This window comes from Kitasatospora sp. NPDC001603 (genome assembly GCF_040298365.1).
Taxonomy (GTDB): Bacteria; Actinomycetota; Actinomycetes; order Streptomycetales; family Streptomycetaceae; genus Kitasatospora.
Genome location: NZ_JBEPAA010000023.1, coordinates 1 through 56269, shown reverse-complemented (window position 1 = coordinate 56269; position 56269 = coordinate 1). Strand labels below are relative to the sequence as shown.

Below are 56269 nucleotides of genomic sequence, written 5' to 3'. Positions count from 1 at the left end.
GGGGCCGCCCGGACGGCTACCGGAAGGCCTCCTCGAACGGCAGTGCCCGCGCCGCCCGGGAGAGCCGGTCCGCGGCCTCGGCCGGTGCCAGCACCCGCTCCAGCCGGAGGTCCCCCGGCACCTGCTGGATGTACCGGCCCGCCGACCAACTGCGCTCGTACGCCTGCGGCTCCAGCACCAGGGTGCGGAAGCCGTCCACCACCGGGATGTCGCTCGGCGTGCCCTCGTTCCAGATCCACGTCCCGTCGGGCGCGACCAGGTTGAACGAGCCGTACGCGGTGACCCGGCGGCGCCCGTCCAGCTCCTCGGTCCGGCTGAGCGCGACGGCCTCCGGGTCCGGCGGGGAGCCGGGCAGGTGTCCGCCGCCGATCAGCACGTCGGCGAGCAGCGTGTGCAACTGGAAGTTGTCGGTCAGACCGTCCATCCGCAGCAGGTAGCCGGTACCGCTCGGGCGGTCCAGCACCAGCAGCGGCTCGTCGTCGAGCGTCTTCGCCAGGTGGGTCAGGCCATTGAGGTCGTGCTGTCCCTCGCCGTAGCGGTCGATCAGTTCGAGCAGGACGTCCGTCACGCCGTCGGCCCGGGCCGCGGTGCGGACGGCCGCGTGGGTGCAGACCGCGAACGAGGCCATCTGCCACAGGTGGAGCGTCCACCAGCCGATCACCGCCCGGTGGGCGTGCCACTCGCCCGGCCGGTCCGGGTCCTCGATCCGGGCGTGCGCCAGGGCCGGGTCGTCCTCGTCCGGGTCGGGCAGGTCGCCGCCGCCGGTCTCGGCCCAGCGCTCGACCAGCAGCAGCGCGCCGCTCAGCGCTTCGCGCAGGCCCGCCAGCACCTGTCCGGCGCAGGCCACCGGGTCGGCGCCGCGCTCGACGCAGGCGCCCACCATCATCGCCAGCCGCGCCCGGGGGAACGGTGGCAGCTCCGGGAGCAGCGCCGCCAGCCGGGGGCCGACCGCCGCCGACTCGGCCTCGCCGGCCGGGCCCAGCAGCCCGCCGAGCCGTTGGAACGCGGCCGCCACCCGCTCGTCGTCGCCGGCCGCGACGGCCGCCTCCAGGTCGGCCGTCGCCCGGTCGAGGGCGGGTTGCTGACGGTCCGACGGATCCGGGGAGCCGTCGTGCGGGGGAATGCGGTCGGACACCATTCGCCGCAGCATAGGCGCCCGCCCGGTGGTGGCCCGCTACCGGGGGGCGACGAGCCGCCCACCGGCCCGGTCGGCCGTCGGGACTGCCCGGCCGAGCCGTCGGGCACGGGGGCGGCCGCCCCGGTGAGAGACTGCCGGCGTGACTGACCACGTGATCACGGACGGCCTCTACCGGGTGCGCAACGTCGGCAGCGGGCTGCTGCTGGAGGTCGCCGACGGGAGCCGCCGCAGCGGTGCCAAGGTCGTCCTCGGAGCGGAGAGCGGCTCCGAGGCCCAGCTCTGGCGGTTCGGCGCCGTCCACCCGGGTGGCGCCCTGTACCACGTCGAGAACGCCGCCAGCGGGAAGCGCCTGGACGTCACCGGTGCCTCCCCGGAGGACGGCGTCCTGATCCAGCAGTGGTCGCCCAACGCCTTCGGGGCGCAGGAATGGCTCCTCGAACACCACCTCGACGCTCCGGGCACCTACACCCTGACCAGCTTCATCAGCGGCAAGCCGCTCACCGCCACCGCCCCCGGCAGTCCGGTCGAACAGCGCGAGGACGACGACTCGCCCGCGCAGTGGTGGCGCCTGGAGCGCCAGGGGTAGGGGGTGCCCCGCGGGCCGCGGCGGGGCGGCCCGAGGGCCCGGTCAGGCCGAGAGGTTGGTCTGGAGGGCGGTCAGCTCCTCGTCGGTGGTGCCGTGAGCGCGCAGGTAGTCGGCGAGGGAGCCGTGCCGGGCCCGGATCCAGCTGAGGGACGAGGCCAGGAGCGGGGTGGAGATCGGGCGGGAGACGCGTTCGGTGCCGGTCTCGTCGAGGTAGGGGGTCGGGCCGTCGAGCAGGCCGAGGCCGGCGTTGGAGAGCAGGAAGTCGGCCATCAGCTCGGCGTCGGAGGCGCCCAGCAGGGACTGCACGACCGCGATGGTCAGACCGGTGCGGTCCTTGCCGACGGCGCAGTGCACGACGGCCGGTACGCCGCCGGGGGTGCCGAGCCGGCGGATCGCGGCGACCAGCGAGGGGCCGGCGGTCTCGGCCATGAAGGGGTAGAGCTCGGCCTGGTCCTCGGGCCACGGACGGTCGATGTCCTCGCGGTTGGCCGGGAGGGTGGGGAGGCTGAGCGCCTCGTGGTCGAGCCCGAACCGCAGGTCGGGCCAGGTCGCCAGCTCGAAGGGGCTGCGCAGGTCGATCACGGTGCGCAGGCCGAGGTCCTTGAGCCGCTGGGCGCCCTCCGGCGTGAGGTTGTGGAAGGAGCCGGAGCGGTAGAGCACGCCCGTGCGCAGGGCGCCGACGCCCCCGGCGTCGCGGAAGTTGCGCACGCCGGGGATGTCGAGGAACGCGGACGGCAGGTCGGGTTCACGGTCCGGCAGGTCGTCGGTCATGGCCTCCACCGTACGGGCGGGAGAGGCGGCCGGGGAAGGAAACGGACGGCGTCGTCTCAGCGGCCGCCGGAGACGTCCAGGAAGGTGCCCGTGCTGTACGAGGCGGCGGGGGAGAGCAGGTAGAGGATCGCCTCGGCGACCTCCTCCGGCCGTCCGCCCCGCCGCATCGGCAGCCCGGGCGCGACCCGGTCCACCCGGCCGGGCTCACCGCCCAGGGCGTGGATGTCGGTGTGGATCAGGCCGGGGCGCACGGCGTTGACCCGGATGCCCTCGGCGGCGACCTCCAGGGCGAGTCCGCGGGTCATCGAGTCGACGGCGCCCTTGGCGGCCGCGTAGTCCACGTACTCGTTCGGCGAGCCGAGCCGGGAGGCGGCGGAGGAGACGTTGACGATGGCGCCGCCGCGCCCGCCGTACCGGGTGGACATCCGGCGGACGGCCTGCTTCGCGCAGAGGAACGGGCCGGTGATGTTGGAGGCCCAGATCCGGTTCAGCCGGTCCTCGTCGATCTCCTCCAGCCGGCACTGCTTCTCCAGCGTGCCGGCGTTGTTCACCAGGGCGGTGAGCGGGCCCAGTTCGGCGTCCACGGTGGCGAACAGCCGCTCCACCTCGGCGGTCCGGGTGACGTCGGCCCGGACGGCGAGGGCGGTACCGCCCCCGGCCCGGACGGCGTCCACCACGGCGGTGGCGGCGGCCTCGTCGGCACGGTAGTTGACGCAGACCCGGTAGCCGCGCCGCCCGGCCAGCAGGGCGGTGGCCGCGCCGATGCCGCGTCCGGCACCGGTGACCAGGAGGACCTCGGGGCGGTCGGCGGCGGGAGGAAGGGAGGAGTCCATGGTCCGCACGCTACCCCGGTGGCCGGCGGGAGCGGCCGACACCGGTTCGGGGCACCGGAATTCGTTCGCCCCGAGCGGCCCGGGCGGGGCACACTCCTCGGACCGCCGCGACTCCCGAGGAGACCTCATGCCCCCCGCACCCGGCACCGTCCTGCTCGCGGGCGTGGTCGGCTCGACCGCGTACGGCTTCGCGCACGCCGGCTCGGACGTCGACCGGCTCGGCCTGTTCGCCGCGCCGACCGAGGACTTCCACGGCCTGCACCGCCCGGCGGAGTCCCAGGTCACCACCGAGCCCGACACCACCCTGCACGAGGCCGCCAAGTGGTGCCGCCTGGCGCTCACCTGCAACCCGACCGCCTCCGAACTGGTCTGGCTGCCGGCGGACCTGTACGAAGTGCGCAGCCCGCTGGGCGAGGAGCTGATCGCGATCCGCGGCTCCTTCCTGAGCGCCCCGGCCGTCCGGAACTCCTATCTCGGCTACGCCGACCAGCAGTTCCGCAAGCTGCTCGGCCGGGACACCGCGGACCCGGCCGGTCTCCGCCGGGCCGCCAAGCACGCCCGCCACCTGGTCCGGCTCACCGAGCAGGGCGTCCGGCTCCACGAGACGGGCGAGAACGTCGTCCGGCTGTCCGACCCGGAGCGGGTGCGCGCGCTCGGCGACCGCATCGCCGAACACCCCGCCGCCGCCGAGCCGCTGCTCGCCGCCGCCGCCGAACGCTTCGCCCGCCCCGGCGTCCTCCCCCCGGCGCCGGACCCGCGCCCCGCCGAGGCCTGGCTCCGCCGCGTCCGCGCCGTCCACTACACCCCGCCCGCCCAGGACACCCCGCTCGTCCGCACCCCACCCGTCCCGGCCGCCCGCTGAGCCCGGCGCGTCCGCACAATCCACTGGCGGAGGCGTGGGCGCCAACGGGTAGGATCGCCCTGGCCCGCCCCGCACGGGGCGGCCGACGGGCCGCTAGCTCAATTGGCAGAGCTGCGGACTTTTAATCCGTAGGTTCAGGGTTCGAGCCCCTGGCGGCCCACCCGTGAAGGCCCCGGTCAGACACCGTCTGACCGGGGCCTTTCGGGTTTCCGGCAGCGGGCCGCCGGGCGGGCGGGGCGACTCGCCGCCCGGTGCGCGGGTGAGTGTGCGTCAGGGGTTCGCGGTCCAGCCCGGACGGGTGGTGGGGGTCGGGCGTTCGGCCGAAGTGCCGTGGGGGCCGGGGGAGATGGGGGTGGGGTCCTGGTCGGGGGGCGGGGGTGGGCGAGGCGGCTGGAATAATACGACCGGCTTGTATGCTCCGACAGGGGCTTGTGGTGCCTGCGGGGGCTCCGGGGGACGGGGTGGGAAGGGTCGCGGGGGCGTTCGTCGGTCATTACGACCTTCGTATGTGCAACCTGGGGGCGGCCCGGACCGTCCTTCTTGTATGCGGAGTGCCCGGTCGTGGGGCGTCGCGTCGGCCGGTGAAAGGTACACGGATGTCAGGTCAGTGGGGCGAGGGCCCGGCTCGTGGTGACGACGCGCCCGGCGCGCTCACGGCCGAGGGCGGCGACGGCGGGGTGCCGCAGCCGCGGGCCGGGGGCCGGGCGCAGGCGCGGCGCGCGGCGCAGGGCAAGGGCGGCCGGGCGGCCGGCGCGGCCGGTGCCGGCGGGGCCGCGGCCGGCGGCGGCCGGGCGGCGGCCCGCAACAGCCGCAAGCCGAAGAAGAACGTGAAGAAGATCGTCGCCTGGTCGGCGGCCGGTGTGCTGGTGCTGATGGCCGGCGCGGGCGGTGCGATCTACCTCAAGCTCAACGCCAACATCAAGACCTTCGACGCGGACGCGATAGCCGGCGACCGGCCGCCGGAGGCGCAGGCCGACGCGGACGGCAACAAGCCGGTCAACGTCCTGCTGATCGGCTCGGACAGCCGCGGCAAGAACAACGCCGACCTGGGCGGCGGCGAGGACGGCGGCGCCCGCTCGGACACCACGATCCTGCTGCACGTCTACGCGGACCACAAGCACGCCGTCGGGATCTCCATCCCCCGCAACGCCATGGTGGCGATCCCGTCCTGCAAGCTGCCGGACGGCAAGTGGACCAAGGCCGCCACCAGCGACCTGTTCAACGCGGCGTTCTCGAAGGGCGAGAGCGACGACGGCAACCCCGCCTGCACCCAGAACACGGTGGAGAAGCTCACCGGCATCCGGGTGGACCACACCATCGTGGTGGACTTCCAGGGCTTCTCCGCGATGACGAAGGCCGTCAACGGGGTCGACGTCTGCCTGCCGAAGCCGATCTACGAGAACGACATCAACCCCAAGCTCCCCAAGAAGGGCGCCGTCGTCCTGCCGCAGGGCAAGCAGAAGGTCGAGGGCCAGCAGGCGCTGAACTTCGTCCGGCTGCGCTACGGCATCGGGGACGGCTCCGACATCGGCCGGATGAAGCGGCAGCAGGCCTTCCTCGGCTCGCTCGCCTCCAGCATCAAGAGCCAGGGCCTCAACCCCACCACGCTGCTCCCGCTCGCGGACGCCGCCACCAAGTCGATGACCGTGGACCCGGGCCTCGGCTCCGCCGACAAGCTGCTCTCCTTCGGCCTCTCGCTGAAGAACATCGACATGCACGAGCTCAAGTTCGTGACGCTGCCCTGGCGCTACCGCACCCAGGACAAGAACATCGACATCATCCAGCCGGACGCCAACAAGCTCTGGGACGCCCTCAAGGCCGACCGGACCATCGACGGTCAGAACGCCACCGGCCAGCAGACCGACGCGCCGGCCGCACCGACCGACGCCGGCTCGCCGAGCGCTCCGGCGGCGCCGACCACGCCGCCCGCCGCGGCCTCCGACGCGGGCAACGCCGCGGTCAAGGTGTCCGTCTACAACGGCACCACCACCACCGGGCTGGACGGCAAGGCGAGCGAGGCGCTCAAGGCGGCCAAGTTCACCGCCACCAAGGCCGGCCCGGCGGCCAGCACCAAGTACGCGACCACGATGATCGAGTACGGCTCCGGGCAGAAGGCCAACGCCGAGAAGGTCGCCGAGCTGTTCCCGGGGGCCACCGTCGAGGCGGCCAAGTCGGCCGGCATCACCGTGATCGTCGGCAAGGACTTCGCGGCGGCGAACGGCGGTGGCGCGGCCGCCCCCGGTGCCGCCGCGGCCGCTCCCTCGGTGCCGGCCCCGCTGCCCACCAGCGTGACCAACGACGCCCGCTCGGCGGACGAGGACATCTGCGCCGACGTCTCCTACGGCTGACCCGACCGGCGGTCGGTGCGCGTGGCGGCCCCCTTCCGCCGCCCGCGTCCGGGTGGCCCGCCGGGTCGCCGTCCGGTGGCGGGATCGCGGTGGCCCGGTGAAGGTGGGCGGTGTACCGCCCGCCGGTCGCGCCGCCGCCCGGGCCCCCGCCCGCGTCGCGGCCCGGGCCCGGGCCACTGGGCACCCCGGCCGGTCGTGGCGGAGGACGAGGAACCCGTACTCCCGGAGGCCCAGCAATGCCCGAAGTGACCGCTCCGTACGCGCCCGGCACCCCGTGCTGGATCGACCTGATGGCGAGCGACCAGCAGGCCGCCCTCGACTTCTACCGCGACCTGTTCGGCTGGCAGGGGGAGGTCGGCCCGCCCGAGTTCGGCGGCTACGCCGTGTGCGCGCTGAACGGGAAGCCGGTGGCCGGGATCATGGCGCAGACGGCGCCCGAGGGCCAGCCCCTCCCGCCCGTCGGCTGGACCACCTACCTGGCCTCGGACGACGCCGACGCCACCGCCCGGTCCGTCGCCGAGAGCGGCGGCACGATCCTGTACCCGGTGATGGACGTCGGCACCGTCGGCCGGATGCTGGTCGCGGCGGACCCGACCGGCGGGGTGTTCGGCGTCTGGCAGAAGGTCGACTTCATCGGCGCGGGCGTCGTGAACGAGCCCGGCGCGCTGGTCTGGAACGAGCTCAACACCACCGACACCGACGCGGCCGGGGCGTTCTACCAGCGGGCGCTGGGCCTGAGCCCGGCCGCCCTGGAGAGCGTGGAGGGGTACTACTCGCTGAGTGTCGGCGACCGCTCGGTGGGCGGCATGCAGCGGCTCCCGGACTACCTGCCGCCCGGCACGCCCCCGCACTGGCTGACCTACTTCTCGGTGGACGACACCGACTCCACCGTGGACGCCCTGGTCAGGGGCGGCGGTTCGGTGCTCCAGCCGCCGTTCGACATGGCGGCCGGGCGGATGGCGGTCGTCCAGGACCCGCAGGGCGCCGTCTTCGCGGTGATCGCCTCGCCCACCGCGCCGTAGCCCACCGCGCCATAGCCAGTCACGACGTAGCCAGTCACGGCGTAGCTCACCGCGCCGTAACCAAGCTGTAGCGCCCCGTATCCGCGGCGCCCCCGGAAGCCTCCCGTTCCCGCGACGCGCCGCCGGGAATGGGAGGCTTCCCCGCGTTCGCGGGTAAGACTGCACCCATGCTGGGGCTTCCGGACGACATCCGCGCTTTCCTCTTCGACCTCGACGGGGTGCTCACTCAGACCGCCAAGGTGCACGCGGCGGCCTGGAAGGACACCTTCGACGCCTTCCTGCGCGCCGAAGCGGCCCGCACCGGTGGGCAGTTCGTCCCCTTCGACGCCGTGACCGACTACGACACCCACGTCGACGGCCGCCCGAGACTCGACGGCACTCGGGCCTTCCTGCACAGCCGGGGCATCGACCTCCCCGAGGGCACCGACGCCGACCCGCCCGGTGCCCGCACCGTGCACGGCGTCAGCCTGGCCAAGAACGAGACCGTGCTGCGGATGATCCGCGAGCAGGGCGTCCAGCCGTACGACGGTTCGGTCGCCTACGTGCGGCGGCTGCGCGGGCTCGGGCTGCCCGCCGCGGTGGTCTCCTCCAGCGCCAACTGCCGGGACGTGCTGCGCGCCGCCGGCATCGAGGAGCTGTTCGAGGTGGTCGTGGACGGCGTGGTGGCCAAGCGGGACGGCCTGCCGGGCAAGCCCGCGCCGGACACCTACCTGGCCGCCGCCCGGGCCCTGGGCGTCGAGCCCGCGCACGCCGCGGTCTTCGAGGACGCGCTCGCCGGGGTCGCCTCCGGCCGGGCCGGCGGCTTCGGCACGGTGGTGGGCGTGGACCGCACCGGCCAGGCCGACGAACTGCGCCGCCACGGCGCCACCGTGGTCGTCGCCGACCTCGCCGAGCTGCTCGAAGGAGGTGCGGCATGACCGGGCTGGACAACTTCGCCGTCGACCCCTGGCAGATCACCGAACAGGGCCTCGACCTGGGTGCGATGGCCCGCGCCGAGTCCGTCTTCGCGCTCTCCAACGGCCACATCGGCCTGCGCGCCAACCTGGACGAGGGCGAGCCGCACGGCCTGCCCGGCACCTATCTGAACGGCGTCTTCGAGCTGCGGCCGCTGCCGTACGGCGAGGGCGGCTACGGCTACCCGGAGTCCAGCCAGAGCGTCATCAACGTGACCAACGGCAAGATCATCCGGCTGCTGGTGGACGACGAGCCCTTCGACCTGCGCTACGGCGAACTGCTCAGCCACCGGCGCTGGTTGGACTTCCGGACCGGGCTGCTTCGGCGCGAGGCGGAGTGGACCTCCCCGGCCGGTCGGACCATCAAGGTGCACTCGACCCGGCTGGTCTCCCTCACCCAGCGGGCGATCGCCGCCGTGGAGTACACCGTGGAGGCGGTGGACGGTCCGGTCCGGATCGTCCTGCAGTCGGAGCTGGTCGCCAACGAGCAGCTGCCCGGCGGCGCCGAGAGCGACCCGCGGGCCTCCGCCGTGCTGGAGGCGCCGCTGCTCGCCGAGGCGCACCACGCGGGCGGCACCAAGGCCGTCCTGGTGCACCGGACCCGCTACAGCGGCATCCGGGTCGCGGCCGGGATGGACCACGTCATCGACGGCCCGGACCGGCTGGACACCGTCGCCGAGGCCGAGGCGGACAACTGCCGGATCAGCGTCACCACCCTGCTCGAACCGGGCGAGAAGCTGCGGCTGGTGAAGTTCATGTCCTACGGCTGGTCCGCGACCCGCTCGCTGCCCGCCGTGCGGGACCAGGTGGAGGCCGCGCTGACCGCCGCCCGGTACACCGGCTGGGACGGCCTGGTGACCGAACAGGCCGGGTTCCTGGAGGAGTTCTGGGAGACCAGCGACATCGAGGTCGAGGGCGACGTCGAGCTCCAGCAGGCCGTCCGGTTCGCCGTCTTCCACGTCCTCCAGGCCGGTGCCCGCAGCGAGGAACGGGCCATCCCCGCCAAGGGGCTGACCGGCCCGGGCTACGACGGGCACAGCTTCTGGGACACCGAGACCTTCGTCCTGCCGGTGCTCACCTACTGCCTGCCGAGCGCCGTCAACCAGGCGCTGCGCTGGCGGCACACCACGCTGCCGCTGGCCCGCGAGCGCGCGGTCCAACTCGGCCTCGCCGGAGCGGTGTTCCCCTGGCGGACGATCCGCGGCGAGGAGTGCTCCGGCTACTGGCCGGCCGGCACGGCGGCGTTCCACATCGGCGCGGACATCGCGGCCGCCGTCGCCCGCTACGTCCGGGCCACCGGGGACGTCGAGTTCGAGCGCGAGTACGGGCTGGAGCTGCTGGTCGAGACGGCCCGGATGTGGCGCTCGCTCGGCCACCACGACGCGGCCGGCAACTTCCGCATCGAGGGCGTCACCGGGCCGGACGAGTACAGCGCCGTCGCCGACAACAACGTGTTCACCAACCTGATGGCGCAGAGCAACCTGCGCGCCGCCGCCGAGGCCGCCGCCCGGCACCCGCACGAGGCGGCCGCGCTCGGGGTGGACACCGAGGAGACCGCCGCCTGGCGGGACGCCGCCGCCGCGATGTTCGTCCCCTACGACGAGAACCTCGGCGTCCACCCGCAGGCCGACGGCTTCACCGACCACCAGGTCTGGGACTTCGAGCACACCCCGGCGCAGAACTACCCGCTGCTGCTGCACTATCCGTACTTCGACCTGTACCGCAAGCAGGTGGTGAAGCAGGCCGACCTGGTGCTCGCCATGCAGGTGCGCGGGGACGCGTTCACCGACGAGCAGAAGGCCCGCAACTTCGCCTACTACGAGCGGCTGACCGTCCGCGACTCCTCGCTGTCCGCCTGCACCCAGGCGGTGATCGCGGCCGAGGTCGGACAGCTGGATCTCGCGTTCGACTACACCGCCGAAGCCGCCCTGATGGACCTGCACGACCTCGGCGGCAACACCGGCGACGGTCTGCACATGGCCTCGCTGGCCGGGGCCTGCATCGCCCTGGTGGCCGGGTTCGGCGGCTTGCGGGACCACGGCGAGGCACTCTCCTTCCGGCCCCGGCTGCCACCCGGGCTGATGCGGCTGAGCTTCTCGCTGATGGTGCGCGGCCAGCTGCTCGGGGTGCGGATCACCCACGCGGGCACGACGTACACGCTGCGCCGCGGCGAGGTGATCCACCTGCGCCACGACGGCGAGGGGGTGCAGGTGAAGGTCGGGTCGCCGGTCACCCTGCCGACCACCGTGCCGCCCGCCCAGGAGCGGTGCAGCCAGCCGCCGGGCCGCGAGCCGGCCCGGCGCCAGCCGCAGGCCGGGGTGATCGGCGGCACCCTGGGCCCCGGGCCGGAGCACCTCGCGGCCGAGTGACGCCCGGCCCCGCCCGTCACCCCTTCGGCCCCGGCCGGGGTGCGGCGCGGGGCGCTCCGCCGGAGGGTGCAGGTGTCCCGTGGCAACCGGCGGCCGGTGAAGGAGCGCCCCGTGGTGAGTGTGGCCGAGCAGATGGTCGAGGTGCTCCGGCAGGCCGGGGTGGAGCGGGTCTACGGCGTGGTGGGGGACAGCCTCAACCCGGTGGTGGACGCCATCCGCCGGGCCGAGGGGATCAGCTGGGTGCACGTCCGCAACGAGGAGGCCGGCGCCTTCGCGGCGGCCGCCGAGGCCGAGCTGAGCGGGCGGCTGGCCGTCTGCGCGGGCTCCTGCGGGCCCGGCAACACCCATCTGATCCAGGGCCTGTACGACGCCCAGCGCAGCGGCCTGCCGGTGCTGGCGCTGGCCTCGCACATCCCGTCCGGGCAGATCGGCACCGGCTTCTTCCAGGAGACCCACCCCGAGCGGGTGTTCACCGACTGCAGCAGCTGGTGCGAGACGGTGTCCACGCCCGCGCAGCTGCCCCGGCTGCTGCGGATCGCGATCCAGCACGCGCTGGGCGCGCACGGCGTCTCCGTCCTGGCCTTCCCCGGCGACATCGCCGCGCTGCCGGCCGCCGGGCCGACCGGCAGCAGCCACTTCCTCACCGAGCAGGCGGTCGCGGCGCCGCCCTGGGACCAGGTCCGGGCGCTCGCCCGCGCCCTCAACGGGGCCCGCAAGGTCACCCTGTTCTGCGGCGCGGGCGTCCGCGGGGCGCACGCCGAGGTGATGGCGGTCGCGCAGGCCCTGAACGCGCCGGTCGGGCACTCCCTGCGCGGCAAGGAATGGATCCAGTTCGACAATCCGTTCGACGTCGGCATGAGCGGCCTGCTCGGCTACGGCGCCTGCCACGAGGCGCTGCACTCCGCCGACCTGGTCGTGCTGCTCGGCACCGACTTCCCCTACGACTCCTTCCTCCCGCAGGCCCGCACCGTCCAGGTGGACCACGACGCCACCCGGCTCGGCCGCCGCACCCCGCTGGAGCTGGCCGTCCACGGCGACGTCTCGGCCACCCTGCGCGCGGTCCTGCCGCTGCTGGAGCCCAGGGACGACCGCGCCTTCCTGGACGAGCTGCTGGACAAGCACTGCCGCTCGCTGGAGGACGTGGTCGGCGCCTACACCCGGGACATCGAGAAGCACCTGCCGATCCACCCCGAGTACGTCGCCTCGGTGCTGGACGAAGTCGCCGCCGACGACGCGGTGTTCACCGTGGACACCGGGATGAACAACGTCTGGGCCGCCCGCTACCTCCAGCCCAACGGCCGCCGCCGGGTGATCGGCTCCTTCCTGCACGGCTCGATGGCCAACGCGCTGCCGCACGCGATCGGCGCCCAGCTGGCCTGCCCCGGCCGGCAGGTCGTCTCGATGTCCGGGGACGGCGGGCTCTCGATGCTGCTCGGCGAACTGCTCACGGTGGTGCGCCACCGGCTGCCGGTGAAGACGGTGGTCTTCAACAACGGCGCGCTCGGCATGATCAAGCTGGAGATGCTGGTCTCCGGCTACCCCGAGGCGGAGATCGACAACGGGGACGTGGACTACGCGGGGATCGCCCGGGCGATGGGCATCCCGGCCAAGCGCGTGACCGACCCGGCGCGGGTGCGGGAGGTGCTCACGGAGGCGCTGGAGCGGCCCGGTCCGGCGCTGGTGGACGTGGTCACCGACCCCAACGCGCTCTCCATCCCGCCGCGCATCACGGCCGCCCAGCTGAAGGGCTTCGCGCTGGCCGCCGGGCGGACGGTGCTCTCCGGCGGGGTCGGCCGCATGATCGACCTGGCCCGGAGCAACCTGCGGAACATCCCCCGCCCGTAGGGCCGGTCCAGCCCCGTCGAGGCGGCTGCGGGGCAGTTTGCCTCTGAGGCAAGTTTCTTGCCCGTACGGCAGGCGGGGTGTCCACTGGTCACATGACCACCAGCCCAGCCGGCCCCTCCACCCCCGGCGACCGGACCGACGACCTGGAGGTCGCCGGCCTCGCCGCGAGGCTGCGCGAGCACCGGCTCGGCAGCCGCCTCACCCTGGAGGTCGCCGCCTCCCGGGTCGGACTCTCCCCAGCTTATCTGTCCCGGCTGGAGACCGGCCGGCGCCAGCCCTCACTGCCCGTCCTGCTCGGACTCGCCCGTGCCTACGGCACCTCCGTCTCCGGCCTCCTCGGCGAGTCCCCGGCCGAGGCGGACCCGGTGGTGCGCGGCGGCGCGATCGACCCCGGTCGCGCGGGCGGCTGGGGCTACCGCCGGGCCGGCGCGCCCGGGCGGGCGATGCAGGCGCTGCGGGTGCACGTCCCCCCGGGCGTGCAGGACGCGGTGGTCCGGGTCCACCCCGGTGAGGAGTGGCTGTACGTCCTGCAGGGCCGGCTGCGGCTGACCCTCGGCGACCGCACCCACCTGCTCGACAAGGGCGACTCCGCGCACTTCGACTCGCTCACCCCGCACTGCATCGCCGCCGACTCGGCGGACGGGGTGGAGCTGCTCTTCGTGCACACCCTGCTGCAGAGCCCCGGCGGCGAACTCTGCCTCGGCGGCGGCCCCGCAGCCCCGCACTGACCCACCGTCGGACCTCCTGGAGGAGATCTCCCATGGCTGATCCCACCACCGTCACCACCGTCACCGCCGACGCCGCCGCGGCTCCCGTCGCGCCGAAGACCGTCGACGCCGGCAAGTGGGCCAACCGCCGGGTCGGCATCCGGGTGCTGATCTACATGGTCGCCACGCACGCCTTCGCCGGCTTCATCATGCTGCTCTTCGAGTTGGGCAACCGGAACAAGTAGCCGGTGGGGTAGGGCTGTTCAACGGCCCCGGACCTGCCCGGTCAGGCCGTCCGCAGCAGCTCGCAGAGCGCGTCCAGGGCGGCCGGGAAGAGCCGGTCGGGCGGCGTGGCGTAGCCGACGACCAGGGCCGGCGAGGCGTCCGGGGCGAGCGCCGGGTCGGCCAGGTGCCAGGAGAGGCCGGTGACGGCCAGGTCGAGCGCCCCGGCGCGGGCCAGCAGTTCGGCCTCCGTCGGCGCCCCGGGCGGCAGTTGCAGCACGGCGTGGAGCCCGGCGGCGATGCCCGTCACCCGGACGTGCGGGGCGCGTTCGGCCAGTGCCGCCACGAGCGCGTCGCGGCGCCGCCGGTAGTGCAGCCGGCAGCGGCGCACGTGCCGGTCGTAGGTGCCGGAGGTGATCAGCTCGGCGAGGGTCAGCTGGTCCAGCACGGGGGACATGGTGTCCGCCAGCTGCTTCCGCCGGGCCACCGGCTCGACCAGGGCGTCCGGCAGGGCGAGCCAGGCCAGCCGCAGGCCGGGCGCCAGGCTCTTGGCCGCGGTGCCCGCGTACACCACCCGTTCCGGGTCGAGCGCCTGCATCGCCCCGAGCGGCTGCCGGTCGTAGCGGAACTCGCCGTCGTAGTCGTCCTCGATCACGTACCCGTCCTGCTCGCGGGCCCAGCCGACGGCCGCCGACCGGCGTTCGGCGGCCAGCGCGGCGCCGGTCGGGTACTGGTGGGCGGGGGTGAGCAGGACGGCCGCGTCCCGCCGGGCGCCGAGCAGGTCCGTCCGGGCCCCCGCGCAGTCCACCGGCAGCGGCGCCGGGGTCAGCCCCGCGGCCCGGACCATCTCGCGCTGCGGGGGCAGCCCGTAGCCCTCGACCGCCAGGGTGCGGGTCCCGCGCGTCCGGGCCGGACCGCGCTCGCGCAGGGCGGCGCAGAGCAGGCCGATGCCCTGGGTGAAGCCGGAGCAGATCAGCAGGTGGTCCGGGTCGGTCCGGACGCCGCGCACCCGGGCGAGGTAGTCGGTGAGCGCCTGCCGCAGCTCGATCCGCCCGAGCGGGCTGCCGTAGCCGAAGGCCTCGTGCGGCGCGGTGGCGAGCGCCCGCCGCGCGGCGGTCAGCCAGGCGGTGCGCGGGAAGAGCGAGACGTCCGGCCGCCCGGGCGTCAGGTCGTGGCGGGCCGTCCGGCGCTCGGGCGGCGCCTCGGCCGGGCGACGGCCGGACCGCGGGGCGGTCCGCCCGGCCACCGTGGTGCCCGAGCCCTGCCGCGAGGCGAGCCACCCCTCGGCGGTCAGCTGCCCGTACGCCTCGACCACGGTGTTGCGGGCGATCCCGAGGTCCTCGCCGAGCGCCCGGGAGGAGGGCAGGCGCGTCCCCGGGGCCAGCCGGCCGTCCTGCACGGCCTCCCGCAGCGCGTCCTCCAGGGCCGCCCGCAGGCCGGCCCCGGCGGCGCGCCGGCCGCTGAGGTCGAGGTGCAGATCGCCGCCGAACGCGGTCCAGGAGGTGGTGCTCATGGGGAGGGCCGATCCGTGCGGGGCGCTGTGCCGTCCGGGTTGTGTCCGTAGGGGATTATCGCGTGGCCGCGGGAGGCCGGGCGGCGGCCCCGGCCCCCGCGCCGCCGGTCGGTGCCGGTGCGCGGGCCCGCACCGCGGTCAGCCCCAGGTCGCGCCGGCGGGCTCCTGGATGGTGGCGTTCAGCCGGTTGAAGAGGTTGGTCAGGCCGATCATCAGGATGATCGCGGAGAGCTGCTCCTCGTTGAAGTGGTCGGCGGCCTCGTCCCAGACCGCGTCCGGCACGGCCGGGCCGGAACGGTCGGCCAGCCGGGTGGCCGCCTCGGTCAGGGCGAGGGCCGCGCGCTCCTCCCCGGTGAAGAAGGGGGCCTCGCGCCAGGCGGCGACGGCGTGCAGGCGCTCGTCGGTCTCACCGGCCTTCTTCGCGTTGGTCACCCCGGCGAAGACGCACGCGGAGCAGCCGTTGATCTGGCTGGCCCGCAGGTGCACCAGCTCCATGATCTGGGGCGGGACACCGCCCTGGTACATGGCCTTGTAGATGTTCTGGATGCCCTTCATCGCGTCGGGCAGGACCATCGCGGGGTTCTTCATCCGAGCGGTCACGGCGTTTCCTCCGTCGAGTCAGGAGCCCGAGTGCCTTGCGCGCCGGGCCGGTTATCGTCCTTCACTGCACCGACGGATCGCGGAACGGGGATGTGACAGGTGAGCGGCAACGAATTTCTGGCCGGGCAGTTCGAGGAGCACCGGCTCCAACTGAGGGCGGTCGCCTACCGGATGCTGGGCTCGCTCAGCGAGGCCGAGGACGCCGTCCAGGAGACGTGGTTGAAGCTGGACCGCTCGGACGTCAGCGCCGTGCAGAACCTCGGCGCCTGGCTGACCACCGTGGTCGGCCGGGTCTGCCTGGACCTGCTGCGCTCGCGCACCGCGCGGCGCGAGGACCCGCTGGACGGGCCGGACGGGCAGGTGGGCGCGGTCCGGCTGCCCGATCCGGTGGTCGGCGCCTTCGGCGTCGTCGACCCGGAGCAGGAGCTCCTGATGGCCGACTCGGTCGGGATCGCGCTGATGATCGTGCTGGACACGCTCGCCCCGGCGGAGCGGCTCGCCTTCGTCCTGCACGACCTGTTCGCCGTCCCGTTCGACGAGATCGCGCCGATCCTCGGCCGCACCTCCGCCTCCACCCGCCAACTGGCCAGCCGGGCCCGCCGCCGCGTCCAGGGCGCCGCGCCCGCCCAGGACGGCGATCTGAACCGCCGCCGCGAGGTGGTGGACGCCTTCCTCAGCGCCGCGCGCGGCGGCGACTTCGACGCCCTCCTCGCGCTGCTCGACCCCGGGATCGTGGCCCGCTCGGACGGCGGCGCCCTGCGGCCGAGCACGCTGCGCCGCGGTGCGGCCGAGGTCGCCTCGCAGGCGATCACCTTCGCCCGCTTCGCCGAGAACGCCCGCCCGGTGCTCGTCAACGGCGCGCCCGGGGTGCTGTCCTTCGCGGACGGCAAGCCGCTGTCGCTCATGGCGTTCACCATCCGGGACGGCCGGGTCACCGCGCTCGACATCCTCACCGATCCGGAGCGGCTGGCCCGGATCGACCTGGGGCCGATCCTCGGCGGCTGAGCGGCTGAGCGGCTGAGCGGTCGGCCGGGGCGGCGGGCGCACCCACGCGCCCGCCGCCCCGGCCGGAACGTCCACCGGCCACCGCAGGGGTGCGTTCCCGTTCGTCCCGGGAGCGGCTCACTGGGGCGGCCGGTGGGACCGAATCGATGGAGTAGTCGGGAGAGGAAGCGAGAAAGTCCTGGAGTAACTGGCAGTAAAGGCTGGACAGGGTGACTGGCGGTCTGTCAGGATCAGGGCTATCGCCGGGAAACAGGGCCGGCGGCCACACCAGGGGAGGACCACATGTCGCAGGACGACCAGCCGCAGTTCGTCTCGGTGCCGGTGCCGAGTCAGTACGTCACACAGGTGTACGCCTACCTGGCCGGGCTGACCGGCGCCACGGCGAGTGCCCCGACGGCCGCCGGGGCGGGCGGCGCTCCCCCGGCGCCCCCGGCCGCGCCGGAGGAGGGGGCGGCCGGGGAGCCCGGCAAGCTCCCGGTCGTCGAGTGGACCGTCGAGGACTTCCGCCGGCTGATGATCGAGCCGCTGGGATCGGTGCAGGTGGTGGCCCGGGTGCTGGACGTGCTGGCCACCCAGCCCGACGCGCGGGTGAGCTACACCGAACTGGCCACCCGGCTGGGCCTGGAGAAGAAGAGCCTGCAGGGCAACCTCGCCGCCTTCACCCGCGCGGTGCACCGGCACTACCACCGCCGCAACTGGCCGATGACCTGGGTGGAGGCGCTCACCAGCGAGCCGGGGCTCAAGTCGGAGTTCTTCTACACCGTCAACGCGACCCTCGCGAGGCGCTGGCTGGAGGCCCGGGCGCAGGGCTGAACGACTCGACCCGGCCGGGACGGGGGAGTCTGCCGGTTACTCCACCTGTCTAGCCGATCCGGCGCCAGCCGCCGGGCGTGCCCGGCTCCGTCACCGGGGCCGGGCCGAAGTCGTACCGCGGCCCGTCGGGCCCGAAGGCGAGCAGCGAGATCGAGGACGAGCCCCAGATCCGCCCGTCGCCGAACTCCCGCCGCTGGACCAGCGCGGCCGGATCGTCGAGCGCCAGGCCGTCGCCGGAGACGATCGGCAGCCAGGCGCCCCAGGCCTGTTCGGTCGTGGCGGGGCCGGGCCGCGGCGCGGGCCGGGCGGCGGCCCGGAAGCGGGCCCGGAAGTGCGCGGCGCGGGCGGCCATCAGCGAGCGGACCAGCTCGGACGCGGTCCGGTCCGCCGCCAGCCCCTCCGGTCCGTCGTTGAGCACCACGCTCAGCCCGACCGGCAGGTCGCGTTCCGCCAGGGTGCTGCCGCCCCAGCTCAGTACCCGTGCGCCGGCCCGGCCGGCGAGGACGAGGTGGAACGGGTCGTACCGCTCCAGGTCGACGCCGGCGAGGCCGCCGTCCCGCAGGGCGATCAGCGGCAGCTCCCCGCGCGAGAGCCGGGCCCGGGCGGGTGCCATGGCCCCGAAGCCGTTCAGCAGACAGGCCGCGGCCGGCCCCGCGATGCCCGGCTCCGTGGCCCCGGGCACCGCGGCCCCCGGTTCGATGGCGAGCCACGTCCCGCCCGCCGCCAGGTCGAGCCCGCCGACGGCCGCCGGGTGCGCGGGCCAGTGGTGGTCCGGCGGGGACCACCGCCGCCCGGCGTACTCGTCCCGCACCGACAGCAGCAGCACGGGCACCGATGCCGACGGTTCGATGCTGACGAACGCGGTACACACGATCCTGGCCCCCTGACCTCGCCCACCCCGGGCGGCCCGGCTGCACCACCCTCCCCGCGATCCTCGCACGATCGTTCGGATCCGGGCAGGTCCGGGCCCTCGCCCTCGGGCGCCCGCCGTGCCACACTCGGGCGAGCCGCCCGAGGGCCTGCCCCGACCGTGAAGTGGCCCACGATCTCTCGGCCCGAATGTGCCAGGGAGCCAGTCCAGTCGGACCCTAGGCTGGCCGGTATGACGACGAACGACAACGCCACCGTGTCCGCCCCCGAGCAGCGGATCTCCCTCCCCGACCTCGCCCCCGAGTTCTACCGGGCCATGATCGCCCTGGACCGCGCCGCCCGGCAGGGCGTCGACCCCGTCCTCGCCGAGCTGGTCAAGGTGCACGCGTCGATGCTCAACGGCTGCTCCTTCTGCATCGACATGCACGCCACGGACGCCCTGAAGAACGGCGAGCAGAACCACCGGCTGCTCTCCCTGCCGGCCTGGCGGGAGACGTCCTGGTTCACCGCCAAGGAGCGGGCCGCCCTCGCGCTGACCGAGTCGGTCACCCTGCTGACCCAGGGGCACGTGCCGGACGCCGTCTACCAGGAGGCCGCCGAGCACTTCGAGCAGGCCGAGCTGGCCCAGCTGATCGCGCTGATCATCGCCATCAACTCCTGGAACCGGATCGGCGTCACCTCCCGCCTCAGCCCCGCCGCGAAGTAGGGGGCCCGGCATGACGACCACTCAGCACGAGCTGGCCCGCGCCCTCCACGCCCTGCACCGCCCCGGCGAGCCCCTGGTGCTCGCCAACGTGTGGGACGCGGTGGGCGCCCGGCTGGTCGCCGCCGCCGGTGCGCGGGCCGTCGCGACGGCCAGCGCGAGCGTCTCCTGGACGCTCGGCAGCGCGGACGGCGACGCGGCCGACCGCGCCGAGGTGCTGGCCCAGACCGCGCTGATCGTGCGCTCGGTCGCGCTGCCGGTGACGGCGGACCTGGAGAGCGGCTTCGGCGCGACGGCCGCCGAGGTCGGCGAGACCGTCACCGCGCTGCTCGGCACCGGCGCGGTCGGGGTGAACCTGGAGGACGGGGGGCGCCCCGCCGCCGACGCGGCCGAACGGATCGCGGCCGCCCGGGCCGCCGCCGACGCGGCCGGCGTCCCGCTCTTCGTCAACGGCCGCACCGATGTGTTCCTGAAGCAGCTCGGCGACCCGGCCGGCCGGCTGGACGAGGCCGTCGACCGCCTGCGGGCGTACGTCGCGGCCGGCGCGGACGGCGTGTTCGTGCCCGGCGTCGCGGACCCGGGGACGATCGCCGCCCTGGTGGCCGCCGTCCCGGCGCCGCTGAACGTCCTGGCCGGGCCGGGCTCACCGTCCGTACCGGAGCTGGCGAAGCTCGGCGTGGCCCGGGTCAGCCTCGGGCCGGGCCTGGCCAGGGCGGCGTACGCGGCGGTGCGCCGCGCCGCCGAGGAGGTGTACTCCGAGGGGACGTACACCGCGCTCGACGGCGGGCTCACCTACCAGGAGCTGAACGCCCTCGCGCAGGGCTGACCCGGAGTCGGCGTCCGGACCCGACCGCGAAGTCGGCGACGGACGCCGGCCGCTGTGCGCCCCGAGCGGCGCGCAGCGGTGGCGGCCGCTTCGCAAGGAGCGCCGGGAGACCGGGAGAGCCGGGAGATCAGGGAGAGCCGGGAGATCAGGGAGGCCACGGGGCCCGGGAGCCGCAGGGGAGCTCCCGGACCGCCCAGTCCCCGCGCCGGACCGCTCAGCCGATCTGCCCGCTGAGGCCCGGGTGGGTCAACTGGTTGGTGCCGATCGCCTCCACCTCCTGCGCGGCGTGACCGACCAGCGGGAGCTTGCCGGCCTCCTTCAGGGCGAGGTCGCCCGGGGAGAGGTTGAGGCCGCTGGAGAGCCCGTCCAGGGCGTCCGGCGACGTGGCGGTGGAGGTCGTGGCCGACGCGGCCGGGGCGGCCAGGGCGAGGCCTGCCATGGTGAGGGCGGCCAGGGTGGCGAGTTTCTTCATGGAACCCCCAACGACCCGGCCGCCCTCAGGTCACCGCGGCGGCGTCAGACCGTCACCCGCAGCGTCCGCACGCTGTTGCTGATGAACGACCCGATCGGCTCCGGCGCGGGCCCCTCGGCCAGGGCGATCCCCGGGAAGCGGTCGAACAGGTACCGCAGCGCGGTCTCCGCCTCCATCCGGGCGAGTCCGGAGCCGAGGCAGAAGTGCGGGCCGTGGCCGAGCGACAGATGCCGGTTCGGCTGCCGGGTGATGTCGAAGCGGTCGGCGTCCGGGTAGTGCGCGGCGTCCCGGCCGGCGGACGCGTAGGAGGCGAGCAGCGCCTCGCCGCGCCGGATCACCACGTCGCCCACCGGGATGTCCTCGGTCGCGTACCGCAGCGGGAACTGCCCGACCGGCGAGTCGTACCGCAGCGTCTCCTCGACCACCGCGGACCACGGCTGCTCCCCGTCGAGCACCAGCCGCAGCTGCTCGGGGTGCGAGAGCAGGGCGCGGACGGCGTTGGTGATCAGGTTGAGGGTGGTCTCGTGCCCGGCCACCAGCATCAGCAGCAGCGTGCCGACGAGCTCCTGCTCGCTGAGCCGGTCCCCGGACTCGCGGGCGGCGATCAGGTCGGTGGTCAGGTCGTCGCCGGGTTCGGCGCGCTTGGCCTCGACCACGGAGGCGAGCAGCGCCTGGAGCCCCCGCTGGGCGGCGATCGCGGCGGCCGGGGTGGCGGAGCTGGAGACCAGGGTGTCGGAGAGCTCGTGCAGTTCGTCCTGCTGCTTGGGCGGCAGGCCCAGCAGTTCGCCGATGACCTGCATCGGCAGCGGGTAGGCGAAGTGCTCGCGCAGGTCGAACGGGCCCTCCAGCCCGGCGAGGTCGTCGAGCAGCGCCCGTGTGCGGGACTCGATGGCGGGCCGCAGTTCGGCGACCCGGCGCGGCGTGAAGGCCTGGGTGACCAGGCCGCGCAGCCGCCGGTGGTCCTCGCCGTCCACGGTGATCATGCCCGGCACGGTGACGAAGTTCAGCAGCGGCCAGCCCTCGGGCAGCCGGCCCTCGGTGAAGGCCGTCCAGAGCTGCGGGTTCTTGCCCACCCGGGGGTCGGCGAGCAGCTCCTGGAGGGTGTCGTGCCGGGCTATCGCCCAGACCACCACCCCGCCAGGGAGTTCCACCAGGACCGCCGGGCCGGCCTCCCGGAGCCGGGCGTTCTCTCCGTGCTGGTCCCGTCCGAAGGGGTCGAGCCGGATGGGCTCGGGTCGGTGGCCGGGTCGGTCGAGCTCAGGGGCGGCGGTGTCCATGACGGCCTCTCGGGGGCTGGCGGGCGGGGTGGGGTGAAGGCGCTGTAGAGCACCGGCAGGCTGACCAGGGCGCGTGACCAGGGCGACCGGCGCCAGGCCAACTCGCTCGGTGGTACGGCCAGTTGGAGATCAGGAAGGCGGTGCAGCAGGGTCTCGACGGCGGTCTCGACGATGATCCGGGCCGGGTGCTGGGCCGGGCAGACGTGCTTGCCGGCGCCCCAGGCCAGGTGCGCCCGGTTGCCGCCGAGCGAGCCGTGCGCGGCGGCCGAGGCGCCCTGGGCGGCCGGGTCGGCGTTGGCCGCGGCCAGGCCGAGCACGAGCATGTCGCCGGCGCTGATGTACTGGCCGCCGAGGACGGTGTCGCCGGTCGCCCACCGGCCGGGGAAGTTCTGCGTCGGCGGGTCGCGCCAGAGCACCTCCTCCAGCGCGTCGGAGACGGTGAGCCGGCCGCCGGTGAGGGTGGCCCGGAACCGGCGGTCGGTGAGCAGCAGCCGCAGGGTGTTGCCGGTCCAGTTGATGGTGGTCTCGTTGCCCGCGACCATCATCACCACCAGGTGGTGCACCGCCTCCTCGTCGCTGAGCGCGGCCGGGTGGGCCAGCAGCCAGGAGGTGAGGTCGGCCCCAGGCGTGGCGCGGCGGCGCCGGACGAGGTCGACCAGGATCGCCTGGAACTCCGCGCTGGCGCGCACGGAGTCCTTGCTGCTGTCGACGAAGTGGCTGATCAGGCCGATCAGATGCGGTCCGGCCTCGGCGGGCAGTCCGATCAGCTGGGTGAAGACCAGCAGCGGCAGCCGACGGGCGTACTGCGCGATCAGGTCGGCGGTGCCGTCCGGGCCCCAGCTGTCGATCAGGGCGTCGGCGGCGGCCTCGGTGGTCTCGCGCAGCTGGCGGTGGTCGATCTCGGCCAGCGTGTCGGCGACGGCGGCGCGCAGCCGCTGGTGCTCGGCGCCGTCCAGGTTGAGCAGGGTGGGACGCCAGGCGGTCATCGGCAGCAGCCGGGAGTCGGCGGCCAGCCGGCCCTCGGCGGGGACCCTCCAGCGGCGCGAGTCCTTGGAGAACAGCGCCTCGTTGCGGGTGAGTTCGAGCAGTTCGGGGTAGCCGAGCACGAGCCAGGCCTCGACCCCCGGCTCCAGCTCGATCGGTGCGACCGGGCCGTACTGGGCCCGCAGCCGGGCGTACAGGCCGTGCGGGTCGTCGGCGACGGCGGCGCCGTACAGCCGGGGCAGCGGCACCCCGGCGGGCAGGGTCCCGGTGGCGTGCGCCGGGCAGCCGGGGGGTGCGGACAGCTGCCCGGCGGACGGCGGAACGGCCGTGCCCGGGTCGGGGGTCGTCATCGCTGGAGCTCCAGTACGGCGGTGGAGTGCAGATGGTCGACGAAGTCGATCAGCAGGTCGTACGCGGCCCGGCGGTCCCGGGCGTCGCAGTACAGGATCGGTACGTCGGGCAGCAGGTCGAGGGCGGAGCGCAGCTCCTCCTCGGGGTAACTCGGGGTGTCCGGGAAGGTGTTGACGGCGACCGCGAACGGGATCCGCTGCTCCTCCAGCCGGCCGAGCACGTCGAAGCTCTCGTCCGGGCGGCGCAGGTCGACCATCGCGATGGCGCCGAGCGCGCCGCGCGACAGGTCGTCCCAGAGCGGCCAGAACCGCTGCTGCCCGGGGGTGCCGAAGAGGTAGAGGGCGAGCCGGGGATTGAGCGTGATCCGGCCGAAGTCCAGCGCGACCGTGGTGGTGGTCTTGCCCGGCCGCCCGGTGAGGTCGTCGATGCCGCTGCTGGCGGCCGTCATGGTCTCCTCGGTGCGCAGCGGCGTGATCTCGCTCAGTGCGCCGACCAGGGTGGTCTTGCCGACCCCGAACGGGCCGGTGACCAGGATCTTCACGGCGCCCTGGACGGACGGCGGCAGGTACTGGGGCTCCGGCGCCGAGGGCTCGGCGGTGCGCGGGTCAGCGGAGTTGGCGGAGGCCAACGAGCACCTCTTCCAGGAGGGTTGCGGGCAGGCGTTCGGCCTGCGGGACGGGCGGGAGCACCTGGACGGCGCCGAGGTCCCAGAGGTCGCCGACCAGCACCTTGACGACGCCGAGCGGCAGCCCGAGGTAGGCGGCCACCTCGGCGACCGACAGCAGGCTGCGGCAGAGGTCCAGGATGCGCTGGTGCTCGCGGTTGAGCAGGGCGTCCTCGGGGAGGTCGGGCCGGTCGGGTAAGGCGCTGACCAGGCTCTCGACGGCGAGCGCGGACCGGGTGGACCGGCTGCGGCCGCCGGTGATCACATAGGGCCGGACCGGCCCGTTCACCGCCGGCCCCCCGCCGCGTGATCGACGCGCGGCGGGCTGGTGAGGTGGCTGCCGATCCGCTCGACGAGGACCTGCATCTGGTAGGCGACCAGGCCGGCGTCGACCGCCTCGCCGGTCACCACGGCCAGGTGGGCCCCGGCCCCGGCGGCGACCACGAAGAGGTAGCCGCCGCCGTACTCGATGACGATCTGGCGGGTGGCGCTGCCGTGGCCGCCGAAGCCCTGGGCGACGCCGCGGGCCAGCGACTGCAGGCCCGAGCAGGCGGCGGCGAGCCGCTCGGCGTCCTCGCGCAGGATGCCCGCGCTGCGGCCGATCTCCAGGCCGTCGTTGGACACCACGACGGCGTGCTGGACCTCGGGGACGGAGATGATGTCGGCGAGCAGCCAGCCGAGATCAGGGGTGGTGGTCATGGAACTCTCCGAAGCGCTGGGGGAGCTGGGGGGAAGCGGGCAGGGAACGGTGGGGCTGGGCCTGCGTCCGGGCGGCCGACCGGCCGTCGGCGGTGCCGGCCTGGAACATCGCCATGAACGCCCGGGCATCCTGCGCCGACCGGTAGGGCGGGGCGGGCGCCGGCGGGGGAGCGGCCGGCGAGGCGTGGCGGTTGGAGCGGTCGCGCCGGTGGCTCCGGCGGGGCAGCGGCGGCGGAGCGGCGGGGCCGGCCGGCGGGGTCTCCACCAGGGGGTGTGCGGTGGTCCGCGGATGTCCGCCCGGGTAGGGGGAGGCCGGGTTCCGGTGGGGGTCGGCCGGGAACGCCGGGTCGTCGGGGCCGAGGCCCGGGACGGTCGGCGGGAGCGGCTCGGTGAGCAGCGCGTTCGGCAGCAGCACCACGACCCGGACCCCGCCGTACGGGGAGGGCGCCGAACTGAGGGTGACCCGGAACCCGTACTGCTCGGCGAGCCGGCCGACCGCGGCCAGGCCCAGCTGCGGCACCTCGCCGAGGCGGGACACCTCCAGCGAGGTGCCGCCGGCCAGCGCGGAGGCCGCCTTGGCGACGGCCGGCTCGGGCATCCCGACGCCGCCGTCGTCGATCTCGACGACGGCGCCGTTGTGGACGGGCATCAGCGTGACGAACACCTGGGTGCTGGGCGGTGAGTAGCGGGTGGCGTTGTCCAGCAGCTCGGCCACGGCGTGGATGAGCGCCTCGGCGGCGGCGCCGACCACGGCGGTCTCGATCCGGCTGCGGACCACCACCCGCTGGAAGGGCAGGATGCGCGACTGGGCACCGCGCACCACGTCCTCCAGCGAGACCGGTTCGGGCCAGTGCCGCCCGGCCCGGGCGCCGCACAGGACGGCCAGGGTCTGGGCGAGGCGGGCCTGTTGGGCGGCGGCGTGGTCGGCCTTGAGCAGGCCCTCCAGCAGCGCCGGGTCGTCGTGGGTGCGCTCCATCTCGTCGAGCAGGGCCTGCTGGTCGTGGGCCATCACGAGGATCCGGCGGGCCACGCTGAGGAAGGCCCGCTGGGTGGAGGCGTTGAGTTCCTGCTCCTGTTGGACGGCCGCCAGTTCGCTGCCCCGGCGGGCGAGTTCGACGGCGAGCTGGTCCTGGAGGCGGGCGTTCTCGCGCTGCTGCCGGTCGGCCCGGCGGCGCTGGGTGACGGAGACGGCGCGGTAGCGGGCGGCGGCCACGAGGGCGAGGGCGGCGAGAACGCCGGTTGCCGTTGCACACCACTGAGTCATCGTCACGCCGCGAATTCTAGGGTGATGATCCTACGAAGGTGTGAACGGATCTCGCCAAGTGACCGGATCTCGTCAATATCCCGTCCATACGACGTCAATCCGACCTGCTTCCGGCCCGGCCGCGCCCCGCCCGGGGCCGCTCCCCCGGCGCCGCCGGAGGCTCACTGAACCGGCGAACTCCGGTGCAGCAACAGCAGAGCGACGTCGTCCGGCCGGGAGCGGCGCTCGGTCACGTTGAGGGTGAGCAGGTCGGCGAGGCGCTCCAGGGCGGCGGCCGGGCCGAGGCGGACCGGACCGGCCTGCCGGGCCCACAGCTCCAGCCCGCCGAGCATCCGCTGCACCGACTCGTCGTAGTCCTCCTCGCGGTCCTCGACCAGGCCGTCCGTGTAGACCAGCAGCGTCTCGCCGACCGCCAGGTGCCCGACCGTCAGGTGGTACGGCTGCCCCGGGTCCACGCCCAGCGGCGGGCCGCCCGGTAGGTCCAGCTCGACGGCCGCGGCGTCCGGCGCGATCCGGACCGGCGAGGGGTGACCGGCCCGGGCCGCCCGGACCGTCCCGTCGGCGGGGTCGAGGGTGAGGTAGAGGCAGGTGGCGAAGAGGTCGGTGTCGAGTTCGGACAGCAGCCGGCTGGTCCGGGCCAGGGTGGCGGCCGGGTCGTGGCCGTCGGTGGCGTACGCGCGCAGACCGCTGCGCAGCTGGCCCATCACGGCGGTGGCCTCGGCGTTGTGGCCCTGGACGTCGCCGATCACCAGGCCGATCCGGCCGTCCGGCAGCCGCAGCAGGTCGTACCAGTCGCCGCCGATCTGCATGCCCTCGGTGCTGGGCAGGTAGCGCGCGGCGCTGGCGATCCCGGGCAGCCGGGGCAGGGTGCGCGGCAGCATGGCGCGCTGCAGTTCGGTGGCCCGGTGGTGGTGGGTGTCGTAGAGCCGGGCGCGCTCCAGGGACTGCGCCAGGATGCCGGCGAAGGCGGAGTAGAGGGTTCGGTCCTCGCGGCCGAAGACCCGTTCGGTGGAGAAGGTGATCAGGCAGGAGCCGACCTGCCGCCCGGAGGCGACCAGTGGCAGCACCGCCCAGGACGCCGGGGTCAGTGGCCCGCCGCCGCCCGGCCGGGTGGTGGCGGGCTCGCTGAACAGCGGGGCGGAGCGGGCCAGCGAGTGCTGCATCACGCCCTCGGAGAGGTCGGCCAGCCGGGTCAGCTCGGTCCGGCGCGGGCCGCCGTACACGGTGTGCGAGACGGGCAGCAGCCGGCCCTCGTCGACCAGGTCGAGCACGATGCTGGCGGCGCCGAAGGCCGGCCGGGCGACGTCGGTCACCGCGGTGGTCACGTCCCGGACGGTGACCGCGCGGGACAGCGCGCGGGTGAGCGCCAGCAGCAGCGCCGAGCGGGCGCCGGCCGCCGGGGCGCCGCCGCCCGCTCCGCCGCCGGCCGCCTCCTCCGCGGGGGCGCCCGCGCGGTCCCGGTCGGCCAGCAGCCCGGCGACCCGGACCGGCCGGCGGTGCACGTCCAGCATCACCTCGCCGGTCTCCTCGATCCGGATCACACCGCCGTCGCGGCGCGGCACCCGGTACTCGATCCGGTACGGGCCGCCGGTGGCGAGCGCCTCGGCGAGGGCGGCCTGGACGTCCGGGAGGTCCTCGGGGTGGACCAGCCCGTCCAGGTCGGGTGCGGTGGGCGGGCCGCCGGGCGGCACGGGGCGGTCGACCAGCCGGTAGGCGGTGGCGTCCCAGAAGGTCTCGCCGGTCACCAGATCGCGCTCGAAGGCGCCGTGCCCGGCGGACCGGACGGCGAGCGAGAGCATCGGGTGGGCCAGTGCGGCGGCCCGCCCGTCCGTACCGGCCTCGCCGCCGGGCCCCGGGTGGGCCGTCCCGGCCGGGCGGGCCCCCGCCCGCGCGCTGTCGAGCAGATGGGCGAGCCGGTGGGCGCAGGCGTCGCCGAGCGTCTCCAGCACGTCCAGATCGCGGCGGGGGACGGTGCCCCGGTGGGCGAGGGCGAGGGCGAGCACGCCGATCGGCCGTTCGTCGACGATCATCGGCAGGGCGATCAGCGCGACCATTCCGGTGCCCATGCCGGCATTGCGGTGGGGATAGTCGACGCTGGTGCGCTCCGGACTGAGCAGGTACGGGCGGCGCAGTCGCAGGGCCATCGCGGCGGGCAGCTCGCTCGCCGGATCGATGACGCCGTAGCGCTCGTGGACCCAGTCGGGCAGGCCGTGCGAGGCGGTGAGCCGGAGCATTCCGGCGCTGTCCAGCAGGTAGAGCGCGGAGCCCTCACCGGTGATCCAGCCCGGGCCCTCGGCGAGCACGGTCCCGAGGAGTTCGGCGGCGGTGGTGCAGCCGAGCAGTAACCGGACACAGCGCATCGCGCTGCGCGCGGTGGGGCTGCTGCGCGGGGCCCGGCTCTCGTCCTCGGAGGGGGGAAGCCACGGTGAGGTCAGGTCCATGGGGTTTCCCGGCCTTTCCGTCGCCTTGTCGGGCACCCAATTCTTCATACCTCATTTCCGATGCCGGTGAAGGGTGACCCGGACGGCGCACCGGTGCCGGGGTGCGGACGCCGGGCGTGCCCTGCCCGGCCGCTCCGACCGGGTGGTCCGCCGTGGTCCGGCCGGCCCGCCGCGCGGGGTGCGCCGGGTGCGGCGCCCGGCCGGGCGAACTCACGGAGCCCGGGCGCGCGGTGGGGGCGGGGTTCAGGCCCCGGGCCAGTTCCGGAGGCCGCCGGTGAGGAGGGTGATCAGGCGGTCCTGGGTGTCGGAGAGGTTCTCGGCGAGCTGGAACCCGCCGCCGATCGACAGCGAGGCGAAGCCGTGGGCGACCGAGCGGACGGTCCGGGCGGCGTGGACGGCCTCGGAGCCCTCCAGCCCGTAGCCGCGGAGCACCGCGAGGATCACCGCGACCAGCCGGCCGCCCGCCCTGGCCAGGTCGTCGTCCGGCTGCGGGGCCTGCGGCAGCGCGGCGTACCGGTGCGGGTACTCGGTGGCGTAGCCGTGGTAGGCCCGCAGGACGGCGGCGACGGCGTCGTCCCCGCCGCGGCCGACGGCGGCCTCGGCGAGCCGGTCGGCGAGTTCCTCGGTGACCCGGACGGCGATCAGCCGGCGCAGCTCGGCGAGTCCGCCGGTGACGTGCTTGTACAGCGAGGGGGTGGCCACCTGGGCCCGTCCGGCGACGGCGGCCAGGGTGAGGGCCTCGGGGCCCTGTTCGTCGATGAGGGCGAGGGCGTGGTCGACGACCTGCTCGGGGGTCAGTCCGACTCGGGGCATGGTGCGGTCTCCGTGGGCGAGGTAGCGGGCGGGCTCAGGCCGGCGCGGCGAGGTAGCGGGCGGGCTCGGGCCGGCTCGGCGAGGAAGGGGCGGGCTCAGGCCGGCGCGGCGAGGTAGCGGGCGGGCTCGGGCCGGCTCGGCGAGGAAGGGGCGGGCTCGGGCCGGCTCGGCGAGGAAGGGGCGGGCTCAGGCCAGCTCGGCGAGGAAGGGCAGCAGGGCGTCGGCGGTGGCCTGCGGCCGGTCGGCCATCGGGTAGTGCCCGGAGCCCTCGATCATCACCTTGCGGCCGTTCAGCGCGGTGGCCTGCCGGTCGGCGACCAGCTCGGGGTCGGGGAAGTCGGGGTCCTTGGTGCCCATCAGGACCAGCGCCGGGCAGCTCACGGCGGCGGTCCAGCCGTTCGGCGCGGAGTCCCCGCGCACGTAGCCCCGGGTGGCCTGCTTGCGGCCCGGCGTGCGCATCGCGGCGACCAGTCCGTCCACGTAGGCGTCGAAGTCGGCCGGCTTGGGACCGGGGTACGCCATCTTGCGGTGGTAGAGGCCCCAGAACGCGGGCGAGTGCACCAGCAGGACGCCCATCACGCCGAACATCGCGCGCTGCAGCGCGTTCGGCGGCGGGTTCTCGACGAAGGCGTCCACCAGGACGATCCCGGCCACCCGCTCCGGCGCGTCCCCGGCCACCTTGACCACCGTCGCACCGGCGTAGGAGTTGCCGACCAGCGTGGCGCGGTCGATGCCGAGGTGGTCCAGCAGGGCGAGGACGTCGGTGGCGATCGCGGCCGGCGTGTAGTCGTCCCAGGCGATCGAGGACTCGCCGAACCCGCGCAGGTCTAGGGTGATCACCCGGTGGCCCGCGGCCACCAGCAGCGGGCGCAGGTGCCGGTACGCGGCACGGCTGTCGAGCATCCCGGGGAGCAGGACGAGGGGGGCGCCGTCGCCCTGCTCGGTGTCGTCGAAGGCCAGCCGGCCGCCGGGGAGGTCGAGGTACTGGGTGCTGGGGGTGAAGGTGCCGGGCATGGGGGCCTCCTCGGTCCGCGGGGACGGGCTGTCGGCGTTGCGCCGATAGCCATAAAGCTAAGGCTAATAGCCTTAGCCGTCAAGCCCTCGACCCGGCCGGACCCCGGGGTGGCCCCGGTGCCGCGGCTCAGACCCCCTCCACCTTGAACGGGTCGTGCTCGGCGAGCAGCTTCTCCAGCCGCGCCTGGTCCACCCGGGTGACGATCTCGTTGGTCTCCTGCCGGTCCCGGATCACCTTGGCCAGGGTGAAGGCGGAGGTGACGGTGTAGAGCAGGCCGACCGCGAGGAAGGCGCGGGTCCAGCCGCCGACCGGCAGATAGGCGATGCCGACGGCGAGGGCGCTGCCGGAGAGGGCGAAGGAGAGGACGGCCTGGAGGTGGTACGCGGCCGTGGTGCGTGACTGCATCGGTGCGTTCATGGCGCCAGGATGGCCGCGCCGGGAGCGCCGCACATGAGTAGGAGTACTCAAGTGGGGGGCCGTTCGTTGACGTCCCCTCACGTTCGGTAGTGTCAGGTGCCGTCGATCCGCCCAAATCGCCCATCAGGTCACGTACCGTCCGGGTAGTATCCGGCTGTCCCGAACGGACGGCTTGGAATCAGAGGCTCCTAGGATTAACGTTTGATAACGCAGCGCGGTTCGTAACGCCGTACCCAGACGGCACCGTGCGCCGTCGCCTAATCCCGCCGGCCGGCCTCCGGGCAGGCCAGGGAGCCGGGGAACCATGTTCCTTGGGGTGAATCGGCCGGGCCCAGGCCCAGCCGTAGGAGACCTTCCTGCTCCGAACCCGTCAGCTAACCCGGTAGGCGCGAAGGAAGGAAAGGAGCGCGCCTCCGTGGCGTCGTCGCACTCTCCGGCACACCTGCCCGGCTCCCCCGCCGGCACCCAGCTGCTCGACCACCCCTGGCCGCCCGCCCACCCGGGCGAGTTCGGCGGGTCCGGCGTCGAGACCGGGCCGCAGGCCCCCGACAGCAACCGGCACCGGATGCCCCGTCAGACCCGCGGCACCGCCCCGCTGCTCGGCGTCACCGCCGTGGCCGCCACCCTCGGTGCGACCGGCTTCGCCTCCGCCACCCCGGCCGCCGCCCCCGCCGTCGAGGTCCCGGACGAGACCCCGGTCGCGCTCGCCGCGGACCCGGGCCTCGCGCTCGCCGCCCGGATCCAGCAGCAGGCGGACAGCCAGCGCACCGCCGCCGAGGAGGGCGCCCGCCTGCAGGCCGCCAAGGAGGCCGAGGTCAAGCGCGCGGCCCAGCAGCAGGAGGCCAAGCGGGCCGCGGAGGAGGCCGAGAAGGCCAAGCTCGCCGCCATCGAGCTGCCGGTGCGCGACTACCACCTCTCGGCCCACTACGGCCAGAGCGCCTCCTACTGGGCCCACCTGCACACCGGCCTGGACTTCGCCGCCGACACCGGCACCCCGGTCTACGCGGTCGGCCAGGGCACCATCACCTCGGCCGGCTGGGCCGGGTCGTACGGCTACCGGATCGTCGAGACGCTGCCCGACGGCACCGAGATCTGGTACTGCCACCTCTCCTCGATCATCAAGGGCTCCGGCAAGGTCGTCCCCGGCCAGCAGCTCGGCAAGGTGGGGGCCACCGGCAACGTCACCGGCCCGCACCTGCACCTGGAGGTCCGCCCCGGCGGCGGTGCCCCGGTCGACCCGGAGAGCTGGTTCGAGCAGCGCGGCGTGACGCCCTGACCGGCGTCGCCTTCTGACAGCCCGCCGCGGTGCCCCGGTCGTCGTCACGACGGCCGGGGCACCGTCGCGTCTCAGGCCCCGGCGGCCGCGCCGGCCCCGCCCGGCCGGTCGGCGGACCCGTGCCCGTGCCCGTCCCCGGGCGCGTAGCCGTACTCGTCCCCGGGCTCGTCGTCCCCGTACTCCCCGGCGTCCTCCGCCTCGCCGGGTGCCCCGGGCAGCTGCGCCAGGTACGCGTCGATCTCCTCCTGGCCCGGCTCCGGGGCCAGCTCCGGGAACTCCTCCACCAGCAGCCGCGGCAGCCCCGGCACCGTCCACTCGCCGAAGAGGTCCAGCGCGGCCTCGACGGCGGCCTCCTCGAACGCCCCGAAGTCCCCGGCCAGCTCGTCGGGCATCGGCCGGCCCTGCGCGGTGAGCTCCTCCAGGTTGCGGTAGCTGCGCCGCATCAGCCCCTGCTCCAGCAGCCGCCGGGCACCGTCGGTGGCCATCCCGACGCTGAGCGGCCGGGCGCCGTCCCAGCCCCCGTCGTCCACCGGGTCCAGCGCGCCCGTCGCCTCCAGCCGCTCGTAGGCGGCCGCCCGGTCCTCCGGCGCCAGCTCCCGGAACGCCTCCAGCCAGGCCCGGACCGCCGCCCCGTCGGCCGGGTCCACCCCGTCCGCCCGCAGCAGCAGCGTGTACAGCCGGGGCCAGGTCACCAGGTCGGCGCGGCGCAGCAGCCCGGCGGCCACCTCGCCCTGCCACTCGGCCTCCGCGTGCAGCCGCTCCTGCCGCTTGGCGTTCAGCCGCTTCGCCGCCCGCTGGTGGTCGATCAGCAGCCGCACCGCGGCGCCGTACGCCAGCGGGTCCTGCTCCGGCTCGGGCTGGACGTACAGGTAGAGCCGCTCGTACAGCAGTTGTTCCACGGCGTCCGAGGTCAGCTCCGGCCAGCCGTCACGCATCCTGCCCTCACCCAGCTCCAGCAGCGCCAGCACCGCCCGCACCGGCGCCTCGGCCACCGGCGGGTGGCCGTGCGCCTGCGCCCAGGCGAGCAGTTCGGCGGCTTTGGTGCGCGGGGCGAGCCGCAGGTCTTCTTCTTCCATGTCACGTAAGGTAACCGGAAAGCCCGGGTAGGGTCGGCAGGCATGGTCCCCGTCCGACTCACCGGCCCCCGCCTGGCCATCCGCGAGTTCCACCACAGCGCCGCCGACGTCGACGCCCTGTACGCGGTGTTCGGCGACCGGGAGGCCACCCGCTACCTCCCGTTCGAGCCGCGTGACCGCGAGGACTGCGCCGACCAGATCGAGCAGTACCTGGAGGAGGCGCAGCAGGACGAGCGGACGGTCTACCGGCTGGCCGTCATCCGCCGCGCCGACGCGGACGCCCCGTCCCGCGCCGTCCCGATCGGGAACGCCGCCCTCACGCTCGGCGGCCACCGCAGCGCCGACCTCGGCTACGCGCTGCGCCCGGACACCTGGGGCAACGGCTACGCGGGCGAGATCACCGGGCTGCTCTGCGACTTCGCCTTCGGCCCGCTCGGGCTGCACCGGCTGGTCGCCCGGGTGGACGTGGAGAACACGGCCTCGGTCCGGGTGCTCATCCGGGCCGGCTTCCGCCTGGAGGGCCGGATCCGGCACGACGTGCACCTGCGCGGCGGCTGGCGCGACTCCTTCCAGTACTCGCTGCTCGCCCACGAGTGGCCCCGGGTGGGGGGTTAACCCCCGGCCCGCTTCGCGGGGGAGCCGGATGTCCGCCCGGCCCGGCCTTTGACAGGGTTGTGACGTCAGCCCGGCACGCCACCGAGAAGGACCCGACGGCCATGAGCAGCAGCCTCAGCACGCAGCGCAGCGAGTACGACCGCGACGACGCGGTACGGCGCACCGAGGAGCCGCCGTACGCCTGGCGGGCGCCGTTCTCGTCCTACTACTACCGGGAGCTCGGCTTCACCCTCACCGCGGTGCCGGTGGCCCTCGCCGGGTTCGCCTTCGCCGTCACGCTGTTCACCTTCGGTGTCGGCACTCTCGTCACCGTGCTCGGCATGCCGGTGCTGGCCGCTCTGACCGCCGGGGCCCGGGGTTTCGGCCGGCTGGAGCGGGCCCGGGTCCGCGGCATGCTGGCGCTGGACGTGCCCGGCCCGAAGCCGGTCCGGGCGCGCCGGCCGGGCAGCTGGGGCGCGATCACCGCGCGGCTGGTGGACGCGGCGGGCTGGAAGGCCGTGCTCTACCAGGTGGTGATGCTCCCGTGGGCGCTCTTCAGCTTCGTGATGTCGCTGACGTTCCTGCTGGTCGGCTGGACGCTGGCGCTCTACCCGCTCTACCACTGGGTCTACCCGAAGTACGTCGGCTGGCGGGGCTTCCGGGTGTTCGACTACTACGACGGCAACGGCGTCGAGCACGTCTACTACGTCGAGGGGCCGCTGCAGATCGCCGGGCTCTCGCTGCTGGGCTTCGTGTTCGTCTTCCTGACCCCGCAGCTGGTGCGCGGCCTGACCAACGTCAACCGGCTCGCCGCGCGGGCTCTGCTCGGCCGCTGACCGGTCCACCCGCCGCCCCACCGCCCGGCCCCACCAGCCCCACCGGCCCCGCCCCGCCCCGGACGCTCCGGGGTGCGGGCGGGGCCGGCCCGTGGTCCGATGACCGCATGGCCGCCCCGACCGACCTCGCCGCCGACGTCCCGGTCACCTCCCGCCCGCTGGACGAGTACTGCGCGCTGTTCGACCTGACCCGGGCCGGGCTCGCGGCCCTCCCAGGGCCGGTCCTCGACTGCCCGGGCGGCGCCGCCGGGCTCGCCGCCGAGGCACGCGAGCTGGGCTGCCGGGTGATCGCCACCGATCCCGCGTACGCCTGGCCGGCCCCCGAGCTCGCGGCCCGCGCGCTGGCCGCCCGCGCCGCCATGGCGGCCGCTATGGCCGCCCGCCCCGAGCTGTACCCGGCGTCCCACCACCACCCGGCCGACCGCTACCTGCGCAGCTGGGACCGGGCCCGCCGGCTGTTCGCCGCGGACGCCGCCGCCCACCCGCAGCGGTACGTGGCCGCCGCGCTGCCCCGGCTGCCGTTCGCGGACGACACCTTCGCGCTCACCCTCAGCGGGTTCCTGCTGTTCGTCTACCCCGAACTCTTCGGCCCCGAGCAGCAGTTGGCCGCGCTGACCGAGCTGGTCCGGGTGACCGCCCCCGGCGGCGAGGTCCGGGTCCACCCGCTGAACGACGCCGCGGGCCGGCGCTGCCGGCACCTCGACGGGCTGCGCCGCGCGCTGGGCGAGCGCCGGATCGCCAGCGAGGTCCGCCCGCTCCCGGCCGGTGCGGGGCGCCTCGGCCGGGTCCTCGTCCTGCGGGCCGCCGACCGCCGGCGCCGGGGCGGCTAGCCCGGCTGCCGCTCCGGCCGGTCGGTCTCGGGCGGGCGGGCCGGCTGCCCGGCCGGCTGCCCGGCCGGACCGGTCTGCTGCGGGAGGGTGACCTGCGGGGGGAGCGGAGCCGGTGACTCCAGCCGGGAGAGGATCTTCTCCGCCAGCCAGCTCCGGTCGGAGCCGTACGGGATGCCGTCCGGCGCCACCAGCCGGCCGGCCACCGCGTCCCGCAGCCGCTGCGCCTGTGCGGCCGGCAGCCAGGAGAGCAGGCCCCGGGCGGCCAGCAGCGCGTGGTACTGCTCGAAGCCGGAGCGCGGGTGCTCGATCGCCTCCAGCACGCTGGTCAGGTCGGCCAGCGCGGGATCGCCCTGCATCAGGGCGAGCGCCTGGATCCGCCGGTCGTCGGCGCCGTCCGCGAACAGCTCCCGGACCCGGTCCGCGGTGAGCGCCGAGCGCCGGGCCGTCGACCGGACCTCGGCCATCACGCTCTCCGGCCCGGTCGTCGCGTTCGACGGCAGCAGGCGGGCCGGGTCGTCCGCCCGGCCGGTGCTGCCGCCCAGCAGGCCCAGGTGCTGCATCGCGCGGACCCGCAGGTCGTCCGCGCCCACCTTGTCGCCCCGGAGGTCGCGGTCCTGGCCGGCCAGGAAGAGGTCGAGCGCCTGGTCGGCGCCGGAGAGCACCCGGGGCAGGGCGAGCCGCGTCACCAGCCAGCCGGTCAGGAAGCCGAGAACGAGGAAGTAGAGGACCAGCGCGGCCGCGAAGGGGGCCGCGCCCTCGCCGCCGCCCAGGGCGGGGGCCAGCGCCGCGCCGAGCTGGTGCAGCCGCTCGCCGAGCGAGCCGAGCTGGGTCAGGCCGACGCCGAGCAGCACCTTGGTCAGCCAGTCGGAGACCTGCTCCAGATTGGTGTTCGGGGCGTAGGAGCCGTGCGGCTCACCGGCCGGGCCGCCGCGCGCCCGGGGCACGCCGAACAGGAAGCCGAGCGCGCCGCCGAGCACCGCCGAGGCCCCGGTCACCACCAGCCCGCCGCCCAGCGCCTGCCAGCTGTGCGCCCGGTCGAGGGAGAACAGCACCAGGCCGAGCGCCCCCACCCCCACCAGCGCTCCGGCCGCTCCCCGTTGTGCCGTTCGCAGGGCCGTCGTGCCCCCGGTCCGCCGCGTCCTCGCCATCGCCTACCCCCTGTGGCCGCCCCGCTCCGCTCCGGAACCCGCGCCGACTCTAGCGTCGGAGCGGTGGGAGGCAAACGCCCCGGGCCGCCGTCCGGGCCGATCGGTGCCGGAACAGCAGACAGCCCGTGGGCTGCTCCTCGCTGCAGCGAGGCACCGGGGATGTTCCGGTGAGCCCACGGGCCGGGTGACTGCTTGGAATTCGCCTGCCGGAGGCACGGGGCCTCGTCCTGCGCAGGCAGGGGCGGCTCTAGCGAGCAGCCACCTCACGCATCCTGATGGAACTCAATTCAGGATCACCTCCCTTCAGTGTGCAGCCAGCTTAGGCAGCTCCTCGGAATGGGGGCAACGGATTTATTCGCGGCCGCCGCACCGGTTCCCGGGCGGCTCCGGGACGGCTTCCGAACCGGGCCGGGAGTGGCGGGGAGCCGGGGTGACGGGGCCCCGGGAGCGGGTCCGGGCCCCGGACGTGCGAGAGGCCCGGAGGAAGAATCCTCCGGGCCTCTGTGCTACTGAGTAGCGGGGACAGGATTTGAACCTGCGACCTCTGGGTTATGAGCCCAGCGAGCTACCGAGCTGCTCCACCCCGCGTCGGTGAACGCAACCCTACGGGGAAGTCGCCCGGATGGGAAATCAGTTCGTCGCCGGACCGCGGCGGGCGCCCGGGTCCGGGTCCCGGGCGTGCGAGAGGCCCGGAGGACGAATCCTCCGGGCCTCTGTGCTACTGAGTAGCGGGGACAGGATTTGAACCTGCGACCTCTGGGTTATGAGCCCAGCGAGCTACCGAGCTGCTCCACCCCGCGTCGGTGAACGCAACCCTACGGGGAAGTCGCCCGGATGGGAAATCAGTTCGTCACCGGACCGCGGCGGGCGCCCGGGCACGGCGGGCGGCGTGCCGCGCCGTCCTGCTCCTGGCCCAGGCGGCGAAGCAGACCAGGGCGGCGAAGCACGGCACCATCAGCACCGCGTACACCAGCAGGAAGCCGTGCGTGCCGAGGTCGGCGGCGGCGTTCCAGGTGCCGTGCAGGACCATCGACAGCAGCAGTCCGGCCGGGGCGGCGATCCTGGCCAGCCGGCGCCGGCCGGTGGTGAGGGTGATGGCCAGGCCGAGCCCGGTCAGCGCGGTGAACAGCGGATGGGCGAAGGGCGAGAGCAGCCCGCGCAGGACGAAGGTCTGCACCGTGCTGTCGAAGTCCCGCAGGCTGGGCGACTCCCCGAGGCCGATGCTGTCCAGCCGCTGCTGCTGGTCGTCGGTGAAGGCCCGCCCCAGGTAGAGCGCGTTCTCGGTGAAGGCGAAGCCGCAGGCGGTGATCCCGCCGAGGACGACCCCGGCCGCCAGGGTGCGCGGGCGGGCCCGGGCGCGCGGGCGGTCGGGCGTCGGCGGGTAGGGCCGCAGGTAGGGCAGCGGGCGCAGGTAGGGGCGCGGCCGCGGCCGGCCCCGGGCGTGCGGCAGGGCGGGTCCGCGGCCGTGGCCGAGGGGCAGGCCGGGGCCGGGCGGCCGGCGCAGCACGCTCGCGCAGGGGCGGTCGGTGCGGTGGCCGTGGCACCGGATCCGGGTGCCCAGCGGCAGCAGCAGGAGGAGCAGGGCGGCGCCCTTGGCGCTCTCCTCGATCACCGGGGTGACCAGGTCGGCGCCCAGCACCTCGCCCAGACTGCCCTGGTGGGCCGTGAGGTAGGTGCTGGTCCAGCCGTTGGCGAGGATCGCGACGGTGGTCGCCGCGAAGGCGCCCCAGCCCAGGCAGAACACGATGTGGCGCAGCGGCACCCGGGCGGTCTGGTTGAGCCAGGCGAGGCCGCCGAGCACGAAGGGCAGCGGGACGAGCGCCAGGCCGAGCCCGACCAGCAGCCCGGTGGTCCCGGTCTGGCGGCGGACCAGCTGGAGGATCAGCACGCCGCAGCCGGCCAGCGCCAGGACGGCGGTGGCGGTGACCGAGGAGAGCACGACCGAGCGGGCGGGGCGCGGCCCCGGTCCGGCGGCGGCCGGCGGGGCGGCGGTGGGCCAGGGCGTGAGCCGGTGGCCCCGGCGCGTCCTGGGCCCCGGGATGGCGCGGGTGCCGGCGGTGCGCGTGGGCATCTCTCGGTCGCCGACGGCCCGGGCGGTGGCCCGGTAGCCGCCGGACGGGCTGCTCACCCGGCACAGGGTAGGCCACGGCACCGGCCCGCCGGGAGGACTCGGGACGAATCCACCCCTGCGGGCCGGGCGGTCGGGGCCGGGCGGCCGGGGCCGGCGATGAGGCCGGGCAGCCGGGCCGAGTGGTCAGCCCGGCGGCGGTTCAGCGGCGGCGGAAGAGCAGGTCGTGCACCACGTGGCCCTTGGCGATGCCGGCCCGTTCGAACTTGGTGACCGGCCGCCAGTCGGGCCGGGGAGCGTAGCCGGGCACGCTGCCGGCCGGGTGGTCGGCGGGCTCCAGCCAGCCGGTGCCGTCACCCTCGGGGTGCAGGTTCTCCAGCTCGGGCGAGGCGGAGAGCACCTCCAGCATCTGCTCGGCGTACGGCTCCCAGTCGGTGGCGCAGTGCACCAGCGCGCCGGGGGCCAGCCGGGGCAGCACCAGCTCCAGGAAGGAGGCCTGGACCAGCCGGCGCTTGTGGTGCTTCGGCTTCGGCCACGGGTCGGCGAAGTAGACCCGCAGGCCGGCCAGCGAGGCGTCGGGCAGCATGTCGCGCAACAGGATGACGGCGTCGCCGGCGGCCGGGCGGACGTTGCGCGAGCCGTCCCGCTCCAGCAGGCCGAGCAGGTTGCCGTGGCCGGGGGTGTGGACGTCGGCGGCGAGGATGCCCGTCGCCGGGTCGGCGGCGGCCATCGCGGCGGTCGTCTCGCCCATCCCGAAGCCGATCTCCAGGGTGACCGGCAGACCGCCGAAGAGCTCCGCCAGGTCCAGCGGGCTGCCGTCGATCGCGATGCCGTACGTCTCCCAGCCCCGGTCCAGCGCGCCCGCCTGGGCGTTGGTCATCCGGCCCCGGCGCGGCTGGAAGCTGCGGATGCGTCGCTCGCTGTGCTGGGCCTCGGTGGCCCGGTGCGGGTACATCGGCGCGGGGTAGCCGGCCGGCGCGGCGGAGAGCCGGGCGGACGGCGATTGCTGGGGGATCGGGGCGGTGGCAGTCACAATCACCCGATTCTACGGGGCCGCCGGGTGCGGCCCCAGGGGCTGTGACGCACCTGACGCGGGGCCCGGGCCGCGTCCGCCCCGCTCCGTTCCGGCCAGGGCGCGCCGGTCGGGACGGGCCGGTCGGGACGGGCCGGCTCAGCCGCCCGCTGCGAGGGCGGCCAGCGCCCGCCGGGCCACCTCGCGGCCGATCGGCAGCGAGGCGGTGGCGGCCGGTGAGGGGGCGTTCAGGACGTGCACCAGACGGCGGGTGGAGCGCGGGTCGTCCGGGTCGAAGCCGGCGAAGGCGAAGTCGTCCAGCAGCGCGCCGTCCCGGGCCACCGCCTGGGCCCGGACCCCGGCGACGGCCGGTACCAGGTCCTCGGCGGTGACGGCGGGCAGCAGCCGCCGGACGGCCGCGGTGAAGGCCCGCTTGGAGAGCGAGCGGTGCAGCTCGCCGAGCTCGTACCGCCAGTGCCGGCGGGCGATCTGCCAGGTGCCGGGGAAGGCGAGCGTCCCGGCGAGGTCGCGCGGGCGGACGGTGCGCCAGTCGTACCCTTCGCGGGCCAGCGCGGGCACCGCGTTCGGGCCGACGTGCACGTCGCCGTGGATGCCCCGGGTCAGGTGCACGCCGAGGAAGGGGAAGGCCGGGTCGGGGACGGGGTAGACCAGGCCGCGTACCAGTTCCCTTCGCTCGTGGGCGAGTTCGTAGTACTCGCCGCGGAACGGCACGATCCGCACGCCGGGGTCGTCGCCGGCCAGCCGGGCGATCCGGTCGCTGTGCAGTCCCGCGCAGTTCACCAGTACCTGGCCGCGCAGCTCGCCGGTGGAGGTCTGCACGGTCACGCCGTCGGCCCGGCGGGCGACCGCCCGCAGTTCGGTGCCGGTGCGCAGCTCCGCGCCCGCCTCGCGGGCCAGCCGGGCGTAGGCGGCGGCCACGGCGGGGAAGTCGCAGATGCCGGTGGTGCCGATGTGCAGCCCGGCGATACCCGTCACCTGCGGCTCGTACGCGGTGATGCCGGCCCGGTCCAGCTCGGCGACCGGGATGCCGTTCTCCCGGCCGCGCTCGGCGAGGGCCCGCAGCCGGGGCAGCTCGGCCGGGTCGGTGGCGACGATCAGCTTGCCCGTCACCTCGTACGGGACGCCGTGGGCGCGGCAGAACTCCACCATCTCGGTGGCCCCGGCGACGGCGTACCGGGCCTTGAGCGAGCCGGGGCGGTAGTAGACGCCGCTGTGGATCACCCCGCTGTTGCGGCCGGTCTGGTGGGCGGCGAAGCCGGGCTCCTTCTCCAGCAGCGCCAGCCGCAGCCCGGGCCGGGCCCGGGTCAGCGCGTACGCCGTGGAGAGCCCGACGATCCCGCCGCCCACCACCAGCACGTCGAAGTCGTACGCCACCGCTCGCTCCTCGTTCGGCCCGGCCCCGCCCGCCGATGCTGTCACGGTGGGCGGGGCCGGTCGAGGGCGCCTCAGCGGGCGTCCGGCTCCAGCCACGGCCAGGTCGCGTGCCGGCCCGCTTCGAGCAGCGGGATCAGCCGGAACGCGGCGTCGCCCAGCCCGCCGAAGGTGTGCCGGTTCGCCGCGCCGCTCGGGCCGTGGCCGGGCGCGTAGCCCGCCAGGTTCCAGGTGTAGACGGGGACGTGGGCCGGCACGGCGGCCAGGGCGTCGCCGCCCCAGTGGTCGCGGCCGGTCTGCTCGTCGGTGACGACGACCACCCGGTCGTGGCCCCGGTAGTGGGTGCGGACGGCCTGGGCGGTGTCGGTGCCGCCGAGGTCGGTGAAGCGGTCCAGGACCCGCAGCACGGCCTCGCCCGGGGCGACCCGGACGACCCGGCTGGTGGTGCCGAACTCGACCAGGTCGGCGTCGGCGGCCCGGACCTTGAGGGCCGTGCCGAAGATCGCCGCCGAGTCGGCCCGGTTGAGCTGGGTCTGCGCGCTCGGCCGGTCGAACATCGAGCCCGAGCGGTCGACCAGGATCAGCGTCCGGCCGGGCAGCGCGGGCACGTTGCCGAGCGAGTGGGAGAGCGCCGTCTCCAGTGCGTGCCCCCAGCGCAGCGACGGCGCGTGCCGGTGCGCGGCGAGGTAGCGGAACGGGAACTGGCGGGAGCGGCGCACCTCGTCCGGGTCGGCGATCCGCCGCGCGACCTCGGCCGCGACCTCGTCCGGGACGCCGGCCTGGTCGAAGTTGCGCAGGTTGCGCACCAGCGCCATCGGGCCCATGGACGGGATGACCGCCGACCAGACGGCCGCGTCCAGCGGGCCCCGCAGCCAGCCGGCCAGTGCCTCCCAGGTCAGCCCGGCCGCGGCGAGCCGCTCGGCACCGCCCTCGGCCGTCACCGCCGCCCGCCGCTGCTCGACGGGCAGGGCGAGCAGTTCGCGGTTGGCCGCGAGCAGCCGGTCGGAGGCGGGCGGGACGGCCTCGTCCGGCCGGTGCCGGCGGTCCAGCGCGTAGCGGAACAGCTCGCCCTGCCACGGCTTGGCCGGGTCGGGCGAGGGGTGGGTCAGCTCCAGCACGTCACCGAAGCGGTAGCCCTTGGACGCGGTGTCGTACTTGAGCAGCGAGCGGGCGTGGTAGAGCCGGCGGACGGCGTCCGCGACCCCGCGCTTGAGCGGCTTCGGCAGCGCCCGGCCGTAGCGGGACGTCCAGTAGGCGAGCAGTTCGCCGGGCTCGTCCGCGCGCTGCAGGACGGCGTCGACGGCCTGCCGCGAGTGGCCGGGCGCCCCGGCGTCCAGCCGGGCCCGGGTGAACTCGGCGGCGCCGACCAGCGCGGCCGTGCGCAGGTGCGCGTCGGACCGCAGCCAGCGCAGCAGGCCCGTGGTCCACTCCGGGTCGGTGACGGCGAGTCCGCGCACCAGCGCGGTGTAGCGGTCGTCCCGCGCGCCGCCCTTCTCGTAGAAGGTGTCCTGACCGACCAGGTTCGCCACCGCCAGCAGGAAGAGTTCGGACCTGGCGTCGCGCTGGAACCCGGTGCCGCCGTTGTGGTTCACGGTGCGCTTCCCGGTGCTGCGTACCGGCGAGGCCGGACTCGGCCGGGCCGTACGGGTGTTGAAACGCGACATGGTGGATGCTGCCCCCTGCTGGCTGGTGGAACGCGAAGGAGGCACGGCGGAGGAAGGGGTGCCCGAGATCGTGCCGGCCCGGCGGCCGGCGTCGGCGGAGGTGTATGCCTTGTGCTCTACCGGATTGAGCTAACGGCCGCGCTCGCGCGCGGCACGCCCGGGACTCGAACCCGGAACCGCAAGATCCGAAGTAACCCCCGCCTGCGCACCGGGCACCCCCCGGCGCTGTGCCTCCCGAGATCGAGGTGGCGGCGGTGTTGTTGTCCGGTTCACCGCGCCCCGCTGGGGGCGCTCCACGAAGTAACCGCTGCCGTCGCACCGGGAGGTGCGGAAAACCTATTGAGGTATGGGTGTCCAGAGATCGATGGCGGCTGAGGTGACGAAGCTGCTCTGCCGACTGAGCTACACCGGCACGAGTGCCGGCGGCGGGACTCGAACCCGCGACCTGCCCATTAGGAGTGGAAGTAACCCCTGCCTGCGCACCTGGACGAGAGAGACGATAGCCAGGCCTCTCCCGCCGGTGCATCCGAATTACCGCCGGGCCCGCTACGCCGGGGCGACGATCACCGCGCGCGCCCGTTCCGTCAGTTCCCGTACCCGGCGCTCCCCCTGGAAGGGTTCGAGGCGGCGCAGCATATCGACCACGTACTCGCGGCTGCGCTGCGAGGAGATCCGGCCGGCGACCTCGACGGCCCGCTCCCCGGCCGCGACCGCCGCGTCCAGGTCGCCCGCCTCGGCCTCGGCCATCGCCGAGACGACCAGCCGCAGCCCGTGCGAGCGGACGAACCCCTCGGTGGGCCGGGCCAGCGCCTCCCGGGTGAACTGGCGGACCTTGGAGGGCACTCCGAGGTCGCGGAAGCACTCGGCGGCGTCGGCGGCGAGGCGGTCGTAGGCGTAGAAGTCGATCCAGGCCGGATCGGGATCCCCGGCGCGCGCCCGTTCCAGCGCGTTCTCCGCGGCGCCGAGCGCCGTCGCGCACGCGGCGGCGTTGCGGGCCTTGGCCTGAGCCCGGGCCTCGACCAGGTGGAAGAAGCTCATGGTGCGGGCGGTGGCCAGCCCGCGGTTGCGCTCCAGCGCGGCCTGCGCGAGGTCGACCGCCTCCTCGGCGAAGCCCCGGTAGCCGGCCTGCAGGCTCATCGAGGCCAGCACGTAGCCGCCGAGCGGAACGTCGGCGGCGGCGCGGGCGAGCCGCAGCGCCTGGATGTAGTACCGCTGGGCGGCCTCGTGCTGGCCGGTGTCGAAGGCCATCCACCCGGCCAGCCGGGTGAGTTCGGCCGTGGCACCGAACAGTGCCCGGCCCACCGCGTCGCTGTAGGAGGCCAGCAGCAGCGGCGCCGCCTCCACCCGCAGGCACTCCGGCACCATCGACGAACGCCAGTCCCCGCCGCCGTACTTGGAGTCCCAGCGGCGGGCCTCCTGGGCGGCCTCGCGGAGCTTGGCGGCGTCCGAGTGGCCGACCCGGTACGAGCCCGCCTCGGCGGGCGTGCGCGGCGCCTCGCGGGCCACCGAGCCGTCCGCCGGGTTGATCAGCCAGCGGGAGACGGGCGTCGCGTACGCGGCGACCGAGAAGGTGCCGGCCAGGCTGTCGCTCCAGCGGCCGCCGCCGGGGCCGCGCCGCAGGTCGAGGTCGACCCGCCAGAGGTCGGTGGCCGAGCGGACCGCCTCGGACACCTCGCGCGGGAAGGCCAGGCCGAGTTCGGGCGCCGGGTCGGTGTCGCCGAGGCCGATCTCCTCCAGCGGCACCGGCCGGCCGAGCTTGCCGCCGATCGCGGTGGCGATCAGGTGCGGGACCGGACCCTGCGGGACCATGCCCTTGCTGACCCACCGGGCCACCGAGGTCTTGTCGTAGCGCAGCGTCAAACCCCTCTGCGCACCCAGGTCGTTGACCCTCCGGGCCAGGCCGGCGTTGCTGATCTGGGCGAGGGTCAGGAGCGTGCCGAGCCGTTCGTTCGGTCCTCGTGGGCTGATGGTCATGGTGGCGGCGGCACCTCCTGCGGCCTTGTGCGCGGGGCCCGGGCGGCACCGGGCCGTAGCTGCTGTACCTAGAGTAGTCGGACGCGTTCCGAGGGTTAAGAGGCCGCATTCCGGATGGCGGGATCGCGCACCCGCCGATCGGCGGCGGGCGCTCCGGCGGGCCCGGGCGGACCGCGCGGACATGGCCGGGGGCGATCGGGCCGGCCGCGCGCCGGAGCGTCGTGCTCCGGTCCCGTGTCGATGTGCGCCCGGCCGTGCCCCCTGGCCCGACCGGCTGGTCGGCGATTCGCTGGTGGTCGTGGGTCGGCCCGCTGTCGAGGACCCGGCGGGCCGGGGGATGCCGCCGTCTCAATCCCCGCGGACGGCGGCGAAGTCCGGGAGGGCATGCGGATGCCCTCCCGGGCCGGACGACGCCTTTCGGCCATCTCGCGATGGCCATGACAAAGGCGGCGAAAGGGCGGTCCGGGCCGGGGAGGGGAAGGCCCGGCCCGCCCGGCCGAGACGCGGCCCGCACGGCTGCTCCGGCCGGACCGTCCGGTGTGCCCGCCGGTGTGCCGGCCGGTGTGCCCGCCGCACCCTCGGGGGCCCCGCCCGGCGAATCGGAAACGACAACTCCGGTCACGGGACGGGCGAGCGGTGGCACGATGTCTCCTGACGGCGCGCCCGATCGCGGCGGCCGGTCGCCGCGGCGCGCCCCGGCCGGGCCGGGCCGCCCGCCGGCGGACGCGCCGCACGGTGCTGGTCCTCGTCCGGTGGAGGCGCGATGCGGTGGCTGACGGGCTGGAGCACGGGTGCGCCCCGAGCGGGCGCCCCGGCGCACGAGCCGCCCGGAGCGGTGGCACCGATCGCCGCGCGCCCCCTGTGGACCGGCCCCAACCCCCTCTGGGCGGTCGGCGACTGGCGCCCCGAGGAGATCCGGCTGGTCACCCTGCGCCCCGGCGCCCCCGCCGTCGTCACCACCGGCGCCGGCGCGCCCGACCCGGTCGAGGACGCCCCCGCGACCACCCGGCTCGCCGTCATCGGCCACTGCGGCGCCACCGACGCCGAACTCGCCGCCGGCCTCGCCGCCGCCCGCGGCGGCGCCGTCCGCCACCTCACCACCTGGCCCGGCAGCTACACCGTCGTCCTGCGCACCGGCACCCGGTCCACCGCGCTGCTCACCGACCTGGCCGGCGCCCGGCCCGTCTTCCACACCCCGTGGGCCGACGGCACCGCGTACGCCACCGCCGCCCTCCCGCTCGCCGATCTGATCGGCGCCCCGCTGGACACCGGCCACCTCGCCGCCCGGCTCGCCTGCCCGGAGTCCCCGGAGGCGCTCGGCACCGGCACCCCGTACCTCGGCGTGCAGCGGGTACCGCCCGGACACACCCTGGCCATCCGCGGCGGCCGCCCCTACCTCGCGGCGTACGACGAGCCCGGCGGCGGGCCGCGGCCGCGCGGCGAGGCACCGGCCGTCCGCGAACTCACCCGCGCCCTGCTGGAGTCCGTCCGGTCCCGGGTCCGCACCCCCGCCGCCGGCGCCGCCGACCCCGGCCGGGCCCGGCTGGGGGTCGACCTCTCGTACGGGACGGCCTCGGCCACCGTCGCCCTGCTCGCCGCCGCCGTCCCGCCCGCGCCCGTCGCCGGACCGGCACCCGCACCCGTGCCCGCCGTCGCCGGACCGGCCGCGCTACCCGGAGGGCGGGCCAGGAACGGCGCGGTCAAGGGCTCCTGGGCCCGGGCGTCCGCTCCGGGCCGGTCCGCTCCCGAGCAGCTGGCGGCCGTCACCCTGGGCGAGAGCGAGGGCCCGGCCACCCTGGCGATCGCCCCCCACACGCCCCGGCTGCGGCACACGGTGCTCGCCCCCGGGCCGGACACCCTCCCGTACGCCGACCTGGTGGCCGACCCGCGGGCCGGACGCCTCACCGACGAGCCCGGTCCGGAGCTGATCGCCGCCGCCCGCGCCGCGGCCCGCTTCGACGCCGGCGGCACCGACCACCTCACCGGGTACGGGGCCCGCCAGGTCCTGGACGGCCACCCGGCCCGGCTGGCCGACCTCGTCCGGGCCGGCCGGCCGCGCGAGCTGCTGCCCCCGGTCGCCGCCCTGGCCGGCGCCGACCGGGTGACGGCGGGCGTCCTGGCGGGTGCGCTGCGCACCCCGCTCACCGTGGTGCGCGCGGCCCACCGGCTCTCCCGGATCCGCTACGCCGACGCGCTCGACGACGCCGCCGTGCGGCTGACGCTGCGGCACGTCCCGGACGGCGGCGGTACGGCGGGCGCCCGCTCGGCCGACGACCTGCTCTGGTGCGTGCCCGGACCGGCGGCCCGCTGGCTCTCCGACGAGGCGCTCTCCGCGGTCGCGCTGCGGCTGCGGCTGGCAGCGCGCGAACCGGCGCCCGCCGAGCCACCGGGCGTGCGCCGGGCCCGGTACGCCCTGCACCGGCACGCGCGCGGGTTCCGCACTCTGGTGCACGCCGCCGAGCAGCCCGGCCAGCGGCTGCACGCGCCGTTCCTGGACAACCAGGTGGTCCGGGCGAGCCGGCTGCTGCCCGACGACGTCCGGCTCCAGCCCGGCGCCCGGCACGCCCTGCTGCACGCCGTCCTCACCGGGGCCGGCCGGACGGACCTGCCGCCCGACTGGGGCCGCGGCCCCCGCCCCGACCGCACCGCCCCCGCCCGGGCGGGCCTGCGGCTCGCCGCCGACGGCATCGCCGAGCTCTTCGACGCCCCGCTGCTCGCCGAGGCCGGGCTGATCGACCTCCCCGCCGTCCGGGCCGGGCTGGCCCGCTGCGCCGACCCCGACGCGCCGCTCGCACCCGGCACCCTGGCCGGGCTCGCCGAGCTGGTCTCCACCGAACTCTGGCTCCGCCGGGTCCGCGCCCGGCGGCACGGCGCCTGCTGGACCGGCCTGCCCCTCGCCCGGCGCACCGCCCTCCCCGCCGCCCGCTTCGCCTGACCCCGACGCGTGCGACCGCGGTGGCCCGACCGCGGTGGCCGGGCCGGGGCGGCCGGGCGGCGGCGCCCGGTTCGGCGCGGCTCGCGGGCGCCGTCCCCCGGGCGGGCGATCATGACGCCATCCCGTCCCGTCCCCGTGGAGGCCGTGGTGACCAGCGCCAGCCCGGATCCGTCCGTCCCCGTCCTGCTCTCGGTGCTCGGCCGTCCGCCGACGGGCCGTCCGCCGGGGGTGCTGGCCGCGTGCGACGGCTCGGACGGTTCGCTCTGGGCGCTGGACCGGGCGATGACCGAGGCCGAGCGGTTCGAACTGCCGCTGTACGTGCTCGCGGTGGTCAACCCGGCCCCGACCGGGTACCCGCCGGGGATGGCCGAACTGGTCCAGGAGAGCGTCGAGACGCTGGTCGAGAGCATGGCGGACGGCCTGCGCCGTGCGGTGGCGGCGGTGCAGCGGGCCCGGCTCCGCCCGTACGCGGGGGAGCTGTCGCTGCACGTGGTGCTCGGCAACGTGATCGAGGTGCTGCTGGCGGCCTCGGCCCGGCAGCACACGCTGGTGCTCGGCACCCGGGGCAACGGCGGCTTCGGCCGGCTGCTGCTGGGCTCGGTCGGCTCGGCCGCCGTCCACCACGCGGCCTGTCCGGTCCTGATCGTCCCCGCGCCTCCGGACCGCTGAGCCGACCGCCGGGCCGACCGCTGAGCCGACCCCCGGCCGGCCGCCGGGCCACGGAGGCCGGCCGAGGGCGCCCGGGCGCGGTCCCGCGCCGGTCGGGCACGCTCCGCGCCGGAGCGCACGGCCTGCCGGGAGGTGGGAGGGGAGCGCTCGCGCGCCGGGAATGTCCCGAGATGGTTCATCGTTCACCTATCCCGGAACCCCGCCCTCCCCACCCCTGGAGAACCGCCGCCATGAAGGTCGAGATCTACTCCGACATCGCCTGCCCCTGGTGCTACATCGGCAAGCGCCGCTTCGAGCAGGCGCTGGACGGCTTCGCGGGCAAGGAGGACGTCGAGGTGGTCTACCGGCCGTACCAGCTGGTGCCGGACGCCCCGGCCACCGCGAGCCCGCACCGCGCGTGGCTGGCCGAGCGCTACGGCCCGCAGTCCGTCGCGATGGACGCCCGGGTGGCCGAGCTGGGCCGTGCCGAGGGCATCAGCTACGACTTCGACGCCGCGCTGCACGCCAACACCTTCCTCGGCCACCGGCTGCTCCACCTCGCCGGGACCGAGTACGGCGCGGCGGCGCAGGGCCGGCTGAAGGAGGCGCTGCTCAAGGCCCACTTCAGCGACGGGGTGGACGTCGGCGACCGCGCCGCGCTGACCCGGCTGGCGGTGTCCGCGGGCCTGGACGGCGACCGGGTGGCGGCCTACCTCGCGGGCGACGAGGGCGCCGCCGAGGTGAGCGCCCAGCTCGCCGAGGCCCGCGAGCTGGGCATCACCGCCGTGCCGACCTTCGTCTTCGAGGGAAAGTGGGCCGTCCAGGGCGGCCAGGACGCCGAGACCTTCCGCAAGGTGCTGGAGCAGGTCGCCGAGGAGATCGGCGAGCGCCGGCCCGAGCCGGTGCCGGTCGTCGCGGCCGGCGAGGCCTGCGCGGACGGCTCCTGCGCCGTCTGACCGGCCCCTACCGGGACCGCCGGCACCCTCCCGGGGCCCGCTTCTGGCACACCTGAAGCGGGCCTCGGCCCAGTCGGACACGTTCAGCGCCGACCGGACGCCGTGCGCCGGGGTGACCACCAGCCGGATCGACCTCTGCCCGGCCAGCGGCACGTGCACCGGCACCGCGTCGTCCCCGGTGGCCAGCGGCGGCGAGCGCCACAGGGTCCGGCCGTCGCCGCCCTGCACCGAGAAGACCACGCCGCCGGTCGAGGCGGCGATGTCGTCCACCCCGGCCACCGCGTCGAAGGCCGTGCAGCCGCGGTTGAGGTCGACCACCGTGGTCGCGGGCGCGTGCACGGTGATGCCGTGGGCCCGGGGGGTGCCGCCGATCGAGACGCTGTCGCGCTGCCAGAACCAGTCGCTGCCCCGCTGCCGGATGCTCGGGGTCGACGCCGGCACCCGGTTGTTGCCGGGCTTCAGTACGGGCAGGTCGTCGGCCCAGAAGTCGGTCGGAGCCGGCGGTGTGACGGTCGGGGTCGGCAGCGGCGGGGGAGTCGGGGTGGGCAGGACCGGCACCTCGGGGGTGGGTACCGGGGGCGGCGTCGGGGTCGGCACCACGGGTACCGGCGGCAGCGGCGGAGGGGTCGGCCGGGTCGGCCGCGGCGAGGGCGGGGCCGGTGCGGGGGAGGAGGCGGCCGGACTGCTCGGCGCGGGCGGCGGCACGGCCTTCGGCGCCGGGCGGGGTGCGACGGAGGGCGTCGGCGTCGGTGACGGGGTGGCGGAGGGGCTCGGCGCGGGTTCCACCACCGGGACCGGATCGGGGGTGCGCGGCGCCGCGCTCGGTACCGGTGCCACCGGCGGCGGCGCCGGTAGGGCCGGGGAGGAGGCCGGCGGCGCGGCCAGCGGGGGCTTCGGCTCGGGCGAGCCGGTCAGCGCGTAGGCGGCGACGGCGGCCGCCGCCACGGCGACCGCGGCGGCGATGCCGGCCTTGGCCGCCATGCCCAGGCCCTCGCCCGCCGCCGCGGCGCCACCGCTCCCGCCGGCCGCGCCACCCGCGGATCCGGCCGCGGCGCCTGCCGTCGCCCCGGAGGTCCCGCCGGCCGCGCCGCCCGCGGCGGCCGCCGCCGTCCCCGCGGCCGCGCCGCCGACCGCCGCCGCACCGCCCACGGCGGCAGCGGCGGCGCTGAAGCCGCCCACCCCCACCCAGACCAGGACGCCGCCGGGCAGCAGCGCCCGCAGGCTGTGGTTGATCTCGGACAGCTCCAGGCAGGCGGCCGTGCACCGGTCGCACTCCCGCAGGTGCCGGCCGACCTCCGCGGACGCCCGCTTGCGCAGCGAGCCGCGCGCGTAGGCGCCGAGCCGGTTGGCGTACGCCTCGCAGGCCCGGGCCTGGCTGCCCGAGACATGGGCCTGGAGGAAGGCCGCGGCCAGCCGGTCGCGGGCCCGGTGCGCCTGGACGGCGGTGGCGTTGGCGGTCTTGCCGAGCATCACCGCGACGGTCTTGGGGGACTCCCGTTCGACCTCGGTGTGCCAGAGCACCATCCGGTCGTCCTCGGGCAGTTCGGCGTAGGCCTGCATCACCATGCGCTGGTCGGCCAGCGCCATCGCCCAGGCGTCGGCCCCCGGGTCGGCCAGGTCCAGGTCGACGGTGGCGGCCGAGGTCTGCGCGAACGTGCTGAAGTCGTCGACGAGTTGCTCGCGCCGCTCACTGCGGGTCCAGGCCGCGGCGACGTTGCGGACGGCGGTCAGCAGATAGGCGCGGACGGCGAACTCCGGGCCCTTGCCCGCCCGCAGCGCCTGCAGCGTGCGGGCGAACACCTCGCCGGCCAGGTCCTCGGCGGTGAAGCTGTCCCGGCAGCAGGTCCGCGCGTAGCGGCGCACCGAGTCGGCGTGCCGGCGGTAGATCTCCTCGTACGCGGCGTCGTCGCCGGCCCGCACCCGGGCGGTCAACTCGGCGTCGGAGGCCGGGCGCTCGCCGTCGACCGGGTCGGCGGGGGCCGGTACGGTCGGCCGGGCGCGGGAGCCGTCGTCGACGAAGGCCTCCGGGGCCACGCCGCCGCGGCCGGCCGGTGCCTGGCCGGGGACGCGGGTCTGCGGGTACGCGTCGGAGGCGGAGAGGGTCTCGCGGCTGGGCATCCCGGCCTGGTCAGGCACCTGCCCCGACGCGCTCGGCACCGCGCCGGGCGCCTGCCCCGGCCCGTGCCCGGCCCTGCCGGGGCCCCCGTCCGCGCCACCCGTCCCGCCGTTCGGTCCGCCCGGGCCGGAGCGGCCGAAGTCGAGGCCGTAGCCGTAGTCGTTCTGTTCCTCGGCGCTCACAACGGACCCCAGATTCCACGACAGCCCCCGTAGTGCGGCAGAGCACACGGGAGTGCGTGAGCGCACGGTTCCCCGCTGTACGGCGCCGAGGGCGCGCGAACGGCGCGCATCGGGACATTGGCTCCAACCACGGGCAAAGGATGGCATAGCGCAGAGTTGGGCGGTAGCCGGACCGCCGCGACCCACTCTTCCGAGGGGCCGTCGAGGATGTGTTCGCCCCGTCCGGTGCACCGGCGCGGCGGCGGCCGCCCCCGGCGCGCGGCCGAGCCGCTCACGCCGGGTTGATCCTCAACTCCCCTGCCCTCCGGGGCCCGCGGTCACCAGAGCGGTGGGATCAGCGCGCCCGGAGCCCGTCCAGCAGGATCCGCAGCAGCCGGTCGGCCGGTCCTTCGACGGGTTGACCGCCCGTCTGCTGACCGCCCGCCGCCGGGAACGCGCCGCCGAACGCGGCCGACACGGGCGCCGTGTACGGGTCCGCCCCCGGTACGCCGCGCGAGGCGTGCACCGGAACCGAGGCGGTCAGCACCAGCACCACGTCCGCGACCGTCACCCCCGGCCGCAGCTCCCCGGCCGCGCCCGCGCGCGCCACCAGGGCGGCGAGCAGTTGCAGCAACTGCCGCGGGTCCGCGTCGGCCGCGGGCTCTCCGCCGCCCTCCGGCAGCCCGCCGTGCCGCGGCTCGAACCGGTTGCCGAGCAGGGCGCCCGCGCCGGCCGGATCCCCCGAGCGCTGCTCGGGCACCCTGCCCAGCTCCTCCGCGTACCGGAAGGCCTCCGGCGGCAGCAGCCGCCCGGCCCCCGTACCCACCGCCCGCGCCAGGTAGCCGGCCAGCGACTCCCAGGCACCGCCGCCGCCGTACAGCGACTCCCGCGCCTGCGCGGTCAGCCACGCCACCTCCTCGGCGGCGATCCGCTGGACCAGCACCTCCTTGCTCGGGAAGCGCCGGTACACCGTGCCCACCCCGACCCCGGCCCGGCGCGCGACCTCCTCCATCGGCGCGCCGTAGCCGAACTCGCCGAACACCTCGCGGGCCGCACGCAGCACGCTCTCCAGGTTCCGCCGGGCGTCCACCCGCAGCCGGGCACCGGACACCGGTCCGCCACCGCCCTGCGGCGGTTCGGCCGGGTAGTGGACCGCCGCGTACGCCACCGCGGCCTGCGGTGGCAGGTCCGCGGGGCTGCGCTGCTCCGGCACCACGCCCTGGCCGACGCGCGGTACCGCCGCCCGGCCCAACAGTCGCTCCTGCTCCATCATCCCAACTCTCCCCCGCAGGTGCCCGATCCCGGACCCTGCCGTCGCCCGCCCCTGCACCCCCCGGTGCAGCTCCGCCTGTCAGAAATGACCCGATGACCCATCGCTCGTAGTCGGTTGTGACGCAAGCCGCGTCCGGGTGACGCCAGACCGCACGCGCACGGCGACCGCGCACGCAAGGCCATGCGGACTCCGCTCCGACCGGTGCCACCGGGCCGGGACCGCACATCCGGCCCGGCGCGTCGGCACCCCACGGGGCCTCGTCCGGGAACTACCCTTCCCCGGAACACCGTCCCGCAGTCGGGTTTACGCGCCAACACTGGAACTGGCCGTAATGGCCGCTCCACGGTGCGTCGCCGCCAGTTGTCATGGCGATGGCCGCCCCGATGCACAATCCGACCATAGTTCACGGCCGTTCGAAGCCGAAAGTGCGTCAGAAACTCACCCAGGCAGCACATCTGGCACCACGGGGCAACTCCCGCCCCAACCGACCCGGCACGGACTGTGGACAAGAGGCCCTCCGACGGTCCTTCATTGAGGGCGTGGTGGGGGGCACCCCCGGCCGAGAGCCGGGGACAGGTCGCATCGGCAGGAGGTTCGCCATCAGAATTCTGATCGTCGGCGGCGGCTGCGCCGGGATGTCCACCGCGCTGCACCTCCAGCGCGGCCTGCGCGAACGGCTGCGCCGGGGCGAGGCGGAGATCACCGTGGTCGAACCGCAGTCCTACTTGACGTACCACCCCTTGCTCGCCGAGGTCGCGGCCGGCTCGATCGACCCCCGCCACGTGGTCGTCCCGCTGCGGCGGGCCCTGCCGGACTGCCGGGTGCTCACCGCCCGGATCACCCGGATCGAGCACGGCACCCGCCGCGCCTGGGCCGACGCCGCCGCCCGCGGGGAACCGCCGGCCCCGGTCGAGCTCGACTACGACGTCCTGGTGGTGGCCCCCGGCTCGGTCTCCCGGACGGCGCCGGTGCCCGGGCTGGCCGAGCACGGGCTGGGGTTCTCCACCGTCGGCGAGGCGGTGAGCCTGCGCAACCACGTCCTGGAACAGCTCGACCTGGCCTCCGCGACCCGTGACCCGGCCCTGCGCCAGGCCGCGCTCACCTTCGTCTTCGTCGGCGCGGGCTACGCCGGCGTCGGCGCGCTCGCCGAACTGGAGGACATGGCGCGCACCGCCGTCCGCGGCTACCACAACATCAGCCCCGGGGACCTGCGCTGGGTCCTGGTCGAGGCCACCGACCGGATCCTCGCCGAGGAGTCGCCCGAGCTGGCCGCGCACACGCTGGCCGAACTGCGCGAGCGCAGCGTCGACGTCCGCCTGGGCACCAGGCTGGAGTCGGCCGCCGACCGGGTGATGGCGCTCTCCGACGGCAGCCGGTTCGCCGCCCGGACCCTGGTCTGGACGGCCGGGGTGCGCCCGTCCCCGCTGCTGCGCGACACCGACCTGCCGCTGGACACCGCCGGCCGGATCCGCTGTCTGGCCACCCTCCAGGCGGTCGGCCCGGACGGGCGGGCGCTGCCCGGGGTCTGGGCCGCCGGGGACTGCGCCGCCGTTCCCGACCCGCACGCCGACGGGGCGCCCTGCGCGCCCAACGCCCAGCACGCCTTCGCCCAGGCCGAGCTGCTCGCCGCCAACGTGCTCGTCGCCTTGGAGGGCGGCCCGCGCGCCGAGGGCATCGTCGAGTACCGGCCGGACCGCGCGGCCTGCTCGACCTCGCTGGGCCTGGGCCGCGCGGTCGCCCACACCGGCCGGGGCGGCCGGCTCACCGGCCGTCGCGCCTGGTGGCTGCACCGGGCCCGGCACCTGCGCCGGCTGCCGAGCGCGGACCGGCGGGTGCGGGTGCTGATGGACTGGGTGCTCGGCGGGCTGTTCTCCCGGGAGGTGGTCTCGCTCGGGACGGTGGAGCACCCGCGTTCGGAGTTCGAGGCCGGCTTCGGCAAGGGCGGCGCCGACGACCGGCCGACCTGAGGGCGGCGCCGGCGGCCGGCTGTGACCGACAAGACGGCCGCGCCCAGCGCGCGCGACTTCCGGAATCGGGCCTCCGCCTGACAGGATCGGCCCGACCGAGTCATTACCCGGTGTGGCAGTCTGCACACAAAAAGTGATGATATGCCTGGTAAACGAGGAAGCGGCCGTCGTTTGAACCTCATGCGCTGGAGCGCCCGGCTCACCGGAGCCCCGTGGCGGACCGCCCCGCCCGCCGGGCGCGGCACCGACCAGGGCACGCCGTCCGGCGACGGCGTGGTCGTCCCCAGCCCCCGCGACCCCACCAGCCTCGTCAGTCCCACCGAGGTGCTCGACCCGCAGCGGCCCCAGGACCTGCGCGAGGTGCTGAACCGCATCCCCGCCCCGGTCGCCGTCACCTACGGCCCGCTGCACCAGCTCGGCTACGCCAACCGCGCCTACCGCGAACTCTTCGGCGACCGGCCCACCGGCCTGCCCGCCTGCGAGGCACTGCCCGAGCTCGGCACCATGGGCGTCCTGCCGCTGATGGACCAGGTCATCCGCGGCGGCAGCCCGCGCAGCGTCAAGGCCCGCTGCATCCTCGGGCTCACCGGCAACCGCTACTACAACGTCTCCTGCGTCCCCCTCAGCCGGCACGAGAGCCGGACCGAGAGCAGGGTGGACGGCCGGCGCGAGAACAGGGCCGAGGGCCGGACCGAGGTGGCGGAGGGCGAGGAGCCGAGGGACGCACTGCCCGCCGGCGTCCTCATCTTCGCCGCCGAGGTCACCGACCAGGTGCTCGCCGCCACCCGGCTGCGCGAGGCCGAACGCCGCCAGCGCGAGGCCGCCGTCACCCTCCAGCGGAGCCTGCTCCCCCAGAAGCTCGACCAGCCCGCCGACCTCCGGGTCGCCGCCACCTACCAGCCCGGTGGCGCGGAGGCCGCGGTCGGCGGTGACTGGTACGACGTCATCGCCATCGACGGCGGCCGCACCGCGCTGGTCATCGGCGACGTGATGGGGCGCGGCCTGCGAGCCGCCGCCGTGATGGGCCAGCTCCGCACCGCCGTCCGCGCCTACGCCCGGCTCGACCTGCCGCCGCACGAGGTGATGCGCCTGCTCGACGGCCTCGCGATGGAGATCGACGCCAACCAGATCGCCACCTGCACCTACGCGGTCTGGGACCCAGAGCGCCACGCCCTCACCTATGCCTCCGCGGGACACCTGCCGATGCTGCTCCGCTGCCCCGACGGCACCATCCTGCGCAGCGAGGAGCAGAACGGCCCGCCCCTGGGCACCGGCGGCGGCGTCCACCTCTCCCACACCCTGCGGCTGCTCCCCGGCACCATCGGCGTCCTCTATACGGACGGTCTGGTGGAGCGCCGGGACGAGGACATCGACCAGGGCCTCGACCTGCTCGCCCGGACGCTCGCCGGGGCCGCCGGCGCTCCCGAGGTGATCTGCGCCCGGCTGCTCCGGGCCATGGGCGTCAGTTCGGACCACGACGACGACGTCGCCATCCTGGCCTTCCAGCTGCCGGCCGAGGAGACCCTGCCCGCCCTCCCGGAGCTGGGAGCGGCGCTTGACTCGACCCCCTGACAGGTCTAGTGTTCTTCGAGCTGCCTGGCTGGGAGCACCGGACACGTATCAACGCGGACGGTCCCGAGGCGGCCAATCCCTGGAAACACCATTTCGGCTCGGTCTGGGCTGTGCGCTGTCATATTGACGGTGTCGCTCATGCCTTATTCGTCATGCCTGTTTATATGGATTGCGGCCGGATTCGCCTTTCGGGGCGGGGATCGGCTAGAGTTTGAAACGTCGGACAGGGCGTCAAGCCCGGGAAGACACCAGCGAGTTGGATGAACGAAGCGCCGGAAACGGAGCGGAAAACATCTGGTAAGCTGGAAACACGAAAGAACGAAGCGCCCGGAGGGCCCGCTGGAAGGCGGTCCGAAGGAAGTGTCCGTTCCTTGAGAACTCAACAGCG

The 56269-nt window shown here is 75.4% G+C and carries 46 protein-coding genes, 4 tRNA genes, 2 pseudogenes and 1 riboswitch; of the genes and pseudogenes, 23 read left to right on the top strand and 29 right to left on the bottom strand.

Annotation, left to right across the window (positions count from 1 at the left end; translation table 11 throughout):
* Positions 1–16 precede the first annotated feature (16 nt).
* On the bottom strand, positions 17–1138 hold the full coding sequence (locus ABT263_RS16960) for a hypothetical protein (protein ID WP_352291191.1): 1122 nt from the start codon (positions 1136–1138) through the stop codon (positions 17–19).
* Positions 1139–1277: 139 nt separating this feature from the next.
* Between ABT263_RS16960 and ABT263_RS16955 the strand changes: the two genes are divergently transcribed.
* Complete coding sequence (locus tag ABT263_RS16955; RefSeq protein ID WP_352291190.1) at positions 1278–1724, top strand: RICIN domain-containing protein; 447 nt, start codon at positions 1278–1280, stop codon at positions 1722–1724.
* 42 nt (positions 1725–1766) lie between these two features.
* On the opposite strand, the gene ABT263_RS16950 is transcribed toward ABT263_RS16955, so the two are convergent.
* Both ABT263_RS16950 and ABT263_RS16945 read right to left on the bottom strand, forming a co-directional pair.
* Entirely contained in the window at positions 1767–2495 is a 729-nt protein-coding gene (locus ABT263_RS16950) for a tyrosine-protein phosphatase (protein ID WP_352291189.1), read from the bottom strand.
* Positions 2496–2551: 56 nt separating this feature from the next.
* The gene (locus ABT263_RS16945; protein ID WP_352291188.1) at positions 2552–3328 is read right to left on the bottom strand and encodes an SDR family oxidoreductase; all 777 of its coding nucleotides are present in this window, start codon (positions 3326–3328) and stop codon (positions 2552–2554) included.
* 127 nt (positions 3329–3455) lie between these two features.
* On the opposite strand from ABT263_RS16945, the gene ABT263_RS16940 reads away from it, so the two are divergent.
* From ABT263_RS16940 to ABT263_RS16900, 9 genes are all read left to right on the top strand, one after another.
* Positions 3456–4190, top strand: a complete 735-nt coding sequence (locus ABT263_RS16940) for a nucleotidyltransferase domain-containing protein (protein ID WP_352291187.1) — start codon at positions 3456–3458, stop codon at positions 4188–4190.
* 87 nt (positions 4191–4277) lie between these two features.
* Positions 4278–4350, top strand: a tRNA-Lys gene (locus ABT263_RS16935).
* 436 nt (positions 4351–4786) lie between these two features.
* Positions 4787–6538, top strand: a complete 1752-nt coding sequence (locus ABT263_RS16930; protein WP_352291186.1) for an LCP family protein — start codon at positions 4787–4789, stop codon at positions 6536–6538.
* Between the two features lie 236 nt (positions 6539–6774).
* Positions 6775–7560, top strand: coding sequence for a VOC family protein (locus ABT263_RS16925; protein ID WP_352291185.1), 786 nt, complete (start codon positions 6775–6777; stop codon positions 7558–7560).
* Between the two features lie 167 nt (positions 7561–7727).
* Positions 7728–8477, top strand: a complete 750-nt coding sequence (locus ABT263_RS16920; RefSeq protein WP_329489038.1) for an HAD family hydrolase — start codon at positions 7728–7730, stop codon at positions 8475–8477.
* On the top strand, positions 8474–10882 hold the full coding sequence (locus tag ABT263_RS16915) for a glycoside hydrolase family 65 protein (RefSeq protein ID WP_352291184.1): 2409 nt from the start codon (positions 8474–8476) through the stop codon (positions 10880–10882). Before ABT263_RS16920 ends, ABT263_RS16915 begins: the two co-directional genes overlap by 4 nt.
* Positions 10883–11014: 132 nt before the next feature.
* Positions 11015–12727: a pyruvate dehydrogenase gene (locus ABT263_RS16910; RefSeq protein WP_396491268.1), complete on the top strand. Its 1713-nt coding sequence runs from the start codon at positions 11015–11017 to the stop codon at positions 12725–12727.
* A gap of 92 nt (positions 12728–12819) precedes the next feature.
* Positions 12820–13455, top strand: coding sequence for a helix-turn-helix domain-containing protein (locus ABT263_RS16905; protein WP_352291183.1), 636 nt, complete (start codon positions 12820–12822; stop codon positions 13453–13455).
* A 32-nt stretch (positions 13456–13487) separates the two neighbouring features.
* A complete protein-coding gene (locus ABT263_RS16900) occupies positions 13488–13679 on the top strand; it encodes a DUF6126 family protein (RefSeq protein WP_352291182.1) in 192 nt (63 codons plus the stop codon).
* A 41-nt stretch (positions 13680–13720) separates the two neighbouring features.
* On the opposite strand, the gene pdxR is transcribed toward ABT263_RS16900, so the two are convergent.
* Together pdxR and ABT263_RS16890 are read right to left on the bottom strand one after the other, a co-directional pair.
* Entirely contained in the window at positions 13721–15169 is a 1449-nt protein-coding gene (pdxR, locus tag ABT263_RS16895; RefSeq protein WP_352291181.1) for a MocR-like pyridoxine biosynthesis transcription factor PdxR, read from the bottom strand.
* Between the two features lie 138 nt (positions 15170–15307).
* Positions 15308–15769, bottom strand: a complete 462-nt coding sequence (locus ABT263_RS16890) for a carboxymuconolactone decarboxylase family protein (protein WP_352291180.1) — start codon at positions 15767–15769, stop codon at positions 15308–15310.
* Between the two features lie 99 nt (positions 15770–15868).
* Between ABT263_RS16890 and ABT263_RS16885 the strand changes: the two genes are divergently transcribed.
* Both ABT263_RS16885 and ABT263_RS16880 read left to right on the top strand, forming a co-directional pair.
* A complete protein-coding gene (locus ABT263_RS16885) occupies positions 15869–16774 on the top strand; it encodes a sigma-70 family RNA polymerase sigma factor (protein WP_352291179.1) in 906 nt (301 codons plus the stop codon).
* A gap of 282 nt (positions 16775–17056) precedes the next feature.
* Positions 17057–17587 carry a hypothetical protein gene (locus ABT263_RS16880; protein ID WP_352291178.1) on the top strand — a complete coding sequence of 177 codons (531 nt, stop codon included), beginning with the start codon at positions 17057–17059 and terminating at the stop codon, positions 17585–17587.
* A gap of 49 nt (positions 17588–17636) precedes the next feature.
* Here the strand turns inward: ABT263_RS16880 and ABT263_RS16875 are convergent, their stop codons facing one another.
* The gene (locus tag ABT263_RS16875) at positions 17637–18458 is read right to left on the bottom strand and encodes an NRDE family protein (protein ID WP_352291177.1); all 822 of its coding nucleotides are present in this window, start codon (positions 18456–18458) and stop codon (positions 17637–17639) included.
* Positions 18459–18689: 231 nt separating this feature from the next.
* On the opposite strand from ABT263_RS16875, the gene ABT263_RS16870 reads away from it, so the two are divergent.
* On the top strand, positions 18690–19163 hold the full coding sequence (locus tag ABT263_RS16870; protein ID WP_352291176.1) for a carboxymuconolactone decarboxylase family protein: 474 nt from the start codon (positions 18690–18692) through the stop codon (positions 19161–19163).
* 10 nt (positions 19164–19173) lie between these two features.
* Positions 19174–19986 (top strand): isocitrate lyase/PEP mutase family protein, encoded by an 813-nt coding sequence (locus tag ABT263_RS16865; RefSeq protein ID WP_352291175.1) that lies wholly within the window; start codon positions 19174–19176, stop codon positions 19984–19986.
* A 214-nt stretch (positions 19987–20200) separates the two neighbouring features.
* Here ABT263_RS16865 and ABT263_RS16860 read toward each other — a convergent pair whose 3' ends face one another.
* The 11 genes from ABT263_RS16860 to ABT263_RS16810 all read right to left on the bottom strand — a co-directional run bounded on the left by ABT263_RS16860 (position 20201) and on the right by ABT263_RS16810 (position 30383).
* Positions 20201–20458, bottom strand: coding sequence for a hypothetical protein (locus ABT263_RS16860; protein ID WP_329489049.1), 258 nt, complete (start codon positions 20456–20458; stop codon positions 20201–20203).
* Positions 20459–20502: 44 nt separating this feature from the next.
* Positions 20503–21609 (bottom strand): cytochrome P450 family protein, encoded by a 1107-nt coding sequence (locus tag ABT263_RS16855; protein ID WP_329489050.1) that lies wholly within the window; start codon positions 21607–21609, stop codon positions 20503–20505.
* Positions 21573–23069 (bottom strand): cytochrome P450, encoded by a 1497-nt coding sequence (locus ABT263_RS16850; protein WP_352291174.1) that lies wholly within the window; start codon positions 23067–23069, stop codon positions 21573–21575. The genes ABT263_RS16855 and ABT263_RS16850 overlap by 37 nt, the downstream gene beginning before the upstream one ends.
* Entirely contained in the window at positions 23066–23698 is a 633-nt protein-coding gene (locus ABT263_RS16845) for a GTP-binding protein (protein ID WP_329489052.1), read from the bottom strand. The genes ABT263_RS16850 and ABT263_RS16845 overlap by 4 nt, the downstream gene beginning before the upstream one ends.
* The gene (locus ABT263_RS16840) at positions 23676–24023 is read right to left on the bottom strand and encodes a DUF742 domain-containing protein (RefSeq protein ID WP_352291173.1); all 348 of its coding nucleotides are present in this window, start codon (positions 24021–24023) and stop codon (positions 23676–23678) included. The genes ABT263_RS16845 and ABT263_RS16840 overlap by 23 nt, the downstream gene beginning before the upstream one ends.
* Positions 24020–24433, bottom strand: coding sequence for a roadblock/LC7 domain-containing protein (locus ABT263_RS16835; protein ID WP_329489055.1), 414 nt, complete (start codon positions 24431–24433; stop codon positions 24020–24022). The genes ABT263_RS16840 and ABT263_RS16835 overlap by 4 nt, the downstream gene beginning before the upstream one ends.
* A complete protein-coding gene (locus ABT263_RS16830) occupies positions 24417–25697 on the bottom strand; it encodes a sensor histidine kinase (RefSeq protein WP_329492194.1) in 1281 nt (426 codons plus the stop codon). The genes ABT263_RS16835 and ABT263_RS16830 overlap by 17 nt, the downstream gene beginning before the upstream one ends.
* A 161-nt stretch (positions 25698–25858) precedes the next feature.
* A complete protein-coding gene (locus tag ABT263_RS16825; RefSeq protein ID WP_352291172.1) occupies positions 25859–28138 on the bottom strand; it encodes a SpoIIE family protein phosphatase in 2280 nt (759 codons plus the stop codon).
* Positions 28139–28381: 243 nt separating this feature from the next.
* Complete coding sequence (locus ABT263_RS16820) at positions 28382–28951, bottom strand: TetR/AcrR family transcriptional regulator (protein WP_352291171.1); 570 nt, start codon at positions 28949–28951, stop codon at positions 28382–28384.
* A gap of 186 nt (positions 28952–29137) precedes the next feature.
* On the bottom strand, positions 29138–29965 hold the full coding sequence (locus ABT263_RS16815; RefSeq protein ID WP_352291170.1) for an alpha/beta fold hydrolase: 828 nt from the start codon (positions 29963–29965) through the stop codon (positions 29138–29140).
* A gap of 127 nt (positions 29966–30092) precedes the next feature.
* Positions 30093–30383 (bottom strand): YiaA/YiaB family inner membrane protein, encoded by a 291-nt coding sequence (locus ABT263_RS16810; RefSeq protein WP_352291169.1) that lies wholly within the window; start codon positions 30381–30383, stop codon positions 30093–30095.
* Between the two features lie 244 nt (positions 30384–30627).
* Positions 30628–30786: riboswitch (cyclic di-AMP (ydaO/yuaA leader) on the top strand.
* A gap of 12 nt (positions 30787–30798) precedes the next feature.
* Between ABT263_RS16810 and ABT263_RS16805 the strand changes: the two genes are divergently transcribed.
* Positions 30799–31659 carry a M23 family metallopeptidase gene (locus ABT263_RS16805; RefSeq protein ID WP_329489060.1) on the top strand — a complete coding sequence of 287 codons (861 nt, stop codon included), beginning with the start codon at positions 30799–30801 and terminating at the stop codon, positions 31657–31659.
* A 71-nt stretch (positions 31660–31730) separates the two neighbouring features.
* On the opposite strand, the gene ABT263_RS16800 is transcribed toward ABT263_RS16805, so the two are convergent.
* Entirely contained in the window at positions 31731–32735 is a 1005-nt protein-coding gene (locus ABT263_RS16800) for a hypothetical protein (RefSeq protein WP_352291168.1), read from the bottom strand.
* Between the two features lie 42 nt (positions 32736–32777).
* Here ABT263_RS16800 and ABT263_RS16795 point away from each other — a divergent pair, with 42 nt between their 5' ends.
* From ABT263_RS16795 to ABT263_RS16785, 3 genes are all read left to right on the top strand, one after another.
* Positions 32778–33350, top strand: coding sequence for a GNAT family N-acetyltransferase (locus tag ABT263_RS16795; protein WP_352291167.1), 573 nt, complete (start codon positions 32778–32780; stop codon positions 33348–33350).
* A 101-nt stretch (positions 33351–33451) separates the two neighbouring features.
* The gene (locus tag ABT263_RS16790) at positions 33452–34165 is read left to right on the top strand and encodes a sensor domain-containing protein (RefSeq protein ID WP_352291166.1); all 714 of its coding nucleotides are present in this window, start codon (positions 33452–33454) and stop codon (positions 34163–34165) included.
* Between the two features lie 107 nt (positions 34166–34272).
* Positions 34273–34995: a class I SAM-dependent methyltransferase gene (locus tag ABT263_RS16785; protein WP_352291165.1), complete on the top strand. Its 723-nt coding sequence runs from the start codon at positions 34273–34275 to the stop codon at positions 34993–34995.
* Here ABT263_RS16785 and ABT263_RS16780 read toward each other — a convergent pair.
* The 9 genes from ABT263_RS16780 to ABT263_RS16740 form a co-directional block, all read right to left on the bottom strand.
* Positions 34992–36071: a hypothetical protein gene (locus tag ABT263_RS16780; RefSeq protein WP_352291164.1), complete on the bottom strand. Its 1080-nt coding sequence runs from the start codon at positions 36069–36071 to the stop codon at positions 34992–34994. The genes ABT263_RS16785 and ABT263_RS16780 overlap by 4 nt on opposite strands.
* A gap of 586 nt (positions 36072–36657) precedes the next feature.
* Positions 36658–36731, bottom strand: a tRNA-Met gene (locus ABT263_RS16775).
* A gap of 138 nt (positions 36732–36869) precedes the next feature.
* Positions 36870–36943: transfer RNA gene (locus tag ABT263_RS16770), tRNA-Met, on the bottom strand.
* 50 nt (positions 36944–36993) lie between these two features.
* The gene (locus ABT263_RS16765) at positions 36994–38271 is read right to left on the bottom strand and encodes a PrsW family intramembrane metalloprotease (RefSeq protein WP_352291163.1); all 1278 of its coding nucleotides are present in this window, start codon (positions 38269–38271) and stop codon (positions 36994–36996) included.
* Between the two features lie 142 nt (positions 38272–38413).
* The gene (trmB, locus tag ABT263_RS16760) at positions 38414–39244 is read right to left on the bottom strand and encodes a tRNA (guanosine(46)-N7)-methyltransferase TrmB (RefSeq protein WP_329489069.1); all 831 of its coding nucleotides are present in this window, start codon (positions 39242–39244) and stop codon (positions 38414–38416) included.
* A 138-nt stretch (positions 39245–39382) separates the two neighbouring features.
* Positions 39383–40618 (bottom strand): L-2-hydroxyglutarate dehydrogenase, encoded by a 1236-nt coding sequence (lhgD, locus tag ABT263_RS16755; protein WP_329489070.1) that lies wholly within the window; start codon positions 40616–40618, stop codon positions 39383–39385.
* Positions 40619–40689: 71 nt separating this feature from the next.
* On the bottom strand, positions 40690–42279 hold the full coding sequence (locus ABT263_RS16750) for a TROVE domain-containing protein (RefSeq protein WP_352291162.1): 1590 nt from the start codon (positions 42277–42279) through the stop codon (positions 40690–40692).
* A gap of 417 nt (positions 42280–42696) precedes the next feature.
* Positions 42697–42758, bottom strand: a tRNA-Ser gene (locus ABT263_RS16745).
* Between the two features lie 67 nt (positions 42759–42825).
* A complete protein-coding gene (locus ABT263_RS16740) occupies positions 42826–44253 on the bottom strand; it encodes an NsdA family TPR-like regulatory protein (RefSeq protein WP_352291161.1) in 1428 nt (475 codons plus the stop codon).
* Between the two features lie 763 nt (positions 44254–45016).
* Between ABT263_RS16740 and ABT263_RS16735 the strand changes: the two genes are divergently transcribed.
* From ABT263_RS16735 to ABT263_RS16725, 3 genes are all read left to right on the top strand, one after another.
* Positions 45017–47188, top strand: coding sequence for an asparagine synthase-related protein (locus tag ABT263_RS16735; protein WP_352291160.1), 2172 nt, complete (start codon positions 45017–45019; stop codon positions 47186–47188).
* Between the two features lie 147 nt (positions 47189–47335).
* Entirely contained in the window at positions 47336–47857 is a 522-nt protein-coding gene (locus ABT263_RS16730) for a universal stress protein (protein ID WP_329489074.1), read from the top strand.
* A 170-nt stretch (positions 47858–48027) separates the two neighbouring features.
* Positions 48028–48792, top strand: coding sequence for a DsbA family oxidoreductase (locus ABT263_RS16725; protein WP_352291228.1), 765 nt, complete (start codon positions 48028–48030; stop codon positions 48790–48792).
* Positions 48793–48858: 66 nt separating this feature from the next.
* On the opposite strand, the pseudogene ABT263_RS16720 reads toward ABT263_RS16725, so the two are convergent.
* Together ABT263_RS16720 and ABT263_RS16715 are read right to left on the bottom strand one after the other, a co-directional pair.
* Positions 48859–50910, bottom strand: a pseudogene (locus ABT263_RS16720) (sigma-70 family RNA polymerase sigma factor); the annotation flags it as partial.
* Positions 50911–51424: 514 nt separating this feature from the next.
* Positions 51425–52342, bottom strand: coding sequence for a TetR/AcrR family transcriptional regulator (locus tag ABT263_RS16715; RefSeq protein WP_352291159.1), 918 nt, complete (start codon positions 52340–52342; stop codon positions 51425–51427).
* Between the two features lie 599 nt (positions 52343–52941).
* On the opposite strand from ABT263_RS16715, the gene ABT263_RS16710 reads away from it, so the two are divergent.
* Positions 52942–54309 (top strand): NAD(P)/FAD-dependent oxidoreductase, encoded by a 1368-nt coding sequence (locus tag ABT263_RS16710; RefSeq protein ID WP_352291227.1) that lies wholly within the window; start codon positions 52942–52944, stop codon positions 54307–54309.
* A 141-nt stretch (positions 54310–54450) separates the two neighbouring features.
* Positions 54451–55869: pseudogene (locus ABT263_RS16705) on the top strand (PP2C family protein-serine/threonine phosphatase); the annotation flags it as partial.
* Between the last annotated feature and the right edge of the window lie 400 nt (positions 55870–56269).

Excerpts from the sequence above, each read along its gene's own strand:
- pdxR (WP_352291181.1), bottom strand. The coding sequence starts at position 15,169 with ATGAGCACCACCTCCTGGACCGCGTTCGGCGGCGATCTGCACCTCGAC.
- ABT263_RS16905 (WP_352291183.1), top strand. The coding sequence starts at position 12,820 with ATGACCACCAGCCCAGCCGGCCCCTCCACCCCCGGCGACCGGACCGAC.
- ABT263_RS16815 (WP_352291170.1), bottom strand. The coding sequence starts at position 29,965 with ATGCCCGGCACCTTCACCCCCAGCACCCAGTACCTCGACCTCCCCGGC.
- ABT263_RS16795 (WP_352291167.1), top strand. The coding sequence starts at position 32,778 with ATGGTCCCCGTCCGACTCACCGGCCCCCGCCTGGCCATCCGCGAGTTC.
- ABT263_RS16725 (WP_352291228.1), top strand. The coding sequence starts at position 48,028 with ATGGTTCATCGTTCACCTATCCCGGAACCCCGCCCTCCCCACCCCTGG.
- ABT263_RS16910 (WP_396491268.1), top strand. The coding sequence starts at position 11,015 with ATGGTCGAGGTGCTCCGGCAGGCCGGGGTGGAGCGGGTCTACGGCGTG.
- ABT263_RS16880 (WP_352291178.1), top strand. The coding sequence starts at position 17,057 with ATGTCGCAGGACGACCAGCCGCAGTTCGTCTCGGTGCCGGTGCCGAGT.
- ABT263_RS16750 (WP_352291162.1), bottom strand. The coding sequence starts at position 42,279 with ATGTCGCGTTTCAACACCCGTACGGCCCGGCCGAGTCCGGCCTCGCCG.
- ABT263_RS16850 (WP_352291174.1), bottom strand. The coding sequence starts at position 23,069 with ATGACGACCCCCGACCCGGGCACGGCCGTTCCGCCGTCCGCCGGGCAG.
- ABT263_RS16835 (WP_329489055.1), bottom strand. The coding sequence starts at position 24,433 with ATGACCACCACCCCTGATCTCGGCTGGCTGCTCGCCGACATCATCTCC.
- ABT263_RS16830 (WP_329492194.1), bottom strand. The coding sequence starts at position 25,697 with ATGACTCAGTGGTGTGCAACGGCAACCGGCGTTCTCGCCGCCCTCGCC.
- ABT263_RS16915 (WP_352291184.1), top strand. The coding sequence starts at position 8,474 with ATGACCGGGCTGGACAACTTCGCCGTCGACCCCTGGCAGATCACCGAA.
- ABT263_RS16820 (WP_352291171.1), bottom strand. The coding sequence starts at position 28,951 with ATGCCCCGAGTCGGACTGACCCCCGAGCAGGTCGTCGACCACGCCCTC.
- ABT263_RS16940 (WP_352291187.1), top strand. The coding sequence starts at position 3,456 with ATGCCCCCCGCACCCGGCACCGTCCTGCTCGCGGGCGTGGTCGGCTCG.
- ABT263_RS16785 (WP_352291165.1), top strand. The coding sequence starts at position 34,273 with ATGGCCGCCCCGACCGACCTCGCCGCCGACGTCCCGGTCACCTCCCGC.
- ABT263_RS16825 (WP_352291172.1), bottom strand. The coding sequence starts at position 28,138 with ATGGACCTGACCTCACCGTGGCTTCCCCCCTCCGAGGACGAGAGCCGG.
- ABT263_RS16740 (WP_352291161.1), bottom strand. The coding sequence starts at position 44,253 with ATGACCATCAGCCCACGAGGACCGAACGAACGGCTCGGCACGCTCCTG.
- ABT263_RS16945 (WP_352291188.1), bottom strand. The coding sequence starts at position 3,328 with ATGGACTCCTCCCTTCCTCCCGCCGCCGACCGCCCCGAGGTCCTCCTG.
- ABT263_RS16715 (WP_352291159.1), bottom strand. The coding sequence starts at position 52,342 with ATGATGGAGCAGGAGCGACTGTTGGGCCGGGCGGCGGTACCGCGCGTC.
- ABT263_RS16800 (WP_352291168.1), bottom strand. The coding sequence starts at position 32,735 with ATGGAAGAAGAAGACCTGCGGCTCGCCCCGCGCACCAAAGCCGCCGAA.
- ABT263_RS16870 (WP_352291176.1), top strand. The coding sequence starts at position 18,690 with ATGACGACGAACGACAACGCCACCGTGTCCGCCCCCGAGCAGCGGATC.
- ABT263_RS16790 (WP_352291166.1), top strand. The coding sequence starts at position 33,452 with ATGAGCAGCAGCCTCAGCACGCAGCGCAGCGAGTACGACCGCGACGAC.
- ABT263_RS16900 (WP_352291182.1), top strand. The coding sequence starts at position 13,488 with ATGGCTGATCCCACCACCGTCACCACCGTCACCGCCGACGCCGCCGCG.
- ABT263_RS16930 (WP_352291186.1), top strand. The coding sequence starts at position 4,787 with ATGTCAGGTCAGTGGGGCGAGGGCCCGGCTCGTGGTGACGACGCGCCC.
- ABT263_RS16865 (WP_352291175.1), top strand. The coding sequence starts at position 19,174 with ATGACGACCACTCAGCACGAGCTGGCCCGCGCCCTCCACGCCCTGCAC.
- ABT263_RS16735 (WP_352291160.1), top strand. The coding sequence starts at position 45,017 with ATGCGGTGGCTGACGGGCTGGAGCACGGGTGCGCCCCGAGCGGGCGCC.
- ABT263_RS16925 (WP_352291185.1), top strand. The coding sequence starts at position 6,775 with ATGCCCGAAGTGACCGCTCCGTACGCGCCCGGCACCCCGTGCTGGATC.
- ABT263_RS16960 (WP_352291191.1), bottom strand. The coding sequence starts at position 1,138 with ATGGTGTCCGACCGCATTCCCCCGCACGACGGCTCCCCGGATCCGTCG.
- ABT263_RS16950 (WP_352291189.1), bottom strand. The coding sequence starts at position 2,495 with ATGACCGACGACCTGCCGGACCGTGAACCCGACCTGCCGTCCGCGTTC.
- ABT263_RS16810 (WP_352291169.1), bottom strand. The coding sequence starts at position 30,383 with ATGAACGCACCGATGCAGTCACGCACCACGGCCGCGTACCACCTCCAG.
- ABT263_RS16920 (WP_329489038.1), top strand. The coding sequence starts at position 7,728 with ATGCTGGGGCTTCCGGACGACATCCGCGCTTTCCTCTTCGACCTCGAC.
- ABT263_RS16860 (WP_329489049.1), bottom strand. The coding sequence starts at position 20,458 with ATGAAGAAACTCGCCACCCTGGCCGCCCTCACCATGGCAGGCCTCGCC.